A 57,242-nucleotide genomic window follows, 5' to 3' on the forward strand; every position below is an offset into this window, starting at 1 on the left:
CGGCGCGGTCGGTGGCGTGGGCGCGGGAGCGGTCGTCGGCTTGGGCGTCGGCGCTGGCGGTGCCGGCGCCGACGCCGGTGCCGCTCAGCTCCAGGTCGGCGAGCACGACTTCCTCGGCGTAGTCGCCGCCGTGCCAGGCGCCGATCCGGTCCCGCACGACGCTCGCCGCACCATCGCAACCGGCGAGGTACCGATACGGAACTTCCTCGAGTTCCTCGTCGTGATCGTTGTGCCGGAGGATCGCCCGGTGGCTCTTGCCCGGGCGGATGCCCACCAGCTCGGCCCCGCGCTCGACCGTGACCCCGCGTGCGGCGAGCGCCTCGAACAGCACCGCCTCCACGTCGGCCTGGCGGATCAGCAGCAGGTGCGGGAAGGCGGTGCGGGGAAGGTCGAGCCGCTCGATCCCGACCGGCACCACCCGGGAGCCCACGTGCAGGCGGACGGCGGCGGCCGTGTCCCCTCTCGCGAGGAGGGCATCCGTCACCCCCAGCGGCCGGAGCACCTCGAGCGTACGCGGGTGCATGATCATCGCCCGCGACGGGCGGAACAGGTCGAGCCGGCGGTCCACGATACGCACGTGCGCTCCGTGGTCGTGCGCCTGCAGGGCCAGGGCGAGGCCGGTCGTGCCGGCCCCGACCACCAGGACGTCGACGGGCGGGGTGGTCACGTGCGCGCCGGCCCCGGGGTGGTCTGTTGCGGCGCTGCCGGTCCGTGCGGGTTCTGACGCGCTGCTGTCGGCCCCGGCGGGTTCTGACGCGGCACGGCCGGCCCCGGCACGGCCGGCACGGCCTCGCTCAGCACGGGCTGGGCAGGCAGCCACCAGGCTCGGTCGCCGGCTGCTCCCACGGCCTCGGCCACGGCATCCGGGTTGCGCAGGAAGTCGTCGCGTCGGATCCCAGGCAGCACCCGATAGTGGATCGAGCCGCGCACGCAGACGAGCGCCAGCACCCGCCAGAGGGTGCGCGCGTAATTCTCGGCGAGCGCCGGGCCGTCCCATTCGTAGATGCCGCGGTAGGTGCCGCGGGAGTCGTGCGTCATCCACAGTTTCGACACGTACCCCGGGAACCCGACGAACAGCGGGGTGTTGAGGATGCTCTCCAGCCGGAAGAGGGCGTGCCCCCTGCCGCGCACGAGCACGAGCCGGAAGCAGACCACGAGCACGGCGGGGTCACCCATCGGGCCACGGTCGACCACGGTTTCGCGGTAGACGGATGCCGTGGTCCCGTCGGCGAAGCGGATCCGTCGGCCGGCCATCGCCCGGGGCAGGTGGATGCGGCGTTGCGCGAGCAGCACTGCGGTCGTGACGGCGCAGGTGGCGAGCGATTTCGCGGCGGGCCAGACGGCGACCGGCGGTTTCTCGATCACGATGTTGTCCATGACTGACCTCCCGAAACGAGGTTGCGTGCTCTGAGCTGGTGGTGCGAAACGAGCCTGCGTGCGCTGGGCTGATGGTGCGAAACGAGGTTGCGTGCGCTGGGCTGATGGTGCGAATCGTTGCCAGCCTAGGCAGGCGGTGGTCGCCTGCCAAGCCCCTCCGGCGATCGGCCGCCCCTGGCTGTGAGGGGTCGCAAATCGACCTTCAATCGCTCAACGAAGGTCGATATGCGACCCCTCACACGGTGGGGCGGTCGACCCAGACCGGTGGCGAGCCTGTCGAGACCGGGATCTCGACAGGCTCGGCCGCCTACTCGCGCTGCCTACTCGCGCCGCCTCAGAGCACGCTCTTCGGAAGGCGGTGCACCGTGACCGCACCGACGGCCGTAAACGGATGCAGCGGGTCGGGCGCCGTGGAGCCGGTGGGCCCACCGAGGCGTGAGTGCCCGACGGCGCTCATCACGGCGAAGGCATCCCCTTCGTCCCACCCGTGGTCGTCGACCAGGAAGTGGAACATGTCCTCGTAGCCGCGGGTGATGCTCTCCTGCACGGGATCTCCCAGGCCGACGAAGATCCACTCCTCCGCCGTCTCGACGCGTGGAGCCCGCAGGGTCATGCCCTTGACCAGATCGATGCTGACCACGGCAATGCCTTCCGCCTCGATCGCGATGAAGGATGACTCGCCCTCCGCCATGATCGCGTGGATGTCGCCGATCGACAGGTAGGCACCGTCGATCATGACCGGAAGGTACACCGTCGAGCCCGGGCGGCAATCCGTGACGTCCATGTTTCCGCCCTGCGGGTAGGACGGCATGATCGTCGAATTCGTTCCCACGGCTGGTGCCGTGCCAATGCACCCGATCATCGGGAGCGGTTGGAACACGTGGCGATCCGTGACATGCACGCCGGCCGCGTCGATGGGCACCCGCCGGGTGAACATTTCCTCGCCCATGACGTTCTGCAAGGCGCCGGAGCCGGGGAGGCTCACCGACCAGCCGCAGTCCTTCAGCCGGATCTCGTGGATGGTGACGGCGAGCGCATCGCCCGGTTCGGCGCCTTCGACGTAGACCGGACCGGTGACCGGGTTGATCTGCGCCGTCAGCTTGCCCATTTCGTGGTGCTCGTGCAGTTGCGCGTACACCTCGTCGCTGGTTTCGAATCCGATCCGCTCTCCCGTACCGGGAACAATGCGGAGGGCCGGGGCGCTATCGGCCGAGAAGCCGGGCTGGCCGTGGCTTTTGTCCAGGAAGTGGTCCATGGTCTAGAGGCCGGCCCGCTCTCCGGTCGCCGGAACCGCGAGCGGCTGCTCGAGGTCCTCGCCGGACAGTGCGGTCTTTCGACCGGTGACGCGGTAGTAGAGGAAGACTCCAACGCCGAGCACGAGCCAGACCAGACCGCCGATCTTGGCCAGGTCGCTGGCGTTGAGAAGGACGTAGCCGATGATGAGGAACCCGACGACCGGCACGATGAGGTGCAGCAGGTAATTCGTCGACTTCTTGCGCACGATGTAGAACACGATGACCGACAGGTGCAGGAGCATGAACCCGAAGAGCGCGCCGAAGTTGACCAGGGCCGCAATCAGGTCGATCTGGCCGACGAAGAAGAGCACGAGCACGGCGGAGAGCGCCGACACCAGGAGGATCGCATTCTTCGGCACCTGGCGGGTGCTGATCTTGCTCAGGAACTTCGGCAACTGACGGTCCCGGCTCATCGAGAAGAGCAGCCGGGATGTGGCGGCCTGCGCTGCCATGGCGTTTGCGATTCCGATCGCCAGGACGTTGACCACGAAGAACGTGGTCGCCCAACCGCTGTTGGATGCGGCTTCGACGACGGTGAAGAAGGCATTGCCCACCTCACTGTCGCTGAATGTGCCGCGTCCAGCGGAAAGCGCGCTGGCGAGCCAGGTCTGCAGGATGAAGAAGAAGGCCACGATGAACAGGGCGATGATCATTGCCTTGCCGGCGGAGTTGCGGCCGCCGGTGGACTCTTCGGCCATGGTGGAAATGCCGTCGAAGCCGAGGAAGCTCAGCACGGCGATGGAGAGCGCTGCCGCGATCAGCGGCCCGGATACCTTGCTTGCGTCCCAGAGCGGGGTGATCGTGAACTCCGCACCGGGCACCGAGCCGCTGGCCAGCGCGTTGACCGCGATGATCACGAAGATGACGACGAAGACCAGCTCGATGGCGAGGAAGACCCGGTTCATCAGCTTGATCGACGTGATTCCCAGCAGGTTGATCGCGGTGTTGATCGCCACGAAGATGAGCGCCCACATCCACCGCGGGGACTCGGGGAAGATGCCGATCATCGACTCTGCTGCGAACACGTAGAGCAGGGTCGGCACGAGGAGGTAGTCGAGCAGGATGGCCCAGCCGGCGAAGAATCCGGCCGTGGGGTGGATGCCTCGGCCGACGTAGGAGAAGACGGAGCCGGCCAGGGGAATCGACTTCGCCATCTGCGCGTAGGCGAGGGCCGTGAAGATCATGGCGATGAGGCCGATCAGGTAGACCAGTGGAACCATGCCCTCGGCAGCGTTGTACACGGTGCCGAAGATGGCCCACGGGGCAATGGGGACCATGAAGATCAGCCCGTAGATGAGCAGATCCGTGGTGGAGACGGAACGCTTCAGTTCCTGCTTGTAGCCGAAGGACTCAAGCTGCTGCTGCGCGTTGAGCTCCGGCGAACTCGGTGATGCGGTCATCGGTGTGTTCTTTCGTTAGTGGTGTGGGTGATGGCGCGGTTCAGGAATCATGGCGAGCAAGGAAGTCGCCAATGACGGCCCGAAACGCCTGGGGGTGTTCCAGGTGCACACAGTGGCTCGCGTCGGGGAAGACGTGACTGGTCACTGTGGGAATGTGGTCGACGAAGGGCTGCCAGGTGCCGGCAGTTGCTTCGTCGAATTCGCCGGCCGCCACGAGCGTCGGCGCCTCGATCAGGTCGAGCCGGTCGATGACGCTCCAGGAGCGCAGAGTGCCGACGACATGGAACTCGTTCGGCCCGTTCATCGTGTGGTAGACGGTAGGTTCCGCCTCCATCTGGGCGACGCTCTCCTGGAAGTCGTCCGGGGTCGGCACAGTGCGGCAGACATGGCGCTCATAGAAGACGTCGGCGGCCCGCAGGTAGTCCGGATGCGTGATCGCGCCGGTGAGTTCGTGCCGGGTCAGGGTCTCCTGCACGTCGTCAGGCAATTCGGCCCGGAGCTCGGCGGCGCCCTCGGCCCACAACGCCATGGATGCGGGCGAATTGCAGATGGCTAGGCTGCGGAGGCCGGCGGGGCGGCGCGTGGCGATCTCGGCGCCCAGCATTCCGCCCCAGGACTGGCCGAGCAGGTGGTAGTCGGACAGGCCCAGCTCTGCAACCAGGTTGGTGAACTCGTCCACGAAGAGCTGGGGATTCCAGAACTCGTCCGGAGCGTCAGGCAGATGGGTGCTGTTGCCGCAGCCGAGCTGGTCGTAATGGATCACGGTACGTCCGGTGTCGGCGAGTTCGCCGAGGTTGCGCACGTAGTTGTGGGCCATGCCCGGACCGCCGTGGAGCACGATCAGGGGAAGCGCACCAGCTCGGGCTTCATCCGGCTCGGTGATGCGAACCCACGTCTGCCAGGACCGGAAGGGAATGGTCCTCGTGGTTACTGTGGGCACTGCACTCCCTTGTGTGATTGCTGGTGTGATTGCTCGCGAAATTGGGCCGGCGAACCGTGACAATAAGCATGACGCAAGAATGGTCTCGTGACAAGACCAATCTTTCGGGCTTAATATGACGTAGCACCCGCAGCACCTGTCTGCGAGGCCAACCGCAGAGGGAAGGATGCCGATGACCGGCAGTGTTCGCTCGCGGCTGGAGCCGGTTGGCGCTCCGTCCGTGGACTCCGCGGGCACCCTGGGCACGCTGCTGGCACCCGTGTCACGCGCGGATGAGATCACGGATCGCCTGATTACCGCGATCGCCATCGGCGAGTACCTTCCCGGGTCAAAGCTGCCTGCCGAACGCGAGCTGGCGGCATCCCTCGGAGTGGGCCGCATGACGGTTCGGTCGGCGATCGCGCGGCTGGTGGAACAGGGCCTGCTGGAAACCCAGCGAGGTCGCGGCGGCGGCTCGTTCGTGCGCGAGCAGTGGACCTCGACGTCCAACGCCTCTGTGCGCCGCACGCTGTCTGTTCGCTGGGAGAGCATCCGCGACACCTGCGACGCGGTCAGTCGCCTGCAGGGTGCGATCGCGGGGGCCGCCGCGGAGAAGCGCACCGAGGAAGACACCACCCTGTTGCGCGAGCGCCTCGAAGCCTTCCGCTCGGCCGATTCGGGACCCCAGTCGCAGCGCGCGGACGAGCTGCTGCATCTCGCCATCTGCGCGGCAGCGCACAACGAAACGCTTCAGTCCGTGCTGTTCGAGCTTGAATCCCAGGTCAGCATCGCGGCTCCTGCTCACCTGTGGGGGTCGACGACGGGAATGCGGGCCATGGAACTGCGCGCCCTGGCCGACCACGACAGGCTCGTGAATGCCATCTGTGACCAGCGGGCCTCTGACGCGAGCGAGATCGCACTCGAGCACGCCCGAATCGACCTGGAACTGCTCGAGGAAGCACTGCACCGGGCCGGTGCACCCGACGCCTAGGTGATGCGCCCGGCGATCGAGTTCAGGCTGTGAGGGGTCGCAAATCGACCTTCAATCGGCCAACGAAGGTCGATATGCGACCCCTCACGCGGAGGAGGTTCTTGCGTTCCGATGTCGTCGGGGTCAGGGTGGCCTGTAGCTGCGCGCCGACAGTGACGCGTACAGTTTTGCGCCGAGAGTGACGCGCGTACAGTTTTGCGCCGAGAGTGACGCGCGTACCGTTTCGCGCCGACGATGCCGGCGATGCCGACGATGAGGGAGCCGCAGATGACCGAGACCGTGCGATCAGCCGACGGAAGCACCATCGCCTACGAGACGAGGGGCACGGGTCCTGCCCTGATCCTCGTGGGCGGCGCCTTCAGCACGCGACAGTCGGCCGGCGCGATCGCCTCCCTGCTCGCCGCCAACTACCGCGTCTACGCCTACGACCGGCGCGGCCGGGGCGACAGCACCGACATCCAGCCGTATGCCGTCGAGCGCGAGGTCGAGGATCTCGCCGCGCTCATCGAGGCGGCCGGCGGCTCGGCGTTTGTCTATGGTCACTCCTCCGGAGCCGTGCTCGCCCTCGAGGCGGCGGCGGCCGGCCTGCCGATCACGAAGCTCGCGGCCTACGAGCCGCCGTACACCGCCGCGGAGCCCGGAAGTCCCACCCTCGACGGCTGGGGCCACAGCGTTCAGGCCGCTCTGGATGCCGGCGATCGCGATCGCGCCGCCGTGCTGTTCATGCGGGGAACGGGCGCCGACGCCGCCGTAGTCGAGGGCATGACGCAGCTGGCCTTTTGGCCGGGCATGCTGGCCATTGCCCACACGTTGCCGTACGACCTCGCCCTGGTCGGCAGCGGTTCGGTTCCGACCGAACGCTTCCATCGGATCGCCGCGCCCACCCTGCTCCTGCACGGCGGGAACAGTCCGGCGTGGGCGGGGATCGCGACGTCCGTGATCGCGGAGGCGATCCCGGGCGCCCGGCACGTCACCGTCGAGGGCCAGGATCACGCCGCAGACCCCGCCGTGCTCGCCCCGGTGCTGGTGGAGTTCTTCGGCGCGGGGTGATCGACGCTCCGTGATCGGCGCCCGTGACGGCCCCGCGGTGATCGAAGGCCCGCGCGGTGCGAGCGACCGGTGGTCGAGCCTGTCGAGACCGGTGTCCCCGCCGAGAGTCGCCGTTCCTACCGAGAGTCGCCGTTGCATCGGCGACTCTCGGGACATTCGGCGACTCTCGGCGGACATCCGGATCTCGACGGTGGGGGTCTCGACAAGCTCGACCCCCGGGGCCGGGATCGACCACCGGGGCCGGGATCGAGCGCAGGGCGTGACGAACGGCGTGCGACATCCGTCTCAGTAGTGAGTTCGATAGAATTCCCTCACCCAGACCCGGACGGACGGCCCCATGACGATCACCGAAAAGCCCGCGGCCGCGACCCCGGCAGACTCCGCTCCGCGCAAGGACCTCGCCGCCGTCGTCTACAACCCGATCAAGGTCGACCTCGACAGGCTCAAGCGGCTCGTCGGCGCCGAGCAGACCGCAGCCGGCTGGCCCGAGACACTCTGGCTCGAGACGTCGGAGGACGACCCCGGACAGGGGCAGGCCAGGGAGGCCATCGACGCCGGGGCATCCGTCATTCTCGTGGCGGGCGGCGACGGAACGGTGCGCGCCGTCGGCGAGGTCGTGCACGGCACGGACTGCGCGCTCGCCCTGCTGCCGTCGGGCACCGGCAACCTGCTCGCCCGCAACCTCAAGCTGGTGCTCGACGACCTCGAGCTCTCCGTGCGCTCGGCGTTCACCGGCCGGGACCGCACCATCGACGTCGTGCTGATCGACATCGAGCGCGAGGACAAGTCGGTCGACCGGCACACCTACCTCGTGATGGCCGGTCTCGGCCTCGACGCCAAGATGCTCGCCAACACCGACGACGACCTCAAGAAGAAGGCCGGCTGGCTGGCCTACGTCAAGGCGCTGCTCGCGGTCGGCAAGGACAGCCGGGAGCTGCATTTCCGGTACCGCCTGAACAAGAAGCCCGAGCAGTCCCTGCGCGCGCACACGATCATGATCGGCAATTGCGGCTCGCTGCCGGCGAAGATCGAGCTGCTGCCGGACGCCTCGCTCGACGACGGCCTCTTCGACATCGTCGTGCTCAAGCCGAAGGGCGTCTGGGGCTGGCTTCAGATCCTGAGCAAGGTGATCTGGGAGAACGGGGTGCTTAGCCGAATCCGGCACGGTCACAAGCTCCGCACCCGGGAGGTCGACGCGCTCAACTACGCCACCGGCACCGAGCTCGTGCTGCGCCTGCACCACCCCGAGGAGATCGAACTCGACGGCGACGGCTTCGGCAAGGCCATCGCCCTGAAGGCCTGGATCGAGCCCGGAAGCCTGATCATCCGCGTCCCGCAGGACGCGTAACCCAGCGGATGCCTGCGCCCACGCCCCGCGCGCCCGCGCGCGCCGGCCGGCAGTCGCGAACCGCCTCGGGACGGGGTGTCGGGGCACGCAGCTCCGGCCCCGGCACCTACCTCGCGATCCTGGCGTTCCTGATCGGCTTCATCGCGATCAGCCTGACCTGGCCACTCCCGTACTGGGTTGCCGGGCTCTACCTGGCCGTGAGCATCCTGTGCTTCATCGTGTACGCGGTCGATAAGTCCGCTGCCGGCGCGGGCCGCCGTCGCGTGCCGGAACGCACGCTTCTGCTGCTTGGCTTCGCCGGCGGCTGGCCGGGCGCGGTCGTCGCCCAGCAGGTGCTCCGCCATAAGACCCAGAAGGCGAGCTTCCGCAGGGCGTTCTGGGTGAGCGTGCTGGCGAATGTCGCCGTCTTCGTCGCGCTGGCTACGCCGCTGGTCGCCGAGCTCGCGTCGTTCGTGGCCTGAACCACGCGCGCGCTGTCGTGAGGGGTCGCAAATCGACCTTCCCGAGGCCCGGGAAGGTCGATTTGCGACCCCTCACGGAGGAAGGATGCGGCACTAGCACCGGACACCCCCCAGCGAGAGGGACGCTCCGGCGACCCCTCAGCGCGCGAGAGCGCGCGCGGGACGCGGGTTTAGTACCAGTTGTTTGCCTCCGAGTGCGACCAGGCGGCGCACGGAGTGCCGTACGACGAGGCGCTGATGTACTCGAGGCCCCAGGCGATCTGCGTGGTCGCGTTGGTCGCCCAGTCGGAACCGGCCGTGGCCATCTTGCTGCCCGGCAGCGCCTGCGGGATGCCGGTGGCACCGCTGGGGTTGTAGGCCTGGTAGTTCCAGCCCGATTCCTTCTCCCAGAGCTGGCTGAGGCAGGAGAACTCGCCGCTCCCCCAGCCGTACTTCGACTGTGCCATCGCCCGGGCGGTCGCCTTCGCGCCTTCCGGCGTGTTGGATGTCGCCAGCGACTTTGCGACCTCGGCGGCGGCGGCCTGGGCGGCAGCGACCTTGGCGGCAGCGGCAGCAGCCGCGGCGCGGTCGGCCTCGGCGGCAGCCAGGGTCACGGACACGGTCTCGGCCTTCGTCTCGGCCGTCAGCGAGACGACCTTGTCGAGAGGCATGGTCTCGAAGCTGGCCAGCGAGCTGGCGACCTGGGTGAGGTCGGACGCATCCACCTTGTGCTTGTTGGCTGCGATGACCTTGTTGGCGGCGGCCAGGGCGACCGAGGCATCCTGCTCGGTGTGCGCCTTGGCGACTCCGGCGTAGGAGCCGAGCTGGGCGCGGTCGAAGCCGGTGCTTTCAGCCAGCGCCGTGGTCGCTGCGACGCGTTCCTGCGTCGCGGCCGACGACTGGGCCGCGAAGGCGCCGCCGGTGACGAGGCCGACGATCGCGAGGGACGCGGCGCCGAACATCGCGATGCGGTGTGATCGTTCCTTGCGGGTCTTCTTGCTCTGCCTGCGGGTGGTTTCGGGTGTTTCTGAGCGCATAAATGTATTCCAGATTGCGTGCCCGCGCATGGTGGCGTCGGGGCTCGCTGAGCATCGGGCCTGCACGCTCGGGATCGGCGCAGGCGAAACGACTACCGTGCCAGCGGTTTCTGACCGAACAATCTGTTTAACCTCCGAAAGTCCTGTGCAGAGGTCGTTCAGGCGCGTTGTGGCGCGGGTTTCGCGCGTGGCGAACGGTCAGGCCGTTTGGCGCCGATCCCGGCCAGCGCCCGCGGGCCTGCGGGCGGTCCTCCCGACCGAGCTGAGCAGAATACCCCCAGCGGACAAGCCCCCGGGCGGCGCATCACCTGGCTGTCGCCGACCCACCTGAGGGGTCGCAAATCGACCTTCCGGGGGCTCGGGAAGGTCGATTTGCGACCCCTCAGCGGAGCGCGCGGGCGCCGCCGCCGCCCCATCAGCCGGCGAGGGTTCGCAGTTCCTCGGCGAGCAGGTCGCCGAGCACGGGCAGGTCGGGGCAGGCATCCGGGTCGGCGGTGAGCGTGATGGCGAGGGTTCCGGCGTAGGACAGCACCGCGAAGGACACCGTGACGTTGCCGGTGGCCACGCTCAGCGGCACGATGGCCGCGATCGGGCAGCCGAAGATCGCCAGGCGTTCGGACGGACCGCGCAGGTTCGTGACGAAGGTGTGGATCAGGCGCTGCCGGTCGACGAACCGCTGGAAGAGGCCGAGCCGCGCCAGCAGGCGGAAGAACGGGCCGAGCAGCGCCGTCGAGGCACCCGGCGGCGCCCGCTTGGCGGCCCGCGTCGCCGCCTCGACCATGGTGAGCCGTTCCAGCGGGTCGCCCACGCCGGTCACCCCGATCGGGATCACCCCGCTCCGGTTGCCCAGATCCCCGGCGTTCGTCTGGCGCCGTTCCGAGAACGGCACCGACAGCACGAACCGGTCCACCCGTTCGCCGCGCCGTTCGAGCAGCCGGTGCAGCGCCCCGCCGATGGCCGTGAGTACGACGTCGTTGACGGTGGCGCCGTGGGCGTGGGCGGCGCCGCGAACCCGGTCGAGCTCCACCCGGATGCTCAGGAACCGCCGGCGCGCACCCGTCGGCCGGTTGAGGGAGTTGGGGGGCAGCCGCTCCTGGGTGCCCGGGCGCAGCTCGGTGACGGCCCCGCCGAGGCGCGCCAGCACCGCGGGCAGCCGCTGGAGCGAGCCCAGCCGTCGGCCGGCGGCATCCGCGACCAGCCTCCGCACGGATGGCATGGGCCGGGGAAAGGGACGGCCGGCGCCGGCCGGCGCCCCGTCGACCAGGCTCGCCAGCACGGCGAGGCCGCCGATGCCGTCGGCAAGCACGTGGTGGAAGATGATGATGAGGGCCGCCTCATGGTCAGCCGTGTCCGTCACCAGGGTCGCGGACCAGAGCGGCCGGCTCCGGGGAAGCGGGGCGGCGATCAGCGCCGCGGCGAGGTCGAGCACGGCCTGCTCTCCCCCGGGAGCCGGGCACCGCACCGAGGACAGGTGGTGCGCCAGGTCGAAGGCGGGATCGTCGGCCCAGACCGGGCGGCCGCATCCGGGGGGCACGGTCACCAGCCGTTGCCGCAGCCGCGGCACGTTTTCGATCCGCCTGGCCAGCTGCTGCGCGGCCTGCTCGAGGTCGAGCCCGGTGCGGGCGTCCAGCATCAGAACCGCGCCGACCTGCATGGGCGTGGATCCCCGCTCGGTGGCCAGGGACATCAGGTCGTCGGTGCTCACCCGGTCGATCGGGTACTGGTCGCCCATGGTGCGAACCTATACCCGCACGCGGTTGAGGCGGGCGGAACTCGCGGGGCTAGCCCTGGTGCGGGAGCGCGGGAACGCCTGCGGGCAGCTCGTCCTGCGCCGGCCGCCGGATGAAGAAAGCCGCGGGGATTGCGAACAGCGAGATCACCGCTCCGCAGAGGAACGCCGCGTGGATTCCGGCGGCGCTGGCTGCGACATCCGTTGCCCCGCCGGCCAGGCTCGTGGCGGCGACGGATGCCATCACGGTCACGAACAGGGCCGTGCCCACCGCGCCCGAGAGTTGCTGCACGGTGCCGACCATGGCGCTGCCGTGCGAGTACAGCTCGGGGCGCACGGCACCCAGCCCCGCGGTGAACAGGGGCGTGAAGAGCAGGGCCAGGCCGAAGCTCAGGGTGACGTGGGCGGCGAGCACCAGCCACGGCGAGCTGTTCGCACCGAGCATGGTCATCGACCAGAACACGGCACTGACGATGGTGGAGCCGGTGATCAGCAGCCGTGTCGGCCCCGACCGGTCGTAGAGGCGCCCGACGATCGGGGCGAGCAGGCCCATCACGAGGCCGCCGGGCAGCAGGAGCAGTCCGGCCTGCAGGGAGCTGAGGCCGAGCACTGTCTGGGTGTAGATCGGCAGCAGGATGATCGTGCCGAACAGGGCCATCATGCTGATCGCCATCATCACGATCGCGAACGTGAAAGTGCGCGAGCCGAAGGTGCGCAGGTCGAGCAGGGCGCGGTCGCTCTGCTGCAGCCGGAGCTGGCGCAGGATGAACAGGGTCAGGGCGATCGCGCCGACCGCCAGCGGCAGCCAGCCGGAGACCGAACCGATGCCGCCGGATGCCGCGCCGAGGTTGCTCAGGCCGTAGACGAGCCCGCCAAAGCCGAAGGCCGACAGGATCACCGAGAACACGTCGATCGGGGTCTTGCGCGGGGTGGTCACGTTCTTCATCAGCGTGCCGCCCACGGTCAGGGCGGTCAGGGCGATGGGCAGCACGAGGATGAACATCCAGCGCCAGTCGAGCACGCTGAGGATGGCGCCGGAGATGGTGGGCCCGATCGCCGGGGCGACCGAGATGACGATGGAGATGTTGCCCATCATGCGGCCGAGGTGCGCCGGCGGCACGAGCGTCATCACCGTGGTCAGCAGCAGCGGGAACATGATCGCCGTGCCGGTGGCCTGCACGACCCGGGCGGCCAGGAGCACCTCGAAGCCCGGGGCGAGGGCCGCGATCAGCGTGCCCGTGCTGAACAGCGACATCGCCGCGATGAACACGGGCCGGGTGTGGAAGCGCTGCAGCAGGAATCCGGTGACCGGGATGACGACGGCCATCGTGAGCATGAATGCCGAGGTGAGCCACTGCGCGGCGCTGGCCGTGATGGCGAGGTCGGTCATCAGGCGCGGCAGGGCGACGCCCATGATCGTCTCGTTGAGGATCACGACGAAGGTCGAGATCAGCAGCAGGGTGATGACCAGGCGGTTGCGGGTGTTCAGGGCCTGGTCGGCGGCGGATGCGGCGGTTGCTTCGGCCGTTTCGGTCGCTTCGCTCGTTGCGGCGGTGGCGGTTTCAGACAAAAGAGGTCCCGTCGAGGAGTGCGGTCAAGAAGTGTTCAGGCGTTCCCGCCGGGCCGGAGCCTCGGGCATAGAAGGAGGAACCCGCGTTCCGACGGATTCATTCCGTGTGGCGCGGCCGAATTGGCGGGATTCCCGATTCGGTGCGCGCATCCGTGGCGCAGATGACGACGGCACCCATCCGCGACCGTGATGGGCCGGCGGCGGGTGCCGTTGTCATGGGTGGTGCCAGGTGGTGCTAAACGGTGCGCGTTGCCGTGCTGTCCTCGACTGCGGCCGTCTCCGGCACCTTGTAGTCGTGGCGGGCCTGCGCCACGGCGGCGTCGAATTCGGCGTCGATCTCGGTGGACGGCTTGTACGTGAGCAGGGAGACGACGACGGCAACCAGCAGGCTGGCGATGAAGCCGGGGACGATCTCGTACATGGTGTCGCTCAACGGGGAGTTGCCCCAGACGAAGACGACGACGGCACCGGTGACCATCGAGGCCAGCGCACCCCAGGTGGAGAGCTTCTTCCAGTACAGGGAGAGCAGCACCACGGGTCCGAAGGCAGCGCCGAAACCGGCCCAGGCGAAGCCGACCAGTTCCAGGATGGTCGCATCGCGGTTGAGCGCAATCACACCGGCGACGATCGCGACGAGCAGCACACCGAGTCGTCCGAGCATGATCATCTGCTTGGGCGAGGCATCCTTCTTGCCCACGATCTTGTACAGGTCTTCCACCAGCGCCGAGGAGCAGACGATCAGCTGCGACGAGATGGTGCTCATGATGGCGGCCAGCACTGCGGCCAGCACCAGGCCGGCGACGAACGGGTGGAACAGGATCTGCGAGAGCAGCAGGAAGACCGTTTCCGGGTTATCCAGGGTCACCTCGGGGTGCTGCTGGAAGTACGCGATGCCGATGAGCGCGGTGGCCACGGCGCCGAGGGCGGTGGCGATCATCCAGCCGATGCCGATCCGGCGTCCGGCCCTGGCGTCCTGCGGGGTGCGCAGGGCCATGAAGCGCACGATGATGTGCGGCTGGCCCACGTAGCCGAGGCCCCAGGCCGCGGCGGAGATGACGCCCAGCACGGATCCGCCGGCGGTCAGGGAGAGCAGGTCGGGGTTCACCTCGCGGATGGAGTCGAGGGTTGCGGTGATGCCGCCGGTGGCGTTGAGGGCCACCACGGGGACGACGACGAGCGCGACGAGCATGAGGATGCCCTGGGCCACGTCGGTGAGGGTGGCGCCGAGGAACCCGCCGAACAGCGTGTACAACAGGGTGACTCCGGCGACGATCAGCATGCCGGTCAGGAAGGTGGAGCCGAACGAGTTCTCGAAGAACACGCCGCCGGCAACCATGCCGGACGACACATAGAAGGTGAAGAACACCAGGATGATCAGGCCCGAGACAATGCGCAGCAGTCGGGTCGTGTCCTTGAGCCGGTTCTCGAAGAAGCTCGGGATGGTGATGGAGTCGTTGGCGACGTGCGTGTAAGAGCGCAGCCGCGGGGCCACGAACTTCCAGTTCAGCCAGGCTCCGATGGTCAGGCCGATGGCGATCCACGCCTCCACCAGGCCGGACACGTAGATCGCGCCGGGGAGGCCCAGCAGGAGCCAGCCGGACATGTCTGACGCGCCCGCGCTCAGCGCCGCGACGCCGGGCTTCAGGCCGCGGCCGGCAAGCATGTAGTCGTCGAGATCGTTGGTCTGCCTGTAGGCAAACCAGCCGATCGCGAGCATGGCGGCGAGATACAAAGTAATGGCTACGAGCTGGAAGAACTGATCCGTCACTGGATTCCTTTATTCGGATGCCCGGCATTCGGGCATTCGGATGCCCGGAGTACGGGCGATTGCAAACCTCCAGTCTCTCAGAGATACGGGTGCTCCGAATCGCACGGGGGTCTTGCGCAACACTTTAGCAAGTGCTTTACTTTAGGACATGCTTAAAGAATCACCCGACCTCAACCTCATGTTCCAGGCGCTGGCCGACCCCACGCGGCGCGCGATGGTGGACCGGATGACGCGGGGGCCGGCATCCGTTTCTGACCTCGCCCGGCCGTTCGCGATGACGCTGGCCGCCGTGATGCAGCACCTCAAGGTGCTCGAGGAGAGCGGGCTCGTGCGCACGCAGAAGGAGGGCCGGGTGCGCACCTGCCGGATCGACCCGGCCGCGCTGCGCACCGCCGAGGACTGGATCGCCGAGCGCCGCACGACCTGGGAGAGCCGGCTCGACCGGCTCGGGGCGCTGCTCGACGAGGACTGACCGACCATCGCTACACACGACAAGGAGAGAAAAATGACCATGCCATCCGAACGCCCGCTGACCGAACGAAAGCTAACGCATTCGACCTTCGAACTCGAGCGCGAGTACAAGGCCCCGGTCGCCAAGGTGTTCCAGGCCTTCGCCGACCCGGCGATGAAGTCGAAGTGGTTCGACGGCCCCGAGCCGTGGCGTTTGATCGAGTCGGCCCTGGACTTCCGGGAGGGCGGCCGCGAGGTCAACGAGGGCCGGTTCGGGCCGGAAGGCCTGGTCTCCCGGTTCGACGGCACGTACCACGAGATCGTCGAGAACCTGCGGATCGTGTACAGCTACGAGATGCGCGTCGACGGCGCACGGCTGTCGGTGTCGCTCACCTCGATCGTGCTGACGCCGACGGATGCCGGCACCCGCCTCACCCTCACCGAGCAGGGCGTCTACTTCGACGACCTCGAAAACCCCGAGCTGCGGATCGAGGGGATGCGGGAGGCGCTGGAGATGATCGCGCCGATTGTGGAGTAGCCGGTGGTCGAGCCGCGAAACCGCAGTTGTGCGCGCTAAAACGCCCGAATGACGCGCACAACTGCGGTTTCGCGGGCTAGAGCGAGACGTCGATCAGCACCTTCCCGACGGCACCGCCCTCGACCAGGGCATGGGCATCCGCCGTGTGCGCAAGGTCCACCCGGTGCAGGGGCAGCCCTGCCTCCTCCCCCACGGTCAGGGCGCCATCGGTGAGGGCGGCATTGATGTCCTCGGCCGCCGCCCGAATCACGTCGGCGCCCACCGTGTAGAGCAGCAGGAACTGGTAGCGCACGTTGAGGCTGAAGTGTTTGCGCACGTCGAGCGTCATCTGGTCGCCGCCGTTGTTGGCGTAGACCGCGATCGACCCGCGATTGCGGATGACGGCGAGATCGAGCTGCGAATTCTGGGCGGGGGCGACCTCGACGATCTGGTCCACCCCCTCCGGCGCGATCTGCCGGATCTGGTCGACGATGTCCGAGTCGGTGTAGGTGAGCACGTGCTGCGCGCCGGCGGCCGTGGCGAGCGCCGCCTTCGCCGGTCCGCTCACGGTTGTGATGACGGATGCCCCCGCCCACCGGGCGAGCTGGATCGCGGCGTGCCCGACCGCGCCGGCCCCGCCGGCCACGAGCACGACCTTGCCGGCCAGGGCGCCCGGGTGCAGCCGGCGCGGCCCGTCCTCGGCCACGGTCAGGGCGCGGTACGCCGTGACCGCCGGCACCCCGAGGCTCGCACCCTGGTCGAAGCTCGCATTCGCCGGCAGCGCGAAGACGCGGTCGGCGGGCAGCACCGAGAATTCCTGGGCCGTGCCGCTGTGGGCGCGCTGGTAAGCGGCGAGCGCCAGCCAGACCCGGTCGCCGACCGCAACGTTCTGCACGCCGGCGCCGACCGCCTCCACGATGCCGGCGCCGTCCTGGCCTGGCACGACGTCCTCGAACGGCAGGGCCTCGCCCGGCGCTGCGCCTCGGCGGGACTTCCAATCGGTGGGGTTTACGCCGCTGACCACGATCCGCACCCGCACCTCGCCGGCTCCGGGTTCGGTCACCGGCCGATCGACGAGTTCAAGCACGGACGGGTCACCGGTCTGGCTGTACACAATGGCTTTCATGTCAGGCACAACGCAGCCGGAGGTGGAATGTTCCCTGGACTCCGGCACGTGCGAGGGAGCGCTCCGGCAATCAGGCGAGGAGCAACCGCGAAAGCGCGAATTCCCAGGCGATCCGCTCCTGCTCGAGCCGGATGTTTCCCTCCGAACGGATGCGATAGTCCGACCGTACTAATTTGTGTCCTACACAAACACGTCCATGGAGCGTACAGTTGAGTAGCGGGACTCATCTGGGCGACATCGGCCGCCAAACATGGCGTCGCCCGAGAGGATGCCCTACACGCGATGCTGAATGCCGTCGACTTTGTGGAGTCCTTCGACGAGCCGAGAATGCCAGGACACAGTCGCCCCGATCTGTACATTGGCCGTCGCGAGACCGGAGCCGAATGCTCGAAGTGATGGTGGAGGTCACACCTCCGTCGGATGTGTCGGTCTTCCACGTGATGGAAGCCCGGAGAAAGATCTTGAATCTGGTTGAGGAGTTGAGAGGGAAATGACCAAGAGTGACGAACGCAGCGACTGGGCCGAGGGCATCGAGTCGTTTGGCCCCGATGCGCACCTCACCTCCGGGGATGATGCTGCCGCCAAGGGACGTGCGACCCTCGAGGCCGCGCTCGGCGGCCCAGCAGGGGTCGAGAAGGCCCTCCGCGGCCGACCGACCCTTGCTTCTGGACAAAAAGCCCGTGGCTATCAATCGCCCAAGCGGTCATTCCGTTTGACGGAACAACTTGACCAACAACTGGTGACGTTCATCACCGTGCAGAAGAAGCCCCAGAGCGAAGTGATGCGGGCTGCCCTCGCAGAGTACTTCGAGCGCCACAGGGTCTAGCTGGCCCTGCAGCGCTTCGCGCTCCTCCGGAGCCACACACGCGTGCTTGCCATAGCGAGGGCCGCCGCCGGATAACCGCGACCAGCTACGCCTAACCCGCGAGCGGACGAACCACCGGCCGTGGCTTCTGCCGTTCATCCCACAGGTCATACGCACTCTGCATACCCAGCCAGAGCTCCGCGCTCGTTCCCAGAAGCAGGCTCAGGCGCACCGCCATGTCTGCGGTTACGGCAGAGTGGCCATGGCGGATGCGAGACAGCGTCGCCCGGGTGACGCCGAGGCGTCGTGCGGCCTCGGCAAGGCTGACCTCCCCGAGATAGTCCTCAAGCAGCAGGCCCGGGTGCGGAGGGTTGTGCATTCCGGTCATTCTCGTTCGGTCCTTCCTGGTCGATTTGGTTCGTCTATTTGGTTCAGTGGTAGTCCACGTAGTCGAGGAGCACGACATCCGTGCCCTCAAACGCGAAGGTGAGGCGCCAATTCCCCGAGACCCAGATCGCGTAGTGCCCCTCGACGTTGCGCCCCGATTCGCCTTCCCCTCGCAGCTCATGCGGTCGCCATGAAGGCGGAATGTCACCGATCGACACGGCGTGGTCGAGGACGGCGAGCTGCCGTTGCAGCTTTGCGGCGTGATCCGGTCGGATGCCCGCCTTGCTTCCCGACGCGAAGAAACGCGCAAGTCCCTTGTGTCGAAACGACTTGATCACACACCAAGCGTATCTTGCTGCTATACGTATAGCAAGAGCAGCGGGAGGCGCTGGAGTTGCTCGCGCCGGTGGTCGAGTAGCCGCGTAACCGGGGGAAAAACTCGCCCTGACTGGGGGCCTCAGTTCGTGCGAAGTGCGGCCCGTGTCTAACCCGTCGCTGACCGCAGCGCGGGCCGCATGTAACTCGACTCCCGGCCCCGCGGGCGCGTTGTCACCCGAAAGCGGGCCGGGGGCCAAACAAGAATCCCCGCGCTGGCAGATACTCTCGGATTGACGCTCTACAGGGGGAAACATGTCTGACCAGACGAACGAGGAAATGCACGCTAAGGAAACTCCATCTGAAGGGCTTCCAGTGAAGGCGAACGAGCAGATTCAACGCTCGACAGCTAAGAATCTCGCGGCCAGACTACCGCGCAAGTACTGGCTGCCAGCGATAACGGGAGTTGCTGGGATCGCCCTGGGTTTGCTGATGGGCGTCGGGATTTCAGCCGGCCCTGCCGAGAACCAGCGACACGACGATGCCTTGGCCGAAACAGCCTCCGTTGGAGCTGCGGAGGATGCCGAGAGATTGACGAAGCAGATTCTGCCGAGAGCGGCTAACGACTGCCAAGCAGACACGGCGTTCGCCGTGGTGAGTGACGATCACCTGTCGCTTACGATCGACCACAAGGGCAAAGAAGACTACTCGGGTGGCTTGTCGACCAGAGAGATGATGTGCATCTTTGACAAGCTGGGCGTTCCGTCCGCTGTCGCCTCCCACATGCAGCAGACAACTTCGATGGACGGGCGACAGACGGAAGCCTGGGACAACATCGAAGTCTCATGGTCCTATCACCCGGACCGCGGCATGGATTCCGTCGTGGAAATTGTCGGCTAACGCGCGGCCTGGCGAGAGTCGGCGAGGTCAACTCCCGAGCGTCGCTGCCACTCGGCTGATACCGTGACTCAACTGCTTGAGTCCTTGGGGGGCTGCGTTGCCTGTTCTCGCAATCTATGTGCCAAACACCGTTCAGGGCCATCAGAACCTTGAGCACGCAATCAAGACTCGTCGGTGGGGCTTCCGAAAGGACAGGCCCGAGTACTCAGGCGTGGAGCCACGCACCCTCGTTCTGATCGCAACCGGATACAGCCACTCAACGATGGGCAACAGCCCTCGCAAGCAGCCCGAGCAGTACGTGCAGGGCTCGATCGCCCGCATCATGGTGTTTCGCGCCGAGTCCCGGGTGACTCATCAAAACACGTTCCACTGGCCCGACGAGGCCCAGGAGCGTCAGGTGAAGTATCCGCACCGACTGACCCTCACGCCGCTCTATGAGATCCATAACGTCGAGCTCGCCAAGATTCCCTTCGATCTCGCGGATGCTTTCCGCTACTCGGCTCTCACGCAGGGAGCAGGTAAGCCCGTCATGGACTCCCCATTTACCCTCGCGATCGAACAGGGCCAGCTCCCGCCTGAGGTATCCCTCAGCCTTTCCCAATGGCCGGAAGACCTTGCCGGCATCGGCGCCTACCTTGCGCGAACCGACAACTCGTGGGTGCAAACACTTCGCGAGCAGGCCGTGGCCCATGCGGAGATCGCGCACTGGCGGCCGGTCAGCTCCCAGCACGCCCCGCTCCCGATCGGGCCCGGCGAGCCGTACGTTTTTGCGCGCACGCCTGAGCCCGGTTCCGCAACAGGCATTCGCGCGGTAGTTGGTGCCGGAGTCTTCTCGGGCGTCTCTCGAATGCTGCTGTCAGAGCTGTGGGAATGGTTCCAGCTCGAATGCGGAGCACGCTCCCACAAGGAGCTCCGCGAGCAATACGGGACCCGCACCGGTGTGCCCCTTGATGCCGCCGCCGATCCCGAGATTGAAAGCCTGCTCCTGCGCGACGTTCGGTTCTTCTCGGAAACCGAAGAACTTCCCGTTCAGGTGGATGAGTCAGATTTCGTCCTCAGCGGCGGCAGGTATTTCGATTTGGGCACGCTGGCCAACGAGCATCCGATGATGCGCGCAGTCCTCACCTACTTTCATCCCACGGCCGACGACACAGATGACGAAGTCACTCAGCTCGTGCTGACTCGCATCCGGGGCCAGGCGAAGCTGGTCACCCCTCGGCTGGGCCAAGGCGCCTTCCGCGCGATGGTCTCAGAGGCCTACAATCATCGCTGCGCGCTCACCGGCGAGAAAGTCCGGCCGGTACTCGAGGCTGCACACATCAAGTCGTTCTCTTCCGGCGGTGAGTACCGAATGGACAACGGCCTTCTCCTTCGCAGCGACATGCACACGCTCTATGACCGCGGGTACATCTCGTTCGACGTCGACCGAAGCCTCATGGTCAGCCCCCAACTGCGTGAGAAGTTCGGAAACGGCGACTGGCTCTACTCACGCGCGGGGACGCCGATTTCGATCCCCACGAAGGCCGTGGATCGTCCGAACCTTGAGTTCTTGCAGTGGCACCGGGACAGCGTGTTTCTCGACGCTTGAGAATTGCCCTGGGACGGGTTGATGTCGCAGCTCCAGCTCAACCTAGGTCGTTGTACTTAGTCGAGACCCCTTTTGCCTTCTCAACAGGGTACTTCGCCCCGTTCTTCCCCAACTTCGCGTTGAAGGCCTCTTCTACATCAATCCCGAGACCGTCGGCCAGCTGAAGGAGATATGCCAGCACGTCGGCGAGTTCGTCGCGCGCCGCTTCGCGGTTGGCGGGGACCGTCATCCAGTCCTGAATATTGTCCGCTTCGACCCACTGAAGCAGTGCGTTCAGCTCCCCCACCTCACCAGTGAGTGCCATAACGAGATTTTTCGTCGAGTGGAACTGTTCCCAGTCGCGCTCGCGTGCGAACGAACGCAGGTCGGATTGCATCTCAGGTATCCCCATGTGCCTATTCTCGCTGAATCGACGCAATCGCACATCGAGCACCACCACTTCGCGGCCACAGCTCGGTCATCGCGAGTTCATCTGTGCATCTGCTGCCGCACAGGCTGCCGGGCCATTGCGTCAGCCGACGCGAGGTGCTTCGCTCAGATCATTTATCGCAGGCGATCCCGTCACCGTCCCGGTCCAGCTTGTACACATCATTGCCGACAATCCGCAGGGGCCCATCGACGTAAGAGGGGCCGTTTCCGCCACCGCCTTCGCAGTCGACGTCGTCCGGGTCATTTGGGACACACACGCCCGCGTAGTTCGAATTGCAGTTGCCTGCAGGAGCGGGCGCGGGCGCAGGCGCAGGCGCAGGGGCAGGTTCCGGAGCCGGCGGGGCTGGCTGGCGCGAGCCGACGGACGTCACTTCAGTAATGGGCGGCAGCGTGACTTCTTCGCGGCTGACTTCTCGCGATACTTCCACGCCGTCGATGTACTTGACGAGGTAGGTCGTGGTTGTCTCACCGTTCACACCAGCTGTAGTGATGACCGACGTGTCCACATCGCTATTGGCATCTTCCACCGTTGCGGCATCGAATGGGATGACAGCAACTTCCTGAATCTCCGACTCCGTCTCAACTGGTGTGGGAGTTGGGCTCGGCTTCACTGCGTCCTTGACCTGGACTGATCCCGCAGCCAGCTTGGCCACGGTGGCGGTGTCGGGCCCTTGCGGGCGGGTCGCCGCATTGGCTCCCGTTCCCACAAGCATCACGACGAGGCCAGCGGCCAACATGACTACCCCGGCGGCCTTGGAGCGCACCCGAAAGCGCTTCGCGGAGCCAGTTGCCGCCGCGTAGATTCCGACGACGAAAGCGACGAGGCCGATCAGCGTGACGATTGACCAGAATGCTCCGCCGACAATGGTCACAAGAACGAAGAGGGCCAGGATGCCGATTCCGGCCCACCGCCACCGGAGAGCGATTCTCCCGTTCGGCTCCCGCAGGCGGTCCACGAGAGGCGCGAGCGTGCTCTTGAGGCTCACTGTGCTGCCTTGAGCGCGCGAACGCCAGCCTTGATGCGAGTGGATGAATCGATGGCAGACACGAGCACATTGGCCCCCAGGCTAAGTAAACACGGCAGTAGAGCCCAAGTTACCGCGCGGGTTCACTGCAATTCGCTCCCCACTTAGGGGCGTGAACAGGGACATCAAGCCAGTGAAATCCTGCTGTGCCCCTGGTCGGTCACGACAATGCTGAGCTTGGCCGGGATCTGCTCCTTCATCGAGTCGACGTGGCTGATCAGGCCGATCGTTCGGCCGCCGGCACGGAGGGTGTCGAGGGTGCTCATCGCCGTCTCGAGGGTCTCGCTGTCGAGCGAGCCGAAACCCTCGTCGACGAAGAGCGTGTCCAGGGTGATGCCGCCGGCCTGGCTGGTGACCACCTCGGCCAGACCGAGGGCGAGGGCAAGGGAGGCGAGGAACGTCTCGCCGCCGGAGAGCGAGTTGGTCGCCCGGGTGCGGCCGGTGAACTCGTCGCGGATGCCGAGGCCGAGGCCCGACTGGTTCCCGCGATACTCGAGCGAGTCGTCGTGCTCCAGCGTGTAACGGCCGCTGGTCATCGTGCGCAGACGCGTGTTCGCGGCGGCGACGATTTCTTCGAGCTGGGCGGCCAGCACGTAGGTTTCCAGGCGGATCCGTTTCGTGTTGGGCTCGTCGCCGTGCACGACGTCGGCGAGCTGGCGCACCTGCGTCTGCGTCGTCAGCAGCGCCGCGGATGCCGCGAACTGCGCCGTGACCTCCGTCACGAGGGCGGTGAGCTGGGTGACCCGCTCCTCCACCGAGCTGCGGGCCGTAATGGCGTCGTCGCGGGTCGCGCTGGCGAGGTCAAAGGCCTCACGGGCCGGATCCCGGTCGACCGGCTCTGCGGGCAGGTCGGCGAGCTCGGGGTCGGCCAGGGCAGACCGGGCGGCCGCGATCTCGTCGTCATGGGTGCGCAGGGCCGATTGCCGGCGCTGTGCCTCGGCATCGCCAACACGCGCCGCTTCGGCGGTCGCCTCGTCGGCGAAGTCCTCCTGCAACAGCTGCATGGTCATTGCAGCGATCGCGGCGACACGTACGGTGCCGCGCTCTCGGCTGACGCCCAGGGCTTCATCGAGGGCACGTGCGGCCCCGAGCTCTTCGTTGAGACGGTCCACATGTTCGGTGACGGTGTCGAAGTCGCCGCGCTGGGCGGTGACGCGCTGGGTGAGAGCCTCGCGGTGAGCAGCCTGGTCGGTGTGCTCGGCGGCAGAGGCATCTCGAGTCGCACGGAATCCGCTGAGACCGGTGTTCGCGTCTGCCAGCTGGCCGCGCAGGCCGACCAGATCCTGCGCCAGCCGGGCCAGGAGCCTGGCTGCGGTTTCGGAATCCTCGAGTGCAGCTCGGGCGGTCGCTCGCTCCGCCGTGAGTTCCTCGACGGAACGGTTCCCGGCCCTGGTCTCGGCCTGCGCCAGGCGCTTGCGTGCGTCCTGCACGGCTGTGCCGGCATCGGCCAACGCCCTCTGCCGCACGGTCACGGCTTTCCGCGCGGTGGTCACGTCGGCTTCGGTGACCGGGTCGGCCTCGCCGATGCTGGGAGCTGGGTGGTTCTCCGAGCCGCAGACGGAGCAGGGGGTGCCTTCCTCCAGCTGGGATGCGAGCTCGGCGGCATACCCGGCGAAGCGCCGGGAGATGAGAGCGTCGTAGTGGGCCGCGGCGGCGGCGTTCTCCCCGCTCGCCGCGAGTTCGACCTGGGACGCTTCGAGCACTTCGGCAGTGTGAACCACGACGGACTCGGCGGCCGACAGAGCGGTCTCGACGCGCTCCAGGGCCGCAGCGGCCTCATCCTTCCGCGCGGCATCGAGTGCGGCCGCGGCATGCTCGACGCCGACGGACTCGATCTGCTTCGGGAGTGCATCGATCACTGCCTGGGCGCCGTCCAGAGCCGTCGTGTGCTCCTCGACCAGGCCGTACAGCCGGGTGATCTCGAGGTCGAGCCCGGGAAGCTTCTGTTCGTCGGCGAGGGCATCGGCGAGGGTGCCGAGCCGGCCGAGCAGTGCGTCGGTGACAAGTTTGAGCGACGTGTGGGTCTCGGGCTCTGCACCGGACCGGCGGAATTGCTGCCAGGCGGCGCGGGCATCCGTCTCGTCGGTCAGTGCGGTCTCGAGGGCGACGGTCGCCTGTTGCCCGGCGCGGATCTGCGGCCACACGCGGGCGGCGCGCGCAGCGGCTTGGAGTGCCGTGCGCTCCGCGGCGATGGCCTCTTCGCGATCGGTGAGCACGGCCAGCTGGGCCAGGGCTGTGTCCCGGCGGGCCTGGCGCCGCGCAACTTCTCCCAGCACCTGGTGATGGTCGGCCGCGGCGGTGAATTGGGCGGCGGCCAGCTCGGCGAGCGACGTGGCCTCGTCGAGCTGACGCTCGAGGTCGGCCAGGCCCGACGTGAACCAGTCGAGGCCCGGGTTCTGGGGCACGGCGTCGTCGCCCAGCCGCAGCTGGTTCGCCGCAATGCGGGCCCGGTCGGTGATGGCTCGCTGCACGTCGGCGAGCTGGGCGTCCAGCTCCTTCCGGCGCGCGATCAGGGATTGCTCAAGTTGGTCGAAGCGGGACGTGCCGAAGAGGGTGCGCAGCACGGCGCGACGTTCGTCGGTCTTGGCGAGCAGGAACTTCTGGAACCGGTTCTGCGCCAGCAGGATCACCTGGAGGAACTGGTCCTCCTTCAACGGGAGGATCTCGGCCAGCTGGTGGCCGACATCCACCGGCTTGGCCGCGACGCCCTGCCAGTCGTCGCCCTCCCTGACGAAGAGCCTGGCCTCGGGCAGGGACGTGGTTGTGCCCTCGCCGCGTTTCTTCGGCCGCTCGAACCTGGGCGTGCGGAAGATGCGGTAGTCGCGCTCGTTCATGCTGAAGTCGAGCTCGACGAAGCTCGGGTCATCCGGTTCGCAGTGATCGCTGCGCAGCTGCAGCTCGGTGCCGTCGTAGCGCGGCACATGGCCGTAGAGGGCGAAGCAGATGGCGTCGAGGATGCTGGACTTGCCGGCGCCGGTCTTGCCAGTGATCAGGAAGATGCCGTCGCTGTCGAACTTCTCGAAGTCGATGAGCTGCTCGTTCTTGTACGGCCCGAAGCCGGCGAGCCTGAGGCGTTTGATCTTCATGCGTTGGCCTGCCGGATTCCCTGTTCGTTCAGCACTTCGGCGATGAGTTCGCGCTCGAATTCGGTGGGGCCTTCGCCGTTGCGCACGTATTCGAGGAAGCCCGCGATGATGTCGGGATCGCTCTTCTCCTTGATCCGCTCGGCGTAGGTGGCGACTCCGGCGTCGACGACGATGGTTGGCCGGTGTTCGAGCATCACGCAGTGCGGGAAACGGCCCTGCAGCTTCTTCATGCTGTCGAGCGGACGCACCTGGTCGGTCACGATGGCCTTCACCCAGTCGCCTTCGTTGTCGGCGAAACGCTCGTCGCCGAGCAGCTCGTCCATCGGGCCCCTGAGCTCGCTGAGTCGTCGCGGCACGGGGAGGTCGATCCACTCGACCGGGCCGAGTCCGTCGGCGTTCAGCTCCACGAGCCACCCTCCCCGGGGCTTGCCAGCCTCGCCGAACGAGTAGTGCAGCGGCGCTCCGGAGTAGCGTGCGCGCTCGGTCAGCGTCGACCGGCCGTGGATGTGCCCCAGGGCGACGTAGTCGGGCCCGTCGAAGACGCTCAGCGGCACGACGTCGAGGCCGCCGGCGGTGATGTCCCGCTCCACGTCGCTCGCCTCGGCGGCCGGGGCGATTCCGGCGGCGAAGCAGTGGGAGAGCACGACGCTGCGCCCGCCACGGGCGGCCAGGTCGTCACGCACCTGGTCCATCACGAAGCCGAGCACCTGCTCGTGCGTCTTGAGCACCACGTCGGGGTAATGGTGACGGATCAGCACCGGTTCCAGGTACGGGATGCCGTAGAAGTGAACCGGGCCGTGGGCATCCGTGATTGTGACCGGCTCGCGATACTGGTCGTGCCGGGTGATGACGTGGATGCCGGCGAGGCTCGCCCACTCCGCCTGGAAGCCGAGGCGCGCCGCCGAGTCGTGGTTGCCGCTGGTCATCACGACCGCGGCGCCCGCGGCCTTGATGTCTCGCAGCGTCGACGCCAGCAGGGTGAAGGCCTCCTTGGACGGCATGGCCGAGTCGAAGACGTCCCCGGCGACGGCGACGACGTCGATCTGGCGCTCCCGCACGACCTCGACGAGCGCGGCGAGAACCTGGCCGAGGTGCTCCAGCGTCGAGTGCGTGTGGAACGTGCGCCCGATGTGCCAGTCCGAGGTGTGCAGGATCTTCATGTCTTCACGGTAGTGGGGACCACTGACACGGCCTCGCCGGTGGGTGCCGAGTTGCTCCTGTTCCCAAGCGCTGTTCGAGGCCTCGTGCTCAATTGGTATTGGCCGCCGTCAGAACCTGCGCCAAGTTGCCCGAACTCTCCGGGCGGGAGGTCTGTCATACCCATTGGAAGCCGGCAGCGTTGGTGAGTTCTCCGGCCGTACTCGACCGCAGATGTCAAGGTCGGCGCGGCATCCGTCCGCGCAGCATGCGTCGGGGGCCGATCGCCGGCCCCCGCCCTAGCGAGCGTCGTCGAAGTTTGCTTGACTCCCAGTGCGCGGTCGCCGGAGGCGCCGCGCAGGACGGTTCCCACGGTGGAACCGGGAGAGGAGAGTGCGATGTCCTCGTTCCTGGTCCACCCCGGCCAGTGCGCCGTGCCGGCGATCTGCGTGGCGTGCGGCAGCCCCGCGCCACAGCCAGTGGGCGCGAGCGACCCGAAGACGATGCTCACCGTGCGCGACGTGGACGAGGTCAGCCGAATCCGATTCACGTCCTCCAGGTCGTTCCCGCTGTGCCCGGAGTGCCAGGCGGCGAGAGCCCGAAGCCCCGGCCTCACCAAGCCTGGCTGCCTGATTCCCCTCCTGCTTTTCATCGGCAGCGTCGTCGCCGCGAATGTCTTCCGCGGGCAGGATGAGACGAACCCGGTCTGGATGTGGGTGGCCTTTGCGGCGGTCCTGTCCCCGCTCGTGTTCGTGCCGATATTCCGGTGGCGGGTGAACCGGCGCAATCCGTTCATCGAGGACGATCGCCGTCGGCTCGCGCTGATCAAGAAGGCCGTGCGCCTTGAGCAGCAGGTGAAGCCTTCTCGCAGTCTCTTCGCCGGACCCACGCTCACCGGAGTGCGCCTGACCTTCGCAAACGAGACCTTCGCCCTGGCGTTTCAAGCCCTGAACCCATTCGCGGTTCTTGGCGTGGAGAAGTGAGTCCGGGGTCACGGCGACAATTCCGAGGCTGCGGGCATCCATCGTTACGTTGTCGCGCGCCTTCCCCGCGGGGCCAGCGCGGTGATCAACGGCCTCTCGCGGTTCGCGGTCGACGTGGAGCGGTTCCCCGACGACACCGAGGACCTGCGGGCGATGAACGCGGCCTGCGAGCGCGCGACCAGGTTGTGACCGTCGCCGCCGAGGTTACGGCTCTTCCGGACCGGACCGTTTCGGGGCAGGTGCGCCGGGCGATGGCGTGCCCAGTCTGGGCGTCAGGATCGGGGACAACGGAGTGTCGATGCGCGCCGGCTTTCCCGCTGCGAGATTCTGCACCTGGCCGCGAATGTAGCCCGGGACGTGTTTCGAGATCGACTCATGCGCGGGGAGCTGCCTCGTCGCTTCGATCACGGCATCCAGGGTCTGGGCAATGACCTCGCGGGCCCGCGATGACTCGACACCCCAGGTGCGGGCCTCGTCGACGAGGTGATCGACGGTGACCCGCGTGATGGCGCGTTCGCCGCTGATCGACATGGCCAGGTCCAGCGGCGCCTCAGAACCGAGGGCGAGCGGTGCGGCATTGTAGAAAGGCGCCAGCCGTGAGCGGCCATCGTCGAATCGGAGAAGGGAGAAATTCTTCGCATGGGCGTCGGTGTTTCCCGCTGCGACATTGAGCACCGTGTATCGCAGCAGCTTCTCGCGGTCCGGCTCGCCGCGGTCGAAAATACTGCGGTCGCGATCGAGGGCGGCGGCAACCGCCGCCAGGCTGGCTCCGGGGTTGCCCCGTTCGAACTTGTCGTCCCCGCCCCAGGGAAGCGCAAGCGCCTGGGCCAGATCCTCCTGGTGAATGCGTTCGATGCCCGTAGCCGTCACGCGCCGGTCGTAGCGCTCGATGACCAGCACCGGCGACCTGCCGATGGTCTCCACCCACGAATCGAAGTGGAGGAGCCGCAGCGAGCGAGCGACGCCCAGCACGTAATTCTCACCCTCGACGAGATGTCGGTTCGCTTCGGAGACGGGCTTGAGGATGTGGGTGGACGCGAGCGTTCCGTTCCCCGCGATCCAGCCGCCGGCGGCACGCGTCAAGGTCAGCTTCCGCTGGAAGCCGGGCAGTGCGGAGCCGCCTCCGCCGAGGACGTACCCGGCCGCCTGGCTGAGCAACTCCACGAGTTCGGCTTCGCCGAGCATCCGGGGTTCGCCGGCGGTCCGGCCCGCGCCGATGGTGAGGGCGCCGGCGAGGTCGGCCCCGACCGCGTCGAAAATGCCGACCAGGTCGTTACTCCCAACGTGCAGGGCGTTGGCCAGTCGGTCGAGCCATCGGCCCTCAGGCAGCAATGCGCCGAAGAACGACTCCGTGGTTTCGACGCTCGAGGTGCCGACGGGGAGGGACGCCGACAGGGGCGTCGATCGCAGGGGCCAGCGTGCAATGGCATCGTTGCTCCAGGCGAACAGTGCCCGCCCCCGGGATGCACGCGTGAGTTCGCCCACGTGGGTTCCATAGAGGTCGACGCGCAGCGCGGGATCAGTCATGGTCGCCTGGTGACGTGGACTCCGCCGTGAGGGCAATTCCGAGCCGTGCCAGAATCTCGAAGTACCGCTCGTCGGCTCTCTTGGGCCTTCCGGCTTCGAGTTCTGAGACGTACCGCTGGGTCGTGCCGAGCGCCGCCGCCAGCTGTCCCTGCGTCATGCCGTGCTGAAGACGGATGCGGCGAATGAAGTCGCCGAGGTCGGCCGCCGACCTGATTTGAGCGATCATCGCGCCTCCCGTCGTTATTACCGAACGGTAGTAGCCTAGCGCACTATTACCGAACGGTAATGGGCGTTGACGGATTACCCTCTGGTAATAGCTCCTTGCACCGCGGATACGCCCACGACCCAGGAACGACCTGGCAGCGGCGTCCGGAGCCACCACGATTCCGCCCCGTATTGGGGCCCTGACCGGTAGGTCCGTTCGCCGGTAACGCTGCGCTGCGCGCCTAGGTTTGAAACGCACGCCGTGTCAGCCAGAGGAGCCCCTTGACCAAGCCCGCATCGCCCGGTGATTCAGCCAGCCCTCGCCGCTTTCGGCCCCGCCCGGGCACGGTGATCGTCATCGCCATGATCGCGTTCTTTGTCCTGGTCGGCGGCGCCTCCGCAGGCTTCCCCGGGATGCTGATGATGGCCGGTCTGGCCGGCCTCGGCACGGCCCTGTACTCGCTGGTGACCGGTCGCAAGTCCTGGGCGAGGATCCCGTCTCGGGGCATCGCCGCGGCCGCACTCGTCGTCGCGCTCGTCACGACGAGCATTGGCGCCTCCGCCTACGACGCCCCCGCGGACCTCGCGGGTAGTGAGACCGACGTCACAACGTCCGCCGCTGTGGAGAGCACCCCCAAGCCGACGGCGACCAAGAAGCCGGAACTTCAGGCTGCGTTCACGGCCGAGGCGCCGGTTGATCCGGACGTCACCCAGGCCTCCGGTGACCGAGCATCCGTCGCCATCGCTGATCGCACTGCCACCAGCACAACCGCGCAGGCCTTGCTGGCGACACTCCCGGTGAAAGGCAGAGCCCCCAAAACCGGCTACGCGCGGACGGCCCAATTCGGTAGCGCCTGGCTGGATGTCGACCGCAACGGATGCGACACCCGCAACGACATCCTCACCCGCGACCTGACCAGGACTTTTCGCTCCGGCCCCTGCAAGGTACTGAGCGGCCACTTGGACGGGCCGTACACGGGCAAATCCATCAGCTTCGTTCGCGGCAACACGACGTCGATGCTGGTGCAGATCGACCACGTCGTTGCGCTGTCGAACGCGTGGCAGACCGGCGCGCAACTCCTCACCCCCGCGCAACGCATCTCGCTTGCGAACGATCCGCTCAACCTGCTGGCCGTGGACGGCAGGACGAACGCCCAGAAGGGCGACGGGGACGCGGCCACGTGGCTGCCTCCGGTCAAGTCCTATCGCTGCCAGTACGTCGCGCGACAGATCTCGGTCAAGGCAACGTATGGCCTGTGGGTCGTTCCGGCCGAACTCGCCGCCATGACTCGCATCCTGTCGTCGTGCCCGGATCAGCCGGCGATGACGTCGGCATTCGCGCCCGCGCCCAAGCCGGCTCCCAAGCCCGTCGCGACCGTTGCGCCTGCCCCGGTCGTGGTTGTCCCTGTGCCGGTTCCGGCTCCGGCTCCGGTCGCACCGGCTCCGGCGCCCGCGCCGGCTCCTGCCCCGGCTCCGGCTCCCGCTCCCGCTCCCGCTCCGGCCCCCAATGTCGTCCACCCCGGGGCGTTCTGCGCTCCGGCAGGGGCAACCGGTGTCACGACCATCGGTACGCCCATGATCTGCGGCACAACAACCAACAGCCCGGACCGGGCTCGCTGGCACAAGCCGTAGCACTGAGGGACAGCCGCCGACCTCGGCTCGGTGCGGCGACTCGACCTGGAGTCTCAGAAACGGTGCGTGGCCAACTCAGGTGAATCCGTGGGAGCCCCCGTGGCGACCCGCAGGATTCCGGGGCCGCGGCATCCGCCGGCACCGAATCTCCTGAGTTAGCCACGGGGACGGCATGTGCGGAGCTCCGCACGTGGCCGTGCGGGTGTCGACGGCCGATGAACGAGACCTGAGAGAATGGGAGTAATCATGAAGACCATCCTCAACCTCATCTGGCTCCTGCTCTCGGGCATCTGGCTCTTCCTCGGCTACATGCTGGCGGCGCTGATCATGTTCGCGCTCATCATCACCATCCCCTGGGGAATCGCGGCGGCGCGGATCGGCGTCTACGCACTCTGGCCGTTCGGCAAGACCGTGGTCGACAAGCGAGACGCAGGCGTCGGCACCCTCCTCGGCAACGTCGTCTGGGTGGTGCTGGCCGGCTGGTGGATCGCCCTCGGGCACCTCGTCTCCGGCATCGCGCTGTGCATCACCATCATCGGCATCCCGTTCGGGATCGCCAACTTCAAGCTGATTCCGGTCGCGCTCATGCCGCTCGGCAAGCAGATCGTGGACATTCCCTAAGCGATCATCGCGATTTCTGCTCGCCCGGCCGTGCGCCGGGTGCTGCCCACCCGCGTTTGACGCACTCCGCCGGCCTCCGCGCCACGTGGCGGGAGCAGCGGCAGGTGCGCCGCGAGGCCAGCGGCCGCGCGCTCATCGGCGCCGCGCGGCCGCTGCCGATGCCTCACTCGGGCGGGTAGTTTCCCCGTCCGAGTGTGGCAACGAGAGGCTCGGGCGCGAGGGCAGGCGCGGGCTCGGGCTCGGCCGACGAGCGACGCTTCGTGCGCCCCCAGGCCGCGCGGCCCGCGATCGCCAGCAGGGCGGGCACGAGCACCAGCATCACGACGAGCGCGTACACGGCGATGGCCATGGCCAGGCCGAAGCCGAACATCGTCACGGTGCGCTGGTCGTTGAGGATGAAGCTCCCGAAGACGACGACCATGACGGATGCCGCGGCCAGGATGACCCTGGCCGTCGCGGCCAGGCCGTCCCGAACCGCCCGGTCGGGATCTCCCGTGCGGGCGAGCTCCTCCTTGACCCGGCTGAGCAGGAACACGGTGTAGTCGGTGGACAGGCCGAAGAGCACCGCGAAGAGCATGACCGGAACGAACGACTCGACCGGGCCGGGCACGACCCCGAGCAGTTCGGCGGGCCACCAGCCCCACTGGAACACGGCGACGACGGGACCGTAGGCGGCCCCCACCGCGAACAGGTTCATGATCACGGCCATGGCCGCGATGAACGGCGCCCGGAACTCGATCAGCAGAACGATGAAGGCCAGCACGACGACAACCAGGATGAACCAGCCGATCTGCGCCAGGAGCGTGTCGGCCAGGTCGATGCTGGTCGCCGTCGCCCCGCCGACGTGGGCGGCCGCGCCCGGTGCCGCGTCGGGCAGGACCGTGTCGCGCAGGTCGTGGACCAGCGTTTCCGTGGCCGCGTCATCCGGCGAACTCGTGGGGATCACCGTGTACAGCGCGGTCGCCCCGTCCTCCCCGAGCCGCGGCGGGGTCACCGCGCTGACGCCGTCGGTTGCCGCCAGTTCGGCGTGCAGTTCGGCGCTCGCTGCCTGGTTCTCGGCCGGCGTCGAATCGGCGCCGAAGTCGACGGTGACCAGGAGCGGGCCGGCCCAGCCCGCACCGAACCCGTCGACGATGAGGTCATAGGCCTTCCGCTGGGTGGTGTCCGCGGCTTGGGATCCGCCGTCGGCCGTGCCGAGGCGCAGCGACAGCAACGGCAGGGCCAGAATGGCCAGGACGAGCACCGCGGCGAACGCGGCGACCCATCGGCGGCGCTGGATGCCTCCCACCCAGCCGCGCCAGCCCGACGCGGGCGAGGACTCCGGCCGGCCGGCGGCAGGCTGGCCGGCAGCATCCTGGCCGGCGGCAACCTGGCCGGCGGCAACCTGGCCGGCGGCAACCTGGCCGGCGGCAACCCGGCCGGCGGCATCCGTCGTGGCCGGGGCCTTCTTGCCGATCTTGCGCACCCGCACCCGGTCGAGGTTCCGGCCGAAGATGGCCAGCAGCGCCGGCAGCAGGGTGACGGATGCCAGCATCGTCGCGCTGACCACGATGGCGCTGGCCAGGCCCAGTGACGACACGAACGGGATGCCGATGGCATAGAGGCTGAGGATAGCGATGATCACCGTGGCCCCGGCGACGAGCACAGAGCGGCCGGCGGTGGTCATGGCCGCTGCGATCGACTCGTTCGGGGCCAGGCCCCGGGACATCCCCTCCCGGTGTCTCGTCACGATCAGCAGGGCGTAGTCGATGCCTACGCCCAGGCCGATCATGGCGGCAACGATGGGACCGGACGTGCCGATCGTCACCGACGAGGCGAGCATGGAAATCGAGGCGAGCCCGATGCCGAGGGCCATCAGGGCGGTGAGCAGCGTGACCAGCATCGCGAACAGTGAGCCGAACACCAGGAGCAGCACCAGGGCCGCCGCGAGCAGCCCGAAGGCCTCGCCGCCGGATGGCCCGGACTCGGCCTGCGCGGCGGGGCCGCCGAATTCGACCTGGCCGCCGGCATCCCGCACGCCCTCGAAGGCCGCCTGGGCCTCGGTCACCGTCTCGGCCGGGATGTCCTTGGCTCGCTCGGTGAACTGGATGGTCACCATCGCCGTCATGCCGTCCTCGGACACCATCGGCTGGGGCGGCCCGTACGGCGACCGCGCGGCGGCCACGCCGTCCAGCGCGGCAACCGTGGCCACGGCATCCTCCACCGCGGCGCGCAGGGCCGGCGATGTGACGGGCTCGCCGGCATCCGCGCTGTGCACGATGGCCTGCATGCCGTCACCGGCAAGCTCGGGGAACTGCTCGCGGAGGGTGTCGTAGGCGGCCTGCGAGTCGGTGCCGGCGAGGGTCAGGTCGTTGTTGAAGGTGCCGCCGATCGCCCGGCTGCCAAGAAGAGCGCCCACGATCAGCACCAGCCACACTCCGACCACGATCCAGCGGTACCGGGTTGACATGCGAGCGAGTGCAGAGAGCACGGGGAGTCCCATCACGGTTCATCGAGTCCGGCGGCACCATTCGGGCCGCCTGAACTGAGACTAGATGAAATGAGACAGCGTTGTCTAGTTTTGTGAATCGCCCGTCGAGCCGTGTGTTGTCGAGCCGTCCGCCGCGATCCCGCCGACCAGGGTGCGGAAGATCAGGTCGGACACCTCCGCGTCGGAGTGTTTCGTTTGCGGCGCCGCCCGCACCGCCGAAATGAGCAGGGATGCCATGGCCGTGACGATCCACTCCGGCGAGAGATCGGCACGGATGTCGCCCTCGGCCTGCCCCCGCTTGACGACCTCGACGAGGGGGGCGAGCACCTGGTCGCGCTGGGTGAGGAATCGCGCGTTGTGGTCGGAGGCCCGGATCAGAATGATCCGGAAGCGCATCCCGTGCTTGCCCAGCGAAGCGATCACGCGCCCGAGCACCTCAAGCGCGCTCCCCTCGTCGAGGCGACAGGCGATGAGGGCCTCCGACGCGCGCGCGAGGGCCTCCGCCTGGATGGCGCCCAGCAGAGACTGCCGGTTGCTGAAGTGGCGATAGAGGGTCGCCCTGGTCAGATTTGCCGCCTGCGCCACATCCGCCATGGAGGAGTCGGGGTCGCGGGCGAGTTCATCGGCCGCAGCCTCGAGGAGGGCCCGATGGTGGCGTTGGACGTCGATGCGCGGGACCGCTGGCTGTTTGGGGCTGGGCATGGTGCCTTTCCGGGGAGTGCGTCGACCTCGACGATACGCGACGAGAACGGATCAACCGGCGTTGGACGCGCTCCGCCGGCCCCTGCGCCGCGTGGCAGGAGCATCAGCATCACCAGCACCAGCACCAGCACCAGCACCAGCCAGCGGCCGCTTGCGCAGGTGCACGCCGAGCATGACGAACCAGAGCGGCCAGGCGAGCCAGACTCCGCCGGCGATGAAGACGCCGAGGCCGAGGGTCAGCACCTGAGGCACGGTCAACCACGGAAACAGCGCGCTGACGCCCACGATGAGCAGCCCGATCAACAGTCCGGCTCCCACCAGCTCACCGCACCGGCTGAGCAGCCTGGAGAAGATTCCCAGTTGGTACAGGCTCGTGTTCGCCCACAGCATCCAGACAGCCTGGAGGAGGAGCGCGATGATCGCGATGACGGTGGGGGCCTCGAACGCGAGCAGGCCGAGGGCGAGCATGACCGAGGAGACCGCCGCGACGACCGACGCGGCAGCGACGAGGCGCACGAAGACGCGTGACCCCAGCGAGCCCTCGGCCGGCCGGCTCACGTGCCACACCAGCACCGCGACCATGACGTTGCCGAGCGCCGAGAGCGCGTCGTTGACTCTGCCGTAGTTGTAGGGCCCGGTGAAGGGCACCTCGACGACGAACATGGCGATGAAAAACGCACCGGCTGTGAGGGTGACGACCGCCGTCGCGAACGCGACCCAGGACATCCGTGCATTCGTTTCCTTGGTGCTCATGCTCAAGGGTCTCACCCCGAAGCTGGCAAAGGCGCGATGTTCTGGTTGAGCCGGAAGAAGTTCTCCGGATCCCAGGCGCGCTTGAGAGCGCGGAGCCGCGTGTACTTCGCCTCGCCATACGCCTGCCGCACGCGCTCTTCGCCCTCGTCCATCAGGAAGTTCACGTAGACGCCGGTGTGGAACGGAGCGAGGTCTGACCAGAAACTGCGCACCCAGTCGCGTTCCCGCTCGAAGCCGTCGGCGTTCTCGGTGGCGGCGGTGATGTTGAACGTATGGCCGGCCGCGCGCCCGTGGAAGGCGGTGTCGTCTTCGCCCACCCTCGCCGCCGCTCCCCCGCCGTGCCAGATCGGGAACGCGGTCAGCGGGGACGTGATCCGTGCCGCGTGGTCGGCGGTGATGTCGATGACCTCGTCGGTGAGTTCGGCGACATCGCAGGAGCGCATGTAGTACCACCAGCCGGGCGGGTAGCCGGGGTCGAACATGGCCTGGTGCTCCAGAAACGGCTTCGGCCGGCACAGGTCCAGCACCGGGGACCCGAACGCCTTCAGCGGCCGGATCACCTTTTCGCCGTCATCCACCGGCCCCGCGTAGCAGCTGACCACGGCGACCACGGGCTGCCCCCGCAGCTCGGCCGGAATATAGGAGACATCGGCGGCGCGGCGGTGCACGACCATCGTCATCAGCTCGTCGGGCGCATCGGCAATCCAGTCGCGATAGAAACGCAGCACCTTCGCCGAATCGGCCCCGGGCCAGAAGACCGGCCCGGCCATCACGATCGGGCCGACCCGGTTCAGCGCGAACTCGAACTCGGTCACGACCCCGAAGTTGCCGCCGCCCCCGCGCACTCCCCAGAACAGCTCCGGGTTCTCGGTGGCACTCGCCCGCACGAACCCGCCGTCGGCGGTGACCATCTCCACCGACAGCAGCTGGTCGATGGACAGCCCGTACTTGCGCATCAGCCAGCCCAGCCCGCCGCCGAGGGTCAGCCCGGCAACACCGGTGTGCGTCACGATCCCCGACGGCGCGGCGAGCCCGAACTCCTGCGTGGCGCGGTCAAGATCGCCGAGCAGCGCCCCGGCCTGCACGCGCGCCGTGCGCGTATCGGGATCAACCCGGATGCCGTTCATCGGCGAGAGGTCGATCACCAGTCCGTCGTCGCAGGCGGAGTACCCGGGAAAACTATGCCCGCCGCCGCGCACGGCCACCAGGACATTGTTGCCCCGGGCGAAGCGAACCGCCGCGATCACGTCCTCCGGCGACGCGCAGCGCGCGATCAGGCCGGGGAACCGGCTGATCGAGCCGTTCCACACCCGCCTGGCCTGGTCGTAGGCCGCGTCGCCCGGTCGAACCAGCTCGCCGTGCAGGTGCGTTGCCAGGTCGGCGACCGCGCGCTCATCGACGTCGACGCGGCCGCTGCTGATGGTCGCCAACATGGTCATGGAGTCCTCATCCTCGCGTCCCCGTGACCATGGTAGAACCGAGCCGCGCCCCGCGACAGGGGCGGGTGCGAAAGACAGCGAGCGCGGATGCCTCAGCCGGGCTGGTCCGCCGAGTCGCCCACCGGGTCGTCGCCGCCGTCCTCCTGCGCCATCGCCCGCGCCGACGCTTCGGGCATCCACTTCACGTCGCCGAGGTCGGCATTGGCCCCACGGGCCAGCACGAAAAGAAGTGACGACAGCCGGTTCAGGTACGCTGCCCCCAGCGGGTTGACGGACGTCGGGTGCTCCTCGACGGCCGCCCAGACCCCACGCTCCGCCCGGCGCACGACGCCCCGCGCCTGGTAGAGCAGCGCGGCGGCGACCGTGCCCCCCGGCAGCACGAAGCCGCTCAGGTCGGCGGCCTGCTGCGCAAAGTGATCGACGGCACGCTCGAGCCGGGCGAGGTGCGACTCGCGGATGCGCGCAGCCGCCGGCTCGGGGTCGTCGAGCGGAACCGACAGGTCGGCCACCAGATCGAATAGGTCGTTCTGCACGCTGGCGAGGGTCGACGTCACCTCGAGGGGCAGACCACCGACCGCCATGGCGACGCCCACTGCCGCGTTGGCCTCGTCACAGTCTTCGTAGGCGGCGACCCGTGCGCCGGTCTTGGCAACGTCACCGTGCCGGCCGAAGCTGGTGCGGCCGGAATCGCCCTTGCCGGTGTTTGAGGCCGGTTGAGCCGGTTCGAATTCATCGAGGTCAGCCATAGCGCCACTATAGTAATCTCCCCGGCATCCGCGTAGCGTCTCGCGTAGAGATCAAGGAAGAGTTTTCGTTCAGCGAGGAGCGATATGTCCAGGGTTCCATCGGGCGGCGGCATCGAGTCCGCACTCGGGGACGCGGTGAGTGAACCGCGCCGAACGGGCTGGGCCACCGTCGACAAAACGGTCTTCTTCGTTTCCGCCGGCATTATTCTGGTGATCTGCCTGCTCGGGGTGCTGTTCACCGAGACGGTGGGCGAGGTTTCGACATCCGTTCTCGGCTGGGTCACCGGCAACGTCGGCTGGCTGTTCATTCTCGCGGCGTCGGGCTTCGTCATCTTCGCCCTGGTGCTGGCGTTCGGGAGGTACGGGAGCATTCCGCTCTCCCGCGAGGGGCAGGGCACCGAGTTCTCGACGCTCTCGTGGGTGTCGATGATGTTCAGCGCCGGCATGGGGATCGGGCTGATGTTCTTCGGCGTTTACGAGCCGGTCACCCACCTGGCGACGCCGCCCCCGTTCGTCGACGCGGCGTCGAACAGTCCGGAGGCCGCCAACGCGGCGATGGCGTACACGTTCTTCCACTGGGGACTTCATCCGTGGGCGATCTACTCGGTGGTCGGCCTCGCCCTGGCCTACTCGACCTACCGAATGGGCCGCGGCAACCTCATGAGCGCCCCGTTCCAGGCCCTGTTCGGCAAGGAGCGGATCGAGGGCAAGGGCTGGGGCAAGCCGATCGACATGCTGGCGATCATTTGCACCCAGTTCGGTTCGGCGACCTCGCTCGGGCTCGGCGCACTGCAGATCGCGGCCGGCGTGTCGCTGCTGCGCACGGGGCAATTCGAGGAAGAGCCCGCGGCGGCCCTGCCGATCATCATCATCTGCGTGCTCACCGTGGGGGTCGTGCTCTCCGCGGCGAGCGGGGTTGCGAAAGGCATCAAGTGGCTGAGCAACACGAACATGGTGCTGTCTGCCGTGCTCGTTGTGTTCGTCTTCGTGGTCGGCCCGACGGTGTTCATCCTGAACCTGCTGCCGTCGTCGATCGGGGCGTACCTGACCGATATCGTTCCGATGAGTTTCCACTCCGCGGTGTTCGGCGGCGGCGACTGGCTGGCGAGCTGGACCATCTTCTACTGGGCGTGGTGGATCTCCTGGACCCCGTTCGTCGGCACCTTCATCGCCCGGATCTCCCGCGGCCGAACCATTCGCGAGTTCGTTCTCGGCGTGCTGCTGGTGCCAACGGCGGTCAGCATCCTGTGGTTCGTCGTATTCGGCGGCATGGGCCTGGATCGGCAGCTGAACGGCACCGATATCGCCGGCACGGGCAGCGCGGCGGCCGGGTTCTTCGCGGCGTTGCAGCAGTATCCGTTCTTCATCGGCTCGGCCCTGGTGGTGATGGTACTGACGGCCGTCTTCTTCGTCAGCGGGGCGGATGCCGGCGCGCTCGTGCTCGGGACGCTGTCGAGTCGCGGCCGCAAGGAGCCGTGGAAGCCGCTCGTGATCTTCTGGGCAGTCCTCAGCGGCGCCGTCGCCGCGGTGCTGCTGTTCGTAGGCGGGTTGCCTGCGCTGCAGACGTTCACCATCCTGGCGGCGACCCCGTTCGTGCTGATCATCATCGGCCTGTGTGTGTCGCTCTACGTCGACCTGCGCCGCGACCCGTTGCGCCAGCGCACCATGGGGCCGGTCCGCACCTCCTCGGAGGCGCTCGGCACGGTCCCGTTCACGAATCCGGCCGCGGAGAGCGCCGACGTCGAGGCGCCACCGGAGGCCGCGTCCCCCCTCGACACCGAGTCCCCCCGGCATTCTGAGGGCACGTAGGCGATCGGCTCCCAGCCGACCCGACATCAATCCGACCCAGGGCGCCTACTCAGTTCGACCCAGGCGCCCGCGCCCTTCCGCGCCCAGAACGGTCCGCCCATGTGGACGAGCCAGACCTCCAGGGATCGGGCGACCGGGCCCGGAACATCGTCGGTCACGACATCCGCAGCCGCGGCATCCGCCACCGAGGCGACCGAGCCCGCGGCATCCGCGAATCGATAGAGCAGGATTCCCGCACTGTGTTTGGGCATCCGCTACCTCCGTTCGTCACCGCCGTCACGCCCAGTTTGCCCATTCCGGTCGAATTTGGCAGGCACACCAGGCAAACTCGACCGCAACCGGCAATCTCGGCGCACGGGACGGCTACGCGGGGGCCAGGCTGACGCGGTCGCGACCGGCGCGCTTGGCCTCGTAGAGGGCGGCATCCGATCGGGCGAGCCATTCCGACACGACCTCGAACGGCTTGAGCTGGGACACGCCGGCACTCACCGTGCAGGTCAGCCCGGGCGCGATGGTCTCCCACGGGTAGGTGCGCACCGAGGCGAGCAGCCGCTCGCAGACGAGCTCGGCCTGCTCGAGGCTGGTGTGCGCGAAGATGAGCAGGAACTCCTCGCCGCCCACCCGCACGGCCAGGTCGGTGTCGCGGGTGACCGCGCGCAGCAGGTTCGACATCGCGGTCAGCACCTGGTCGCCCGTGGCGTGGCCGTACTCGTCGTTGACCCGCTTGAAGTGGTCCAGGTCGATCATCGCCGCGCAGAGCGGCTTGGCGCGCTCGTCGCCCATCAGCGGCGGCAGCTCGCGGTCGAGGGCCCGCCTGTTGGGCAGGCGGGTGAGCGGGTCAGTGTGCGCCTCGTGGTCCAGCTCCTCGGCACGGATGCGTTCCATCTGCGCCTCGATCCGCGACCGCTCCGCCTCGTGGTGGGCGTGTTCGATCTCGATGGTGTTGATCAGCATCTGGGACTGCAGCCCGGCGGTCTGGATGGTCATGTCGAGCATGCGGACATCCATTTGCTCGTGATGCGCCAGCGCCTGCTCGAAACGCCCGCTCGCCTTGTGCATCTCGAACAGCGACTTGTGCAGCTCGATGATCAGGGCGGGGTTCTGTTCGGCGTCCGGGTCCGCCAGCTGGGCCTCCATCATGGTCACGGCCTCGTCGAGGTTGCCCTCGGCCCGGACGATTTCGGCCAGCTGCGCGTCGTTGCTCAGCTCCATGTACCGAGAACTCTGGGCCTGGGCGAGGCCCTTGACCAGGCCGGCCTGCTCGCGGGCCTCGACGTAGCGTTCGAGCTCGATCAGGATGCTGACCAGGTTGGTCCGCGCGATCATCTCCCAGAAGGAGTGAGCCTGCTCGTGGGCCATCTGCACGGACTCCTCCACGAGCGCCAGCGCCTCCTGCAGGGCCAGCGACGCACTCTGGCCCTGGGCGAGCTGGGCCCGGGCCACGGTCAGGCAGGCGTCGCCGAGGTTGTTCAGTCCGGCGAAGCGCGCCTCGGGGTCGTCGAGCGTGCGGGCCAGGGCGAGGGCCTGCCGGCCGAGTTCCAGCCCGTACTGGGGGTCGCCGAGCGCCTCGTGCACCATGCCGGCCCGGCTGAGCGCCCAGAACTCCAGGGTCGGGCTGTCGCAGGCCCGCGCCGCGTCGAGCGCCGACACCGCGTGGCGGAGCGCGGTCTCGTTCAGGTGCGTCTCGGTGAACGCCAGCGCCAGGATGCAGTGCAGCTTCGACTGGCGCACCAGGTCACCGCTGCCGGTGAGGAACTCCAGCGCGAGCAGGCCCTCCTTCACCGAGGCTTCGTGCTCGCCGAGGCGCAGCCGGTGCAGCGACAGCAGGTGCCGGGCGTACGCCTGCTCGGTGGGCGTGACGCCGGGCCTGAGTAGGACTTCCTCGGCCTGTTCGGCGCCTTCGCGGTGCCGGCCGTCCATGCTGGACACCTCACAGGCGTCGAGCAGTTCGTCGATCCTCGGCTTCGGGGCGAGGGCGACGGATGCCGCGGCATCCGTCATGTCCGGCTCAGGGTTCACGATGCGTCGACCTCTCCCCAGCTGACCTGGTCCCGGCCGCCGTGCTTGGCCGCGTACAGCGCGGCGTCGGCGCGCGCGAGCCAGGTCGAGACGCTTTCGGAGGGTTCGAGTTCGGCCAGGCCCGCGCTGACCGTGCAGGCCAGACCGGGGGCCAGGGTGTCCCAGGGATAGGCGCGGACCGAGGCGAGCAGGCGTTCGCAGACCACCGCCGCGCCTTCGAGGGTGGTGTCGCCGAAGACGAGGAGGAACTCCTCGCCGCCGACCCGGACGGCCAGGTCGGTGTCGCGGGTGACGGCGCGCAGCATGGTGGCCATGACGGTCAGTACCTCGTCGCCCTTCGCGTGGCCGTGCACATCGTTGATGCGCTTGAAGTGGTCGAAGTCGATCATCGCCGCGCAGAGCGGCTTCACGCTGTCCTGGGCGTGTCCCATCATCGGCGGCAGGTGACGGTCGAGGGCGCGCCGGTTGGGCAGCCGCGTGAGCGAGTCGGTGTGCGCCTGCACGTCCATTTCCTCGGCGCGGAGGCGCTCCATCTGCACCTCGAGCTGGGACCGCTCGGCCTCGTGGTGGGCCTGTTCGATCTCGATGGTGTTGATCAGCATCTGCGACTGCAGGCCGGCGGTCTGCACGGTCGCGCGCAGGGACAGGGCGTGCAGTTGCTCGTGGTGCAGCAGCGCCTGTTCGAACCGCCCGCGTTCCTTGTGCATCTCGAACAGCGCCTTGTGCAGCCGGGCAAGGAGGGTCGGGTCGTCCTCGACGTCGTGGTTGGTCAGCTGCGAGGTCATCATCGTGGTCGCTTCTTCGAGGCGGCCCTCGGCCCTGACCACGTCGGCCAGCTGGGCGTCGATGTCGATCTCGAGGTTGCGGAATCCGTTGGCCTTCGCCAGGGCCTTGGCCAGCCAGCCCTGTTCGCGGGCCTCGTCGTGCTGCTGGAGCCCGATCAGCACGCTGACGAGGTTGGTGCGGGCGATTGTCTCGTAGAAGTAATGCCCCTGCGCCGCCGCGACGGCCACCGACTCGCGCGCGAGGACCAGCGCCTCCTCCAGGGCCGCCGTGGCATCCAGGCCCTGGGCGTGCTGGCCCCGGGCGATCTGCAGGAAGCTATCGCCGAGGTTGTTCAGCCCGACGAAGGCGGACTCGGGGTCGTCCAGTGTCTGCGCGAGGGCGAGCGCCTGCCGGCCCAGGTCAATGTCGCGCGTCCAGTCGCCCATGGCCCCGTGCACCATGGAGGAGCGGCTGAGCGCCCAGAACTCCGCGACCGGATCCCCGGATTCACGCGCCGCCGAGAGCGCCCCGAGCACGTGGTGGAGCGCCGTCTCGTGCAGGGCCGTGTCGGCGAACGCCAGCGCCAGGGTGCAGTGCACCTTCGACTGGCCCAGGAAATCGCCGCTGGCCGTGAGGTATTCCAGTGCGAGGAGGCCCTGCGCGACGGATGCTTCGAAGTCGCCCAGCCGCAGCCGGTGCAGGGACAGGAGCCGGCGGGCATGGGCCCGCTGCCGGGGCGTCACGTCCGGCCGGGTCAGGATTTCCTCGGCCTGCTCGGCGCCCTGGCGGTGCCGCCCGCCATCGTTCGACAGCTCAGACTCCGCGAGCAGATCGTCGATGGTGGGCATGGCCGCGGCGATCACCACATCCTGTGCGTTCACGGTTGAGCCCCCCGGCTGCTATCTGTACGTAGAACCTAGCAGCGGTTTTGCGGGGTCGTCGGCAACCACGCAGCCAGGCCGCACCCCCGTGCAAGGGGTGGACAGGCTGACGCGAAATCGGCTCGGGGACGGGGACTGTGGCTGCGTTCGCGGCCTCGGTGGCCCGGGAAGACCCGGATTTGTCCGGCGGCGCTCCCAGGGAAACAGTAAATGCATACACATAAGATCGATGCATGACCGATCTCGCCGCCCCCGCTGTCCCCGCTGCATCCGCCGAGCGCATCACCCTGTTCGGTGCGGAGTGGTGCGGCGACTGCCGCCGCTCGAAGCGACTGCTCGACACGCTCGGCGTCGACTACGACTACGTCGACCTCCTGGCCGTCGAGGACGGCGCAGACCGTGCCACCGCGATCAGCGGCCGCACCCAGATCCCCGTCGTCGTGTTCCCGGACGGAACCCACGTCGTGGAGCCGAGCGACGCGACCCTGCACGCGAAGCTGACGGAGCTCGGCACGATTTAGAGCCTCCTCCAGGAGGTCGCCCGCCCGGGCCGGCGGCTACCGGCTGCTCGTGCGCATGTGCTGCCGACCGGATGCGCGGCCCGGGCCGAGGGCTAACGTGAAGCCATGGAGACTCCCGCGGCACCGATCACCTTCGTTCCCGACGTTCGCGCCGGCACCACCATCGGCCCGAGCGGCCTCGGCCACTCGACCGTGCTCACCTCACCGGACGTGCGCGTGGTCGTGCTCACGTTCGACGCCGGGCACGTGATGAAGGAGCACAGGGCGCCGAAGACCCTGCTCCTGCAGGCGCTCGACGGACACCTGCGAATCACCGCCGGCGGCGAGGTCACCGAACTGGTGCCCGGGTCGCTGCTCCGGTTGGAGCCGGCACTCACGCACGAGGTCGAGGCGCTCGAGGCATCCCGGCTGATGCTCACCCTGATCGGCTAACGCGGGCTCGGCGTCACGCCGACCTTGACACTTGCGGTCGAGTTTGCCCGGCACACCCAGCCAACTCGACCGGAACGGTCAAACTCGGCGAGCATCAGCGCACTACGACAGCCGCTGCAGCGACTCCTCGCCCACCAGCGACTGCTCGCTCACCGCCGGCGTCCCCGACCCGGCGCCCTCGGCCGCGAGCAGCGCGGCGCGGAAGCTCTCGATCGGGTGCGCATGCGGGAGCACCCGCTGGATCTCGGCCAGAGCCTCGTCCGCCGGAACGCCCAGGTGGCGCACGGAGTACAGCGCGCCGACCGCGGGGGTGCGGCTGATCGCCTGCACACAGTGCAGCAGCACGGTCTTGCCCTCGGCGCGAAGCGCGGCAACGGCGTCCGCCGCGTCGGCGAGCACGAAGTCGAGATTGGGGTTGTCGCCGTCGCGGTCGACCAGCCGCACCTCGATGTGGTCCGAGCGCGGGATCGCGGCGGCCGGAGCGCCGACGCGGCAGAGCGACACGACCGCGTCGATGCCGTCGGGCAGCGCCTCGAAGCGTGCGACCCCGCCGAGCCAGACGCCGGGATCGCGCGGGTGGGCGGCGAGCGAGCTCACATCGCCGTGTGCGGAGTAGTCGACCACGGGCGCGGCCGGCCAGCTGGAGGCATCCGATCGGCCGCCCGCCACGGCCAGCGCGGCCAGGCGCACCAGTTCGCCGGACCGCTCGCCCGGCCAGCCGTGCATCACGCGGCGCCAGCGCGCCGGCACGGCGGATGCTCCCCAGCGCGCCCCGAGGAGCCCGCCGGCGATCGCCGCCACGGTGTCGGTGTCGCGTCCGCCGCGCACTGCGGTCTCCAGGGCGGCCGCGAAGTGGCCGCACGGGTACTGGTCGATGACCGGGTCCAGCTCGGGAACGGGCGTTCGGGTGATCGCAGACCAGGCGCCCTGCAGCGCCTCGACCACCCAGCCGTTGTGGTTGAAGCGGGTCGGCGAGTTCCGTTCGGCCTCGTCGAGCCGCTCGGCCCAGATGGCGGCGCGGTCGGCGGGCAGGCTGCCCAGGGCCGCGCGCACGCCGTCGAATGTGCCGTGCAGCACCGCGTGACGGATGCCGAGGCTCCAGATCACGCAGGCCTCCACGGCATCCGGATGCGTGTGGGTGAGCTGCGAGAGCGCCGTCGCGGCCTCGACCAGGGCGTCGGGGTCGTCGAGGTAGGCGAGGGCGACCGGGGCGACGCGCATGAGCGACCCGTTGCCGGACGAGCGGTGGCTGCGGGCGCTGTAGGCGACGGCGGCCTCGCGGAGGCCCGCGGCGGTGGGCGAGGACGCGCGCCGGATCACGGCGCCGATCTGGATGCCGACGTCTTTCGCGTCGTAGGCCCAGTCGGCCCAGGTCGCGGCGATCCGGTCGAGCACGGCCTCGTCGCGGAGGTCGAGGCCGGCTGCGGCGGCGCGGGCGATCGGGATGGCCATGGCCGTGTCGTCGGTCCACTCGCCCGGTTCCCAGCCGAGCTGGCCGCCGCCGAACATGCCCACCGCGATCTCGTCGGGCAGCGGCGGTTGGAACTCGTAGCGGGCGCCGAGCGCGTCCCCCGTGGCCAGGCCCAACAGAATCCCGGTCGCGCGATCGTTCTGTGCGGACGTGAGTTTCATGTCGACCTCCTTGAGGGTGTGCCAGTGCGACCGGGTCGGGTACCAGGGGGCCGTTGACACTACTCCTGCTTTTCGACACTATGCGTGCTGCGAAGAAGTTTCTCGGCCGCTTTCGGGGGTCAGCGGGCGTGCTTGGGGGCGTGCGTGGGGGCGTGCGTGGGGGCGTGCTCGAGACGCGAGAGTGCGCGGGGCGCGAGGGCCGCGCTGAGTTGCGGAAAAGGAACCTTCCCGGGCGAATTGAAGGTACTTTGTCCGCAACTCAACGTGATTGACTTCTGGGGCGTGCGCGGGGGCGCGAGGGCAAGGACGCAAGGACGCAAGGGCGCAAGAGGGCGAGGGCGGCGCTGAGTTGCGGAAAAGGAACCTTCCCGGGCGAATTGAAGGTACTTTGTCCGCATCTCAATGTGATCTGATACCCATTGTGCGTCGCGGGGGTCGTTCCTAGCCTGAGAGCATGAGCGAGCACACCGACCTGAACGGCACCGACCTGAACGGCACCGACCCAAAGGGCACCGACCCGCAGGGCGTCCGCACGAAGCACAGCGACCCAAGGCGCACCGACCCGCAGGGGGCCTGCCCGAGGGGCGCCGGCCCGAGGCCGCCCGTGCGCCAGCTGCGCCTGGTCGTGGAGGCGGCCGATTACGACGCCGCGGTGCGCTTCTACCGCGATGCGCTCGGCCTCACCGAGGAGGAGTCGTTCGAGGACCCGGGCGAGGGCGAGGCCCGCGGGATGGTCCTCGACGCCGGGCGGGCGACCCTGGAACTGCACAACCCGGCGCAGCGGCGGATGATCGACGGGCTGGAGACCGACGGGATTCCGAGCGGACACATCCGGGTGGCGTTCGAGGTGGTCGACGCGGCCGAGACGACGCAGGCGCTGACGGATGCCGGCGCCGCGCTGATCGCGGCCCCGCGGGTGACCCCGTGGCAGTCGCTCAACTCCCGCCTCGAGGCTCCGGCGGGCCTTACCGTGACCCTGTTCCAGGAGCTCGCGGCGGGCGAGCGCACCCCCACCGACCTCGAGGGATCGGACTACGAGATCTGAGCCCGACGCAATCTGACCCCTACCAAGTCTGGCCCGACGCAATCTGACCCCAGGTCTGACCCCAACGCAATCTGAGTCCCAGGAAATCTGACCCCAACGCAATCTGGCCCGACGTCGTCTGAGCCCGACGCCATCTGACCCCGACGAAGTCTGGCCCCACGAAATCTGACCCCTACGAAATCCGAGCCGCGGGCGCTGAACCGCGGACCCTGAGCCGCGCTGCACACAACCCTCGAGATGGCTCCGCCGCCGACGTGGGACGAGGCCGACGAGACGGTGAATATGCGGCAACGCGTGCGCGCGATCGCGCCCCGCTGACCTGGGGAAATGGATTTCGCACCTCCATCGCTCAGCGCGTCGAAAGTTGACGCGACGTCCGGTCACGCCTACTCTTTCATAAGACAGAAGATCCCTTCCATATTGTGGAATATCCGACGATCGCAACCGAAGGACGCACATGCCGTACACCGTGAACTGCTCGATCCTCCTGACGGAACTGCCCCTGCTTGAGCGCCCGGCAGCCGCCAAAGCCGCCGGCTTCGACGCCGTGGAATTCTGGTGGCCTTTCCCCACCGCCGTGCCGAGCGACGTCGAGGTCGACGCGTTCGAGAAGGCGATCACGGATGCCGGCGTGCAGCTGAGCGGACTGAACTTCGCCGCCGGGGACATGCCTGCCGGCGACCGGGGCCTGGTGTCCTGGCCGGCCCGGTCCGACGAGTTCCGCGACAACCTCGCGGTCGTCGCCGGCATCGGCGAGCGCCTCGGCTGCAAGGCATTCAACGCCCTCTACGGCAACCGGGTCGACGGCGTCACCCCCGAGGAGCAGGACGACCTCGCCGCAGAAAACCTCTCCCTGGCCGCGCAGGCCGTGGCTCCGATCGGCGGAGTCGTGCTGCTCGAGCCGGTCAGCGGCGCGCCCCTCTACCCGCTGCTCACCGCCGACGACGTGCTGGGCGTCATCAGGACCGTCACGGCCCGCCACGGCGACACGAACATCAAACTTCTGGCCGACTTCTACCACCTGGCCGTCAACGGCGACGACGTGAACGCCGTCATCGAGCTGCACGCACGCCAGTTCGGCCACATCCAGATCGCGGATGCCCCGGGCCGCGGGGAACCCGGAACGGGCACCCTGCCCATCGACGCCTGGCTCGATCGCAGCTGGGAACTCGGCTACGAGGGCTACGTGGGGCTCGAATACAAGTCGGCGGCCGAGCATCCGTTCGCCTGGCTGGCCAGCGCCCAGCCGGCCAGCGCACCGACCACCACCGCATCGGCCAGCACAGAATCAGCCACCACCGCACCGACCACCAGCACCGAGGAGATCACCAAATGAGCACCGTTGCCGTCATCGGCCTGGGCATCATGGGCCTGCCCATGGCCTCCAACCTGAGCAAGGCCGGCCACGACGTGATCGGCTTCAACCGCAGTCAGGGCCGGATCGACCAGCTCGTCGCCAACGGCGGCCGCGGCGCGACGAGCGTCGCCGACGCCGTCAGGGACGCCGACGTGATCATCACCATGCTGCCGGACTCCCCCGACGTCGAGAGCGTCGCCGGCGGTGACGACGGACTGATCGCCAACGCGAAGTCCGGCGCCATCTGGGTCGACGCCAGCACGATCCGCCCGGATGTCGCCATCCGGCTGGCCCAGGCGGCGAGCGCCCGCGGAATCCGCCCGGTCGACGCCCCCGTCTCGGGCGGCGAGCAGGGCGCCATCGAGGCAGCCCTCTCGATCATGGTCGGCGGTGAGGCCGCCGACGTCGAGGCCGCCCGCCCCGTGCTCGAGGCGGTCGGAAAGACGATCGTGCACGTGGGCCCGTCCGGCTCCGGCCAGACCGTGAAGGCCGCGAACCAGCTGATCGTCGCCGGCACGATCCAGCTCGTCGCCGAGGCGCTCGTGTTCCTCGAGGCGCACGAGGTCGACACCGAATCGGCCATCACCGTGCTCGCCGGCGGACTCGCCGGCAACCGCATCCTCGACCGCAAGGCGGCCGCGATGGCCGCCCGCACGTTCGAGCCGGGGTTCCGCGTCGACCTGCACCACAAGGACCTGGGCATCGTCACCGCCGCCGCCCGCGAGGCCGGCGTCGCCATCCCGCTGGGCGCCATGACCGCCCAGCTGATGGGCTCGCTCCGCGCGCAGGGCCACGGTTCGCTCGACCACTCCGCGCTGCTGCTCATCGTCGAGCAGCTGTCCGGCCGCTCGCGCGACTAACCAGCAGCGCAGCTCACCAACACCGCACCTCACCAACAGAGCAGCTCACCACCAGCGCAGCTCACCACCAGCGCCAACCAACCAGCCCCGCCAGGCACCAGAACCACTAGGAGAATCATGCCCAAGATGCGAGCCGTCGATGTCGCCGTCGCCATCCTCGAGCGCGAAGGCGCCACCCAGGCCTTCGGCCTGCCCGGGGCTGCGATCAACCCCTTCTACTCGGCTATGCGCGCCCACGGCGGGATCCGCCACGTGCTCGCTCGCCACGTCGAGGGCGCCGCGCACATGGCGGAGGGGTACACCCGCACCGCACCGGACAACATCGGCGTCTGCATCGGAACCTCCGGCCCGGCCGGCACCGACATGATCACCGGGCTCTACTCGGCCTGGGCCGACTCGATCCCGATCCTCTGCATCACCGGGCAGGCGCCCGTGAACCGCCTGCACAAGGAGGACTTCCAGGCCGTCGACATTGCGGCCATCGCGGCCCCGGTCACGAAGATGGCGGTCACCGTGATGGAGGCCGGCCAGGTGCCCGGGGTCTTCCAGAAGGCGTTCTACCTGATGCGCACCGGGCGCCCCGGCCCCGTGCTGATCGACCTCCCGATCGACGTGCAGCTGACCGAGATAGAGTTCGACATCGACACCTACCAGCCGCTCGAGGCGCCCAAGCCCGTCGCATCCCGCGCCCAGCTGGCCAGGGCGCTGGACATGCTCGCCGCCGCAGAGCGCCCGCTCATCGTCGCCGGCGGCGGCATCATCAACGCGGATGCCTCGGCCGAGCTCGTCGAGCTCGCCGAGCTGCTGAACATCCCGGTGATCCCCACCCTGATGGGCTGGGGCGCCATCCCGGATGACCACCGGCTGATGGCCGGCATGGCCGGGCTGCAGACCTCGCACCGCTACGGCAACGCGACGATGCTCGAATCCGACTTCGTGATCGGCATCGGAAACCGCTGGGCCAACCGCCACACCGGCGGCCTCGACACGTACACGCAGGGCCGCACGTTCATCCACATCGACATCGAGCCGACCCAGATCGGGCGGGTCTTCTCCCCCGACTTCGGCATCGTCTCCGACGCCCGCGCCGCCCTGGCCGGGCTGGTCGAACTCGCCCGGGAGCGGAAGGCCGCCGGCCTCCTGCCGGACTGGGAAGACTGGGTGGAGAGCTGCGCCGTGCGCAAGGCCACGCTGCAGCGCAAGACCCACTTCGACGACGTGCCGATGAAGCCCCAGCGCGTCTACGAGGAGATGAACAAGGCCTTCGGCCCGGACACCCGCTACGTGTCCACGATCGGGCTGTCCCAGATTGCCGGCGCGCAGTTCCTGCACGTGTACCGCCCGCGCCACTGGATCAACGCCGGCCAGGCCGGCCCGCTGGGCTGGACCATGCCGGCGGCGCTCGGCGTGGCCGTGGCCGATCCGGAGGCCACCGTCGTCGCGCTCTCGGGCGACTACGACTTCCAGTTCATGATCGAAGAGCTCGCCGTCGGCGCCCAGTTCAAGATCCCGTACATCCACGTCGTCGTGAACAACTCCTACCTGGGCCTGATCCGGCAGGCGCAGCGCGGGTTCAACATGGACTACGAGGTCTCCCTCGCCTTCGACAACGTCAATTCCCCCGAGCTGGAGGGCTACGGCGTCGACCACCTCAAGGTCGCTGAGGGCCTCGGCTGCAAGGCCATCCGGGTGCGCGAGGCCGGCGACATGCAGGGCGCCTTCGAGGAGGCGCGCGAGTTCATGCGCGAGTTCAACGTGCCGGTCGTGGTGGAGGTCATCCTGGAGAAGGTCACCAACATCGCCATGGGCGCCGCGAACATCGACGCGGTCACCGAGTTCGAAGAGCTGGCGACGTGCGAGGCGGATGCTCCCACCTCGATCTCCCTGATGTCGCTGATGGCCTAGGCATGCGCATCGTTGTCGCTCCCGATAAGTTCCGGGGCTCGCTGAGCGCACCGGATGTCGTCGCCTTCCTCGAGGCCGGCCTGCGCTCGGTCGACCCGGGTCTCGTAATCGACCGGGCGCCGGTGGCGGACGGCGGCGAGGGAACCCTCGACGCCGCCGTCGGTTCCGGCTTCACCCGCCAGGTCGTCACCGTGACCGGGCCGACCGGACTGCCCCTGCAGGCGGCCTTCGCCGTGCGCGGCGAGGAGGCCGTGATCGAGATGGCCACGGCATCCGGGCTCGCCGCCCTGCCGGACGGTGTTCCGGATGCCCTCCGCGCGACCAGCCGCGGCACCGGCGAACTCATCGCCGCAGCCCTGGCCCAGGGCTGCACCCACATCATCCTCGGCATCGGCGGCAGCGCCGGAACCGACGGCGGGGCCGGCCTGCTCTCCGGCCTCGGCGCCCGGCTGCTCGACGAGGCCGGGGCCGTTCTGCCCGACGGCGGCGGCGCCCTGGCTCGCCTGGCGAAGGTCGACCTGTCCGGCCTCGACCCGCGCCTCGCCTCCGCGCGGATCACGCTCGCCAGCGACGTGGACAATGCCCTGCTCGGCGCGACGGGCGCCGCTGCCGTCTTCGCACCCCAGAAGGGCGCCGGGCCGGCCGACGTCGAGCTGCTGGAGTCGGCCCTGATGAACTACTCGCGCGTGCTGGCCGCCGAAATCGGCGCTGTCGCCCTGACCGCCACCGAGGCGCCCGGCTCCGGTGCCGCCGGCGGCGTCGGCTACGCCGTGCTGGCCGTGCTGGGCGGGGAACGCCGCGCGGGCATCGACGTTGTACTCGAGTTCACCGGCATGCAGACGCGCGTAGCCGGGGCGACCCTGGTGATCACCGGCGAGGGATGCCTCGACCACCAGAGCCTCGGCGGCAAGGCCCCCGTCGGCGTGGCCCAGGCCGCGGCCCGGGCGGGCGTTCCCACCATCGCCGTCTGCGGTCAGTCCACGCTCACGCCGGAAGAACTCATCGACGCGGGGTTCGACCGCACCTATGCGCTCACCGATCTGGAACCGGACACGGATCGGTGCATGAGCGAACCCGGCCCCCTACTCACCCGCATCGGCGCGCTCATCGCCACGAGGCTGGGCGACGACCGCTAGCTCACCGGCACCTGCGCCACCGCCGCCGCCCACACTTTTTCGCCCGAAACAAAGGAGTTTCCGTGACTACCACCCAAGATCTGCTCGGCACCACTCGGCCCAGCAGCGCACCGGCCGACACGCTCGGAGACCACGTGCTCGCATCGCTCCGCGCGGCCGTGGCCGACCCGACCCGGGTGAAGACCCGCGCGCTGGATCTGCACGCCAACGCCCACGACGCCTCTCACTTCCTCCTGATTCCGCGCGCCGTGGTGGTCGCCCGCGACGCCGCCGAGGTGGGCCGGCTGCTGCAGGCCAGCGCGGCCCAGGGCATTCCGCTCACCTTCCGCTCCGGCGGCACCAGCCTGAGCGGCCAGGCCATCTCCGACGGCGTGCTGGTGGATGTGCGCCGCCACTTCAAGCAGATCGAGGTGCTCGACGACGGCGCCCGCGTGCGGGTGCAGCCCGGCGTCATCGTGCGGGCCCTGAACGCCCGGCTGGCGAAATACGGCCGCAAGTTCGGGCCGGACCCGGCCAGCGAATCGGCCGCCACGATCGGCGGCGTCGTGGCCAACAACTCCTCCGGCATGGCCTGCGGCACGGTGGACAACGCCTACCAGACGCTCGAATCGGTGACCGTCGTGCTGCCGAGCGGCACGGTCGTCGACACCGGGGCAGCGGATGCCGACGAGCGGCTGCGCGAGCGGGAGCCCGACCTCTACGACGGTCTGCTTCGGCTCGCCAGGCGAACCCGCGAGAATCCGGCATCCGTCGCCACCATCAGGCAGCAGTACTCGATGAAGAACACCATGGGCTACGGGGTGAACTCCCTGCTGGACTACGAGCGGCCGGCGGACATCCTGGCGCACCTGATCGTGGGCAGCGAGGGCACGCTCGGGTTCGTGGCCGAGGCCGTCTTCCGCACGGTGCCCCGGCTGCCGCACGTGACGACCGCCCTGCTGATCTTCCCCGGCCTGGAGCCGGCCACCGCCGCGCTGCCGGCGCTGGTGGCCACCGGCGCGGCGACCCTCGAGCTGATGGACGCCCTGTCGCTGAAGGTCGGGCAGTCGATGCCCGGCACGCCCGACATCGTGCGCGACCTGGTCGTCGAGGACCACGCTGCCCTGCTGGTGGAGTACCACGCCGAATCCCCCGAAAGCCTCGCCGAACTGCTGCGGACCGGGCTCGAGGTCGTCGACGGGCTGGGGCTCACCCTGCCGGCCGACTTCACGACCGACGCCGGTATCCGCGGCCAGCTGTGGCACCTGCGCAAGGGAATCATCCCCGCCGTCGGCGGCACGCGCCCGCAGGGCACCAACGCGCTGCTCGAAGACATCGCCGTGCCGGTGCCGGCGCTGGCCCGCACCTGCGTGGAACTCATGAGCCTCTTCGACAAGTACGAGTACCAGAACGGCATGATCTTCGGCCATGCCAAAGACGGCAACGTGCACTTCATGCTCATCGACGACTTCGCCAGCCCCGAGGGCACGGCCCGCTTCAGCGCGTTCACCGAGGACCTCGTCGAGCTGGTGCTCCGCGAGGGCGGCTCGCTCAAGGCCGAGCACGGCACCGGCCGGGTGATGGCGCCGTATGTGCGCCCGCAGTTCGGCGACGAACTCTACGACGTGATGTGCCAGATCAAGCTGCTCTTCGACCCGACCGGCATGCTCAACCCGGGCGTGCTCATCAACCCCGACCCCGAGGCGCACCTGAAAGACCTCAAGGCCGTACCGGCGGTGGCCGCCGAAGTGGACCGCTGCACCGAGTGCGGCTGGTGCGAACCGGTCTGCCCGAGCCGGGACCTGACGCTGACCCCGCGGCAGAGGATCGTCAGCCTGCGCGCCATCGAAGGGGCCAGGCAGGACGGAAACCTCGCCCTGGTCGCCGAAATGGAGAAGGACTACGAGTACGACGCCGTGCAGACCTGCGCCGTCGACGGCATGTGCCAGACCGCCTGCCCGGTGAACATCAACACCGGCAGCCTGGTCAAGAGGCTCCGCGAAGACGCAGCCGGACCGGTCGACAAGGGCATCTGGAACGTCGCGGCGAAGAACTGGGGCGCGGTCACGAGCGGCGCCGGCCTGGCGCTTCGCGTCGTGAAGCAGGTGCCGGCCGGGATCCTGGCCGGGCCCAACAAGCTGGCCCGCAAGGTGCTGGGCACGGATGCCGTGCCGCTGTACTCCGCGGAGCTCCCCGGCGGCGGCCCCAGGCGCAAGCGCCCGGCGCCGACCTCCGCGGCGCAGGCCGTGTACTTCCCCGCCTGCGTGCAGACCATGTTCGGGCCGGCCACCGACGCCACCCCCGGGGTTCAGCTCAGCTTCGAGCAGCTGTGCGAGCGCGCCGGAGTCACCCTGCTGGTGCCGCCGGAAATCGACGGGCTGTGCTGCGGCACCCCCTGGTCGTCCAAGGGCCTGGTCGACGGGCAGGCAGCCATGCGTCAGAAGACCCTGGCCGCCCTGCACGCCGCCACCAACGACGGCGAACTGACCATCATCTGCGACGCCTCCTCCTGCACCGAGGGGCTGCGGCAGACGATCGAGAGCGACACGAGTGCCAACCGCCTGCGGGTCGTCGACGCGGTCGAGTTCGCGGCCACGAGCATCCTGCCGCAGTTGCCCGAGTACGAGAAGATCGAGTCGCTCGCGCTGCACCCGACGTGCTCCTCCACCCGGATGGGCATCAACGGCGCCCTCGACACCCTCGCCGCGGGCGTGGCCGAGAAGGTGCAGGTGCCGGAGAACTGGGGATGCTGCGGCTTCGCCGGCGACCGCGGCCTGCTGCACCCCGAACTCACCGAATCCGCCACCCGGGCCCAGGCGGCCGACGTCGTCGCCATGGGCGCCACGGCGTTCGCCTCCTGCAACCGCACCTGCGAACTCGGGATGACCCGGGCCACGGGCAAGGACTACCGCCACGTGCTCGAACTGCTGGAGGAGGTGACGCGGCCCTCGCCCGACAAGGCGACCCCCTCGAGTCACTAAGCGCACGCCACGCACTATCTACACCTTTTTGCGTTCCACACTCTCGAAAACAAAGGAGTTTTTGTGATTTCCACCGATGTGCCTTTCCAGCAGATCACCGACCCGATCCTCGGGTCCCTGGTCTTCTCGGCGATACTCGCCGCGCTACCCCTCATCCTTCTGTTCGTGCTCCTCGGCGTGTTCAAGGTGAAGGCGCCCAAGGCGGCACTGGCCAGCTTGTTGCTGTCCATCGTGCTGGCCATCGTCGGCTGGCAGATGCCGATCGGCCAGACGCTCAGCGCCGCAGCGGCGGGGGCCGTCTACGGGCTGTTCCCGATCCTGTGGATCCTGGTGAACGCGCTCTGGATCTTCAAGCTGACCGTCGCGACGCCCTGGTTCGAGGTGCTCGGCCGCACCATCCGCTCGATCAGCAATGACCTGCGGATCCTCGCGATCCTGATCGCGTTCTCGTTCGGCGCGCTGCTCGAGGCCCTGGCCGGGTTCGGCGCACCGGTGGCCATCTCGGCCGCGATGCTGATGGCAGCGGGCATGAAGCCGCTGAAATCGGCCATGGTGTCGCTGCTGGCCAACACGGCCCCGGTTGCGTTCGGCGCGATGGCGGCACCCATCGTCGCCCTGAGCGGTGTGACGGGCCTGCCGATGCAGGACCTGTCCTCGATGGCCGGACGGCAGACCCCGTTCATCGCGGTGCTGGTTCCGCTCATCCTCGTCTTCATCGTCGACGGCAAGCGCGGCCTGAAGCAGACCTGGCCGGTGGCCCTCGTGGCCGGCGCAGTCTTCGGCCTGGCCCAGTTCGTCACCTCGAACTTCATCGCCGCCGAACTGACCGACGTCGTCGCCGCCGTCGCAACCGTGACTGCCGTTCTGTTCATGCTGCGCTTCTGGCAGCCGGCCGAAGTCGTGAGCACGGACCACGCCGCGGATGCCGCCGAAACCGCGCTGCTCGCGGGGTCGGCCGGCGCAGGGCGCGGCGCCGCTGGTTCGTCCGCCGCATCCTCTGTCGGCTCGTCTTCTGGTTCTGGCTCTGGTTCTGGTTCCGGTTCTGGTTCTGGTTCTGGTTCTGCGGGCGTCGGTGCGACCGGAGGGGGCACGGCCACCGCGCTGCTCGACAACGAGCCGCCGGTCACGTCTCGCCCGCCGGCCCGTCAGGTGCTGACCTCGGTCGCGCCGTACCTGATCATCATGGTGATCTTCTCGATCGCGCAGATCCCGGCCATCAAGGCCTGGCTTGCCGTCGTCGGCAGTGTCACCTTCCAGTGGCCCGGCCTGAACGTCACCGATGCGGCCGGCAACGCGGTTGCCGCGCAGACGTTCAAGCTCGACCACATCAAGGCCACCGGAACCCTGCTGCTCTTCTCCGGCCTGGCCACGATGCTCTTCTACAAGGTTTCGGCACGTGAAGGCCTGCGCATCTACTGGGCCACCCTGGTGCAGCTGCGCTGGACGATCGTCACGGTCACCGCCGTGCTCGCGCTGTCGTTCGTGATGAACCTGTCCGGCCAGACCAACTCGCTGGGCGTCGCGCTCGCCACCACGGGCGGCTTCTTCGCCCTCATCTCCCCCCTGCTCGGCTGGATCGGTGTGGCCCTGACCGGGTCGGACACCTCGTCCAACTCGCTCTTCGGGCAGCTGCAGGTGACCGCCGCGGCAGAGACCGGCCTCTCGCCGGTGCTGATGGCCGCAGCCAACTCGTCGGCCGGGGTGCTGGGCAAGATGCTCTCGCTGCAGAACCTCGCCGTGGCCGCTGCCGCCGTCGGAATGGAAGGCGCCGAGAGCACCCTGTTCCGCAAGCTCATCGGCTGGAGCCTCGGACTGCTCGTGCTGGTCACGATCCTGATCGGCCTGCAGAGCACCCCGGTGCTCGGCTGGATGGTTCCCTAACCGGCTGTCCGGCCGCCGGCCACGTCGGCCAAGTCGGCGCGAAGGCCCCCATCGTACGCAAGATGGGGGCCCTCGCGCGATCCCGGCAGGGCGTTCGCACGCCGTGTCCGATGGCATCCGTGCGCGGCAGGGCGTTCGCGGCATCCGTGCGCGGCATCCGTTCGCGGCAGGGCGTTCGCACAGTCGGAGATTCTGCCGCTCGGGCGACAACTCCCAGCCCAGACGCACCGCACACCCCCGGGAGCAACGGATGCCGCCACAGCTGGGAGTTAT

At 68.5% G+C, this 57,242-nt stretch carries 49 protein-coding genes; 22 read left to right on the forward strand and 27 right to left on the reverse strand.

Annotated features, from left to right (window positions below):
• From E3T33_RS04485 to E3T33_RS04505, 5 genes are all read right to left on the reverse strand, one after another.
• The coding region (locus tag E3T33_RS04485) for an FAD-dependent monooxygenase (RefSeq protein WP_134574833.1) at nt 1-667 on the reverse strand (667 nt) is incomplete at its 3' end.
• Nucleotides 664-1,377 (reverse strand): hypothetical protein, encoded by a 714-nt coding sequence (locus E3T33_RS04490; protein ID WP_174843271.1) that lies wholly within the window; start codon nt 1,375-1,377, stop codon nt 664-666. The genes E3T33_RS04485 and E3T33_RS04490, both read right to left, overlap by 4 nt.
• 334 nt (nt 1,378-1,711) lie before the next feature.
• Nucleotides 1,712-2,632, reverse strand: a complete 921-nt coding sequence (locus E3T33_RS04495) for an acetamidase/formamidase family protein (protein WP_092321150.1) — start codon at nt 2,630-2,632, stop codon at nt 1,712-1,714.
• 3 nt (nt 2,633-2,635) lie between these two features.
• Nucleotides 2,636-4,072 carry an APC family permease gene (locus E3T33_RS04500; protein ID WP_092321149.1) on the reverse strand — a complete coding sequence of 479 codons (1,437 nt, stop codon included), beginning with the start codon at nt 4,070-4,072 and terminating at the stop codon, nt 2,636-2,638.
• 40 nt (nt 4,073-4,112) lie between these two features.
• Nucleotides 4,113-5,012: a proline iminopeptidase-family hydrolase gene (locus tag E3T33_RS04505; protein ID WP_166784394.1), complete on the reverse strand. Its 900-nt coding sequence runs from the start codon at nt 5,010-5,012 to the stop codon at nt 4,113-4,115.
• Between the two features lie 172 nt (nt 5,013-5,184).
• On the opposite strand from E3T33_RS04505, the gene E3T33_RS04510 reads away from it, so the two are divergent.
• The 4 genes from E3T33_RS04510 (at nt 5,185) to E3T33_RS04525 (ending at nt 8,841) form a co-directional block, all read left to right on the forward strand.
• The gene (locus tag E3T33_RS04510; protein ID WP_092321147.1) at nt 5,185-5,982 is read left to right on the forward strand and encodes a GntR family transcriptional regulator; all 798 of its coding nucleotides are present in this window, start codon (nt 5,185-5,187) and stop codon (nt 5,980-5,982) included.
• 267 nt (nt 5,983-6,249) lie between these two features.
• A complete protein-coding gene (locus E3T33_RS04515) occupies nt 6,250-7,032 on the forward strand; it encodes an alpha/beta hydrolase (protein WP_134574834.1) in 783 nt (260 codons plus the stop codon).
• A 337-nt stretch (nt 7,033-7,369) separates the two neighbouring features.
• Nucleotides 7,370-8,380 carry a diacylglycerol kinase family protein gene (locus E3T33_RS04520; protein WP_134574835.1) on the forward strand — a complete coding sequence of 337 codons (1,011 nt, stop codon included), beginning with the start codon at nt 7,370-7,372 and terminating at the stop codon, nt 8,378-8,380.
• Between the two features lie 8 nt (nt 8,381-8,388).
• Complete coding sequence (locus tag E3T33_RS04525) at nt 8,389-8,841, forward strand: DUF1294 domain-containing protein (RefSeq protein WP_134574836.1); 453 nt, start codon at nt 8,389-8,391, stop codon at nt 8,839-8,841.
• A 170-nt stretch (nt 8,842-9,011) separates the two neighbouring features.
• Here the strand turns inward: E3T33_RS04525 and E3T33_RS15520 are convergent, their stop codons facing one another.
• The 4 genes from E3T33_RS15520 to putP form a co-directional block, all read right to left on the reverse strand.
• Nucleotides 9,012-9,857: a hypothetical protein gene (locus E3T33_RS15520; RefSeq protein ID WP_241982821.1), complete on the reverse strand. Its 846-nt coding sequence runs from the start codon at nt 9,855-9,857 to the stop codon at nt 9,012-9,014.
• Nucleotides 9,858-10,272: 415 nt separating this feature from the next.
• Nucleotides 10,273-11,589 carry a wax ester/triacylglycerol synthase domain-containing protein gene (locus E3T33_RS04535; protein ID WP_134574837.1) on the reverse strand — a complete coding sequence of 439 codons (1,317 nt, stop codon included), beginning with the start codon at nt 11,587-11,589 and terminating at the stop codon, nt 10,273-10,275.
• Nucleotides 11,590-11,638: 49 nt separating this feature from the next.
• Nucleotides 11,639-13,156, reverse strand: coding sequence for a DHA2 family efflux MFS transporter permease subunit (locus E3T33_RS04540; protein ID WP_134574838.1), 1,518 nt, complete (start codon nt 13,154-13,156; stop codon nt 11,639-11,641).
• A gap of 235 nt (nt 13,157-13,391) precedes the next feature.
• Entirely contained in the window at nt 13,392-14,924 is a 1,533-nt protein-coding gene (gene putP, locus E3T33_RS04545) for a sodium/proline symporter PutP (RefSeq protein ID WP_092321141.1), read from the reverse strand.
• Nucleotides 14,925-15,072: 148 nt separating this feature from the next.
• Here putP and E3T33_RS04550 point away from each other — a divergent pair, with 148 nt between their 5' ends.
• Together E3T33_RS04550 and E3T33_RS04555 are read left to right on the forward strand one after the other, a co-directional pair.
• The gene (locus tag E3T33_RS04550) at nt 15,073-15,396 is read left to right on the forward strand and encodes a metalloregulator ArsR/SmtB family transcription factor (RefSeq protein ID WP_134492693.1); all 324 of its coding nucleotides are present in this window, start codon (nt 15,073-15,075) and stop codon (nt 15,394-15,396) included.
• 33 nt (nt 15,397-15,429) lie between these two features.
• A complete protein-coding gene (locus E3T33_RS04555) occupies nt 15,430-15,912 on the forward strand; it encodes an SRPBCC family protein (protein ID WP_198417242.1) in 483 nt (160 codons plus the stop codon).
• Between the two features lie 76 nt (nt 15,913-15,988).
• Here the strand turns inward: E3T33_RS04555 and E3T33_RS04560 are convergent, their stop codons facing one another.
• Nucleotides 15,989-17,017 (reverse strand): NADPH:quinone reductase, encoded by a 1,029-nt coding sequence (locus tag E3T33_RS04560; protein ID WP_134574839.1) that lies wholly within the window; start codon nt 17,015-17,017, stop codon nt 15,989-15,991.
• A 490-nt stretch (nt 17,018-17,507) separates the two neighbouring features.
• Here E3T33_RS04560 and E3T33_RS04570 point away from each other — a divergent pair, with 490 nt between their 5' ends.
• Nucleotides 17,508-17,843 (forward strand): hypothetical protein, encoded by a 336-nt coding sequence (locus E3T33_RS04570; RefSeq protein WP_134574840.1) that lies wholly within the window; start codon nt 17,508-17,510, stop codon nt 17,841-17,843.
• A 91-nt stretch (nt 17,844-17,934) separates the two neighbouring features.
• On the opposite strand, the gene E3T33_RS04575 is transcribed toward E3T33_RS04570, so the two are convergent.
• Nucleotides 17,935-18,210, reverse strand: a complete 276-nt coding sequence (locus E3T33_RS04575; RefSeq protein WP_134574841.1) for a HigA family addiction module antitoxin — start codon at nt 18,208-18,210, stop codon at nt 17,935-17,937.
• A 43-nt stretch (nt 18,211-18,253) separates the two neighbouring features.
• On the reverse strand, nt 18,254-18,547 hold the full coding sequence (locus E3T33_RS15380; protein WP_174843272.1) for a type II toxin-antitoxin system RelE/ParE family toxin: 294 nt from the start codon (nt 18,545-18,547) through the stop codon (nt 18,254-18,256).
• Between the two features lie 292 nt (nt 18,548-18,839).
• Here E3T33_RS15380 and E3T33_RS04585 point away from each other — a divergent pair, with 292 nt between their 5' ends.
• Nucleotides 18,840-19,424, forward strand: coding sequence for a hypothetical protein (locus tag E3T33_RS04585; RefSeq protein WP_134574843.1), 585 nt, complete (start codon nt 18,840-18,842; stop codon nt 19,422-19,424).
• Between the two features lie 262 nt (nt 19,425-19,686).
• Nucleotides 19,687-21,012, forward strand: coding sequence for an HNH endonuclease (locus tag E3T33_RS04590; protein ID WP_134574844.1), 1,326 nt, complete (start codon nt 19,687-19,689; stop codon nt 21,010-21,012).
• A gap of 37 nt (nt 21,013-21,049) precedes the next feature.
• On the opposite strand, the gene E3T33_RS04595 is transcribed toward E3T33_RS04590, so the two are convergent.
• From E3T33_RS04595 to E3T33_RS04610, 4 genes are all read right to left on the reverse strand, one after another.
• Nucleotides 21,050-21,403 (reverse strand): nucleotide pyrophosphohydrolase, encoded by a 354-nt coding sequence (locus E3T33_RS04595; RefSeq protein WP_134574845.1) that lies wholly within the window; start codon nt 21,401-21,403, stop codon nt 21,050-21,052.
• 148 nt (nt 21,404-21,551) lie between these two features.
• Complete coding sequence (locus E3T33_RS04600) at nt 21,552-22,427, reverse strand: G5 domain-containing protein (RefSeq protein WP_241982822.1); 876 nt, start codon at nt 22,425-22,427, stop codon at nt 21,552-21,554.
• Nucleotides 22,428-22,591: 164 nt separating this feature from the next.
• Entirely contained in the window at nt 22,592-25,552 is a 2,961-nt protein-coding gene (locus E3T33_RS04605; protein ID WP_134574846.1) for an AAA family ATPase, read from the reverse strand.
• Nucleotides 25,549-26,712, reverse strand: coding sequence for an exonuclease SbcCD subunit D (locus tag E3T33_RS04610; RefSeq protein ID WP_134574847.1), 1,164 nt, complete (start codon nt 26,710-26,712; stop codon nt 25,549-25,551). The genes E3T33_RS04605 and E3T33_RS04610 overlap by 4 nt, the downstream gene beginning before the upstream one ends.
• 375 nt (nt 26,713-27,087) lie before the next feature.
• On the opposite strand from E3T33_RS04610, the gene E3T33_RS04615 reads away from it, so the two are divergent.
• Nucleotides 27,088-27,672 (forward strand): hypothetical protein, encoded by a 585-nt coding sequence (locus tag E3T33_RS04615; protein ID WP_134574848.1) that lies wholly within the window; start codon nt 27,088-27,090, stop codon nt 27,670-27,672.
• A 204-nt stretch (nt 27,673-27,876) separates the two neighbouring features.
• Here E3T33_RS04615 and E3T33_RS04620 read toward each other — a convergent pair whose 3' ends face one another.
• Both E3T33_RS04620 and E3T33_RS04625 read right to left on the reverse strand, forming a co-directional pair.
• Entirely contained in the window at nt 27,877-29,199 is a 1,323-nt protein-coding gene (locus tag E3T33_RS04620) for a HipA domain-containing protein (RefSeq protein ID WP_134574849.1), read from the reverse strand.
• Nucleotides 29,192-29,425 carry a helix-turn-helix transcriptional regulator gene (locus E3T33_RS04625; RefSeq protein WP_134574850.1) on the reverse strand — a complete coding sequence of 78 codons (234 nt, stop codon included), beginning with the start codon at nt 29,423-29,425 and terminating at the stop codon, nt 29,192-29,194. Before E3T33_RS04625 ends, E3T33_RS04620 begins: the two co-directional genes overlap by 8 nt.
• Nucleotides 29,426-29,685: 260 nt before the next feature.
• On the opposite strand from E3T33_RS04625, the gene E3T33_RS04630 reads away from it, so the two are divergent.
• Together E3T33_RS04630 and E3T33_RS04635 are read left to right on the forward strand one after the other, a co-directional pair.
• Nucleotides 29,686-31,035: an HNH endonuclease family protein gene (locus E3T33_RS04630; protein WP_241982823.1), complete on the forward strand. Its 1,350-nt coding sequence runs from the start codon at nt 29,686-29,688 to the stop codon at nt 31,033-31,035.
• 246 nt (nt 31,036-31,281) lie between these two features.
• Nucleotides 31,282-31,656, forward strand: a complete 375-nt coding sequence (locus E3T33_RS04635) for a YccF domain-containing protein (RefSeq protein ID WP_134574851.1) — start codon at nt 31,282-31,284, stop codon at nt 31,654-31,656.
• A gap of 163 nt (nt 31,657-31,819) precedes the next feature.
• Here E3T33_RS04635 and E3T33_RS04640 read toward each other — a convergent pair whose 3' ends face one another.
• From E3T33_RS04640 to E3T33_RS04660, 5 genes are all read right to left on the reverse strand, one after another.
• Entirely contained in the window at nt 31,820-34,105 is a 2,286-nt protein-coding gene (locus E3T33_RS04640) for an MMPL family transporter (RefSeq protein ID WP_166784395.1), read from the reverse strand.
• Between the two features lie 105 nt (nt 34,106-34,210).
• Nucleotides 34,211-34,828: a TetR/AcrR family transcriptional regulator gene (locus E3T33_RS04645; protein ID WP_134574853.1), complete on the reverse strand. Its 618-nt coding sequence runs from the start codon at nt 34,826-34,828 to the stop codon at nt 34,211-34,213.
• Between the two features lie 51 nt (nt 34,829-34,879).
• Nucleotides 34,880-35,581 (reverse strand): hypothetical protein, encoded by a 702-nt coding sequence (locus E3T33_RS04650; protein WP_134574854.1) that lies wholly within the window; start codon nt 35,579-35,581, stop codon nt 34,880-34,882.
• Between the two features lie 11 nt (nt 35,582-35,592).
• Entirely contained in the window at nt 35,593-37,020 is a 1,428-nt protein-coding gene (locus tag E3T33_RS04655; RefSeq protein WP_198417243.1) for an FAD-binding oxidoreductase, read from the reverse strand.
• A gap of 92 nt (nt 37,021-37,112) precedes the next feature.
• Nucleotides 37,113-37,766 carry a cob(I)yrinic acid a,c-diamide adenosyltransferase gene (locus E3T33_RS04660; RefSeq protein ID WP_134574855.1) on the reverse strand — a complete coding sequence of 218 codons (654 nt, stop codon included), beginning with the start codon at nt 37,764-37,766 and terminating at the stop codon, nt 37,113-37,115.
• Between the two features lie 84 nt (nt 37,767-37,850).
• Between E3T33_RS04660 and E3T33_RS04665 the strand changes: the two genes are divergently transcribed.
• A complete protein-coding gene (locus E3T33_RS04665) occupies nt 37,851-39,575 on the forward strand; it encodes a BCCT family transporter (RefSeq protein WP_134574856.1) in 1,725 nt (574 codons plus the stop codon).
• A 26-nt stretch (nt 39,576-39,601) separates the two neighbouring features.
• Here the strand turns inward: E3T33_RS04665 and E3T33_RS04670 are convergent, their stop codons facing one another.
• From E3T33_RS04670 to E3T33_RS04680, 3 genes are all read right to left on the reverse strand, one after another.
• The gene (locus E3T33_RS04670) at nt 39,602-39,826 is read right to left on the reverse strand and encodes a hypothetical protein (RefSeq protein WP_092321116.1); all 225 of its coding nucleotides are present in this window, start codon (nt 39,824-39,826) and stop codon (nt 39,602-39,604) included.
• A gap of 112 nt (nt 39,827-39,938) precedes the next feature.
• Complete coding sequence (locus tag E3T33_RS04675; RefSeq protein WP_134574857.1) at nt 39,939-41,594, reverse strand: GGDEF domain-containing protein; 1,656 nt, start codon at nt 41,592-41,594, stop codon at nt 39,939-39,941.
• Nucleotides 41,591-43,240 (reverse strand): GGDEF domain-containing protein, encoded by a 1,650-nt coding sequence (locus E3T33_RS04680; RefSeq protein WP_134574858.1) that lies wholly within the window; start codon nt 43,238-43,240, stop codon nt 41,591-41,593. Before E3T33_RS04680 ends, E3T33_RS04675 begins: the two co-directional genes overlap by 4 nt.
• 233 nt (nt 43,241-43,473) lie before the next feature.
• On the opposite strand from E3T33_RS04680, the gene E3T33_RS04685 reads away from it, so the two are divergent.
• Nucleotides 43,474-43,761, forward strand: coding sequence for a glutaredoxin domain-containing protein (locus tag E3T33_RS04685; protein ID WP_092321113.1), 288 nt, complete (start codon nt 43,474-43,476; stop codon nt 43,759-43,761).
• Between the two features lie 105 nt (nt 43,762-43,866).
• Nucleotides 43,867-44,193, forward strand: coding sequence for a cupin domain-containing protein (locus E3T33_RS04690; protein WP_092321112.1), 327 nt, complete (start codon nt 43,867-43,869; stop codon nt 44,191-44,193).
• A 102-nt stretch (nt 44,194-44,295) separates the two neighbouring features.
• Here the strand turns inward: E3T33_RS04690 and E3T33_RS04695 are convergent, their stop codons facing one another.
• Nucleotides 44,296-45,825 (reverse strand): ADP-ribosylglycohydrolase family protein, encoded by a 1,530-nt coding sequence (locus E3T33_RS04695; RefSeq protein WP_092321320.1) that lies wholly within the window; start codon nt 45,823-45,825, stop codon nt 44,296-44,298.
• A gap of 454 nt (nt 45,826-46,279) precedes the next feature.
• Between E3T33_RS04695 and E3T33_RS04700 the strand changes: the two genes are divergently transcribed.
• From E3T33_RS04700 to E3T33_RS04730, 7 genes are all read left to right on the forward strand, one after another.
• Nucleotides 46,280-46,870: a VOC family protein gene (locus E3T33_RS04700; RefSeq protein ID WP_134574859.1), complete on the forward strand. Its 591-nt coding sequence runs from the start codon at nt 46,280-46,282 to the stop codon at nt 46,868-46,870.
• A 457-nt stretch (nt 46,871-47,327) separates the two neighbouring features.
• Nucleotides 47,328-48,206, forward strand: a complete 879-nt coding sequence (locus tag E3T33_RS04705) for a TIM barrel protein (protein ID WP_134574860.1) — start codon at nt 47,328-47,330, stop codon at nt 48,204-48,206.
• A complete protein-coding gene (locus E3T33_RS04710; protein ID WP_134475702.1) occupies nt 48,203-49,087 on the forward strand; it encodes a 2-hydroxy-3-oxopropionate reductase in 885 nt (294 codons plus the stop codon). The genes E3T33_RS04705 and E3T33_RS04710 overlap by 4 nt, the downstream gene beginning before the upstream one ends.
• Nucleotides 49,088-49,204: 117 nt before the next feature.
• Complete coding sequence (gene gcl / locus E3T33_RS04715) at nt 49,205-50,992, forward strand: glyoxylate carboligase (protein WP_134574861.1); 1,788 nt, start codon at nt 49,205-49,207, stop codon at nt 50,990-50,992.
• Between the two features lie 2 nt (nt 50,993-50,994).
• A complete protein-coding gene (locus E3T33_RS04720; RefSeq protein ID WP_134574862.1) occupies nt 50,995-52,128 on the forward strand; it encodes a glycerate kinase in 1,134 nt (377 codons plus the stop codon).
• A 134-nt stretch (nt 52,129-52,262) separates the two neighbouring features.
• The gene (locus E3T33_RS04725) at nt 52,263-55,088 is read left to right on the forward strand and encodes an FAD-binding and (Fe-S)-binding domain-containing protein (protein ID WP_134574894.1); all 2,826 of its coding nucleotides are present in this window, start codon (nt 52,263-52,265) and stop codon (nt 55,086-55,088) included.
• Nucleotides 55,089-55,154: 66 nt separating this feature from the next.
• Nucleotides 55,155-56,969 carry an L-lactate permease gene (locus tag E3T33_RS04730; RefSeq protein ID WP_092321317.1) on the forward strand — a complete coding sequence of 605 codons (1,815 nt, stop codon included), beginning with the start codon at nt 55,155-55,157 and terminating at the stop codon, nt 56,967-56,969.
• Nucleotides 56,970-57,242 lie beyond the last annotated feature (273 nt).

The organism is Cryobacterium sp. TMT1-2-1 (assembly GCF_004403955.1).
GTDB classification, from domain to species: domain Bacteria; phylum Actinomycetota; class Actinomycetes; order Actinomycetales; family Microbacteriaceae; genus Cryobacterium; species Cryobacterium psychrotolerans.

Excerpts from the sequence above, each read along its gene's own strand:
- E3T33_RS04490 (WP_174843271.1), bottom strand. The coding sequence starts at position 1,377 with ATGGACAACATCGTGATCGAGAAACCGCCGGTCGCCGTCTGGCCCGCC.
- E3T33_RS04495 (WP_092321150.1), bottom strand. The coding sequence starts at position 2,632 with ATGGACCACTTCCTGGACAAAAGCCACGGCCAGCCCGGCTTCTCGGCC.
- E3T33_RS04500 (WP_092321149.1), bottom strand. The coding sequence starts at position 4,072 with ATGACCGCATCACCGAGTTCGCCGGAGCTCAACGCGCAGCAGCAGCTT.
- E3T33_RS04510 (WP_092321147.1), top strand. The coding sequence starts at position 5,185 with ATGACCGGCAGTGTTCGCTCGCGGCTGGAGCCGGTTGGCGCTCCGTCC.
- E3T33_RS04515 (WP_134574834.1), top strand. The coding sequence starts at position 6,250 with ATGACCGAGACCGTGCGATCAGCCGACGGAAGCACCATCGCCTACGAG.
- E3T33_RS04520 (WP_134574835.1), top strand. The coding sequence starts at position 7,370 with ATGACGATCACCGAAAAGCCCGCGGCCGCGACCCCGGCAGACTCCGCT.
- E3T33_RS04525 (WP_134574836.1), top strand. The coding sequence starts at position 8,389 with ATGCCTGCGCCCACGCCCCGCGCGCCCGCGCGCGCCGGCCGGCAGTCG.
- E3T33_RS15520 (WP_241982821.1), bottom strand. The coding sequence starts at position 9,857 with ATGCGCTCAGAAACACCCGAAACCACCCGCAGGCAGAGCAAGAAGACC.
- E3T33_RS04535 (WP_134574837.1), bottom strand. The coding sequence starts at position 11,589 with ATGGGCGACCAGTACCCGATCGACCGGGTGAGCACCGACGACCTGATG.
- E3T33_RS04550 (WP_134492693.1), top strand. The coding sequence starts at position 15,073 with ATGCTTAAAGAATCACCCGACCTCAACCTCATGTTCCAGGCGCTGGCC.
- E3T33_RS04555 (WP_198417242.1), top strand. The coding sequence starts at position 15,430 with ATGACCATGCCATCCGAACGCCCGCTGACCGAACGAAAGCTAACGCAT.
- E3T33_RS04560 (WP_134574839.1), bottom strand. The coding sequence starts at position 17,017 with ATGAAAGCCATTGTGTACAGCCAGACCGGTGACCCGTCCGTGCTTGAA.
- E3T33_RS04570 (WP_134574840.1), top strand. The coding sequence starts at position 17,508 with ATGACCAAGAGTGACGAACGCAGCGACTGGGCCGAGGGCATCGAGTCG.
- E3T33_RS04575 (WP_134574841.1), bottom strand. The coding sequence starts at position 18,210 with ATGACCGGAATGCACAACCCTCCGCACCCGGGCCTGCTGCTTGAGGAC.
- E3T33_RS04585 (WP_134574843.1), top strand. The coding sequence starts at position 18,840 with ATGTCTGACCAGACGAACGAGGAAATGCACGCTAAGGAAACTCCATCT.
- E3T33_RS04590 (WP_134574844.1), top strand. The coding sequence starts at position 19,687 with ATGGGCAACAGCCCTCGCAAGCAGCCCGAGCAGTACGTGCAGGGCTCG.
- E3T33_RS04595 (WP_134574845.1), bottom strand. The coding sequence starts at position 21,403 with ATGGGGATACCTGAGATGCAATCCGACCTGCGTTCGTTCGCACGCGAG.
- E3T33_RS04605 (WP_134574846.1), bottom strand. The coding sequence starts at position 25,552 with ATGAAGATCAAACGCCTCAGGCTCGCCGGCTTCGGGCCGTACAAGAAC.
- E3T33_RS04610 (WP_134574847.1), bottom strand. The coding sequence starts at position 26,712 with ATGAAGATCCTGCACACCTCGGACTGGCACATCGGGCGCACGTTCCAC.
- E3T33_RS04615 (WP_134574848.1), top strand. The coding sequence starts at position 27,088 with ATGTCCTCGTTCCTGGTCCACCCCGGCCAGTGCGCCGTGCCGGCGATC.
- E3T33_RS04620 (WP_134574849.1), bottom strand. The coding sequence starts at position 29,199 with ATGACTGATCCCGCGCTGCGCGTCGACCTCTATGGAACCCACGTGGGC.
- E3T33_RS04625 (WP_134574850.1), bottom strand. The coding sequence starts at position 29,425 with ATGATCGCTCAAATCAGGTCGGCGGCCGACCTCGGCGACTTCATTCGC.
- E3T33_RS04635 (WP_134574851.1), top strand. The coding sequence starts at position 31,282 with ATGAAGACCATCCTCAACCTCATCTGGCTCCTGCTCTCGGGCATCTGG.
- E3T33_RS04640 (WP_166784395.1), bottom strand. The coding sequence starts at position 34,105 with ATGTCAACCCGGTACCGCTGGATCGTGGTCGGAGTGTGGCTGGTGCTG.
- E3T33_RS04645 (WP_134574853.1), bottom strand. The coding sequence starts at position 34,828 with ATGCCCAGCCCCAAACAGCCAGCGGTCCCGCGCATCGACGTCCAACGC.
- E3T33_RS04650 (WP_134574854.1), bottom strand. The coding sequence starts at position 35,581 with ATGAGCACCAAGGAAACGAATGCACGGATGTCCTGGGTCGCGTTCGCG.
- E3T33_RS04655 (WP_198417243.1), bottom strand. The coding sequence starts at position 37,020 with ATGACCATGTTGGCGACCATCAGCAGCGGCCGCGTCGACGTCGATGAG.
- E3T33_RS04660 (WP_134574855.1), bottom strand. The coding sequence starts at position 37,766 with ATGGCTGACCTCGATGAATTCGAACCGGCTCAACCGGCCTCAAACACC.
- E3T33_RS04665 (WP_134574856.1), top strand. The coding sequence starts at position 37,851 with ATGTCCAGGGTTCCATCGGGCGGCGGCATCGAGTCCGCACTCGGGGAC.
- E3T33_RS04670 (WP_092321116.1), bottom strand. The coding sequence starts at position 39,826 with ATGCCCAAACACAGTGCGGGAATCCTGCTCTATCGATTCGCGGATGCC.
- E3T33_RS04685 (WP_092321113.1), top strand. The coding sequence starts at position 43,474 with ATGACCGATCTCGCCGCCCCCGCTGTCCCCGCTGCATCCGCCGAGCGC.
- E3T33_RS04690 (WP_092321112.1), top strand. The coding sequence starts at position 43,867 with ATGGAGACTCCCGCGGCACCGATCACCTTCGTTCCCGACGTTCGCGCC.
- E3T33_RS04695 (WP_092321320.1), bottom strand. The coding sequence starts at position 45,825 with ATGAAACTCACGTCCGCACAGAACGATCGCGCGACCGGGATTCTGTTG.
- E3T33_RS04700 (WP_134574859.1), top strand. The coding sequence starts at position 46,280 with ATGAGCGAGCACACCGACCTGAACGGCACCGACCTGAACGGCACCGAC.
- E3T33_RS04705 (WP_134574860.1), top strand. The coding sequence starts at position 47,328 with ATGCCGTACACCGTGAACTGCTCGATCCTCCTGACGGAACTGCCCCTG.
- E3T33_RS04710 (WP_134475702.1), top strand. The coding sequence starts at position 48,203 with ATGAGCACCGTTGCCGTCATCGGCCTGGGCATCATGGGCCTGCCCATG.
- gcl (WP_134574861.1), top strand. The coding sequence starts at position 49,205 with ATGCCCAAGATGCGAGCCGTCGATGTCGCCGTCGCCATCCTCGAGCGC.
- E3T33_RS04720 (WP_134574862.1), top strand. The coding sequence starts at position 50,995 with ATGCGCATCGTTGTCGCTCCCGATAAGTTCCGGGGCTCGCTGAGCGCA.